The organism is Streptomyces massasporeus, from assembly GCF_014648995.1.
Lineage (GTDB): Bacteria > Actinomycetota > Actinomycetes > Streptomycetales > Streptomycetaceae > Streptomyces > Streptomyces massasporeus.
Genome location: NZ_BMSE01000024.1, coordinates 56,371 through 113,885, shown reverse-complemented (window position 1 = coordinate 113,885; position 57,515 = coordinate 56,371). Strand labels below are relative to the sequence as shown.

Genomic DNA, 57,515 nt, shown 5'->3' with positions numbered 1-57,515 from the left:
GGCCTCGGCTACCTGTTCGGCCTAGGCTTCCTGCTGCCGCTGCTGGTGTGGACCGGAGTGGAGGTCGGGCCGGTCCCCTGGCTCGCCCTGGTGGCGATCGAGGCTCTCTTCGTCGCCCTGGTCGGCGCCGGGGTCGCGGCCGTGTCGAAGCTGCCCGGCTGGCCGGTGTGGGCGGCCGCCGTGTGGATCGCCGGCGAAGCGGCACGCGCGCGTGCCCCCTTCAACGGCTTCCCCTGGGGAAAGGTCGCGTTCGGCCAGGCGGACGGTGTGTTCCTGCCGCTCGCCGCGGTGGGCGGCACCCCGGTACTCGGCTTCGCGGTCGTCCTGTGCGGCTTCGGGCTGTACGAGGTCGTCCGGCTCGCCGTGCGGTGGCGGCGGACCGGTGAGGTGCGGCGCGCCGCGGCGGCCATGGGCCTGCTGAGCCTGGCCGTCCCCGTCGTGGGCGCCGTCGCGGCCCGGCCGCTGGTCAGCGACACGGCCGAGGACGGCAGTGCCACCGTCGCGGTGATCCAGGGCAACGTGCCCCGTGCCGGGTTCGACTTCAACTCCCAGCGGCGGGCCGTACTCGACTACCACGCGCGCGAGACCGAGCGGCTGGCCGCCGAGGTCAAGGCCGGCAAGGTCGCACGGCCCGACTTCGTGCTGTGGCCGGAGAACTCCTCCGACATCGATCCCTTCGCCAACCCCGACGCCCGCGCCGTCATCGACGCGGCGGCCAGGTCCATCGGCGTGCCCATCTCGGTCGGCGGCGTCGTCGAGCGGGACGGCAAGCTGTACAACGAGCAGATCCTGTGGGACCCGGCGAAGGGCCCCGTCGACACCTACGACAAGCGCCAGATCCAGCCCTTCGGCGAGTATCTGCCGCTGCGCTCGCTCGTCGGAGCCATCAACGAGAACTGGACGGCCATGGCCCGCCAGGACTTCAGCCGGGGCACCGAGCCGGGCGTCTTCACCATGGACGGCGCCAAGGTCGGACTCGTCACCTGCTACGAGGCCGCCTTCGACTGGACCGTGCGCTCCGAGGTCACCGACGGCGCCCAGCTGATCTCCGTGCCCAGCAACAACGCCACCTTCGACCGCAGCGAGATGACCTACCAGCAGCTCGCCATGTCCCGCGTGCGGGCGGTCGAGCACAGCCGGACCGTGACGGTCCCGGTGACCAGCGGAGTCAGCGCGATCATCATGCCGGACGGCAGGATCACCCAGAAGACCGGCATGTTCGTGGCCGACTCCCTGGTGCAGAAGGTGCCGCTGCGGTCTTCGCAGACCCCCGCCACCCGGCTCGGCATCCTGCCGGAGATCGCCCTCGTGCTGGTCGCGGCCGGCGGACTCGGCTGGGCCGTCGGCGCCGGGCTGCGCGGACGACGCACCGGTGACGTGTAGACGCGTCGGTGACCTGTAGCCGTACGCCGTCCGCACGCAGCCTGAATCGCGCCAGGGCGCCGGAGACGGCCCATTAGGGTCGACGGCATGGCTACTCCCGACTTCATCCGCACGCTCCGTGCCTCGGCCGGTCATCAGCTGCTCTGGCTCCCCGGGGTCACCGCCCTCGTCTTCGACGACGAGGGCAGAGTGCTGCTCAACCGCCGCGCCGACACCCGCAGGTGGTCCGTGCTCGGCGGCATCCCGGACCCGGGGGAGCAGCCCGCGGCCTGCGCGGTGCGGGAGGTCTACGAGGAGACGGCTGTACGGTGCGTCGCCGAACGGGTCGTCCTCGTCCAGGCCCTGCAGCCCGTCACGTACGAGAACGGTGACACCTGCCAGTACATGGACATCACCTTCCGCTGCCGTGCCGTCGGCGGTGAGGCGAAGGTCAACGACGACGAGTCGCTCGACGTGGCCTGGTTCGACGTCGACGCGCTCCCCGAGCTCAACGAGTTCGGCCTGCTCCGGATCAAGCAGGCCCTGTCGGACGACCCCACATGGTTCGACCCCACTGCCTCCGGTTGAACTATGGGGTGTGACCACATGGGGTGGGGTAGGGGCGCTGCCTAGGGTCGAACCATGACCGCGCCCCCTGCCCTCCCGGCCCCCCACGCCTCCCCGCTCGACCTGGGCGGCCGCACCGCACTCGTCACCGGCGCCGCCGGTGGCATCGGCCGTGCCTGTGCCCTGCGGCTCGCTGCCGCCGGGGCCAAGGTGAGAGCCGTCGACCGGGACGCCTCGGGTCTCGAGGCACTGGCCGACCAGGGGCGCGGCCTCGCCGGCACGGTGGAGCCGCACGTCCTCGACCTCACCGACCTGGACGCCGCCGAACTCGCCGCCGCGGGCACCGACGTCCTCGTCAACAACGCCGGACTCCAACTGGTGCGCCCCATCGAGGAGTTCCCGCCCGAGGTGTTCCACACGGTGCTCACCGTGATGCTGGAGGCACCGTTCCGGCTCATCCGCGGGGCCCTGCCCCACATGTACGGGCAGGGGTGGGGCCGCGTCGTGAACGTGTCGTCCGTCCACGGGCTGCGCGCCTCTGCCTACAAGTCCGCCTATGTGGCCGCCAAACACGGTCTGGAGGGACTGTCCAAGACCACCGCCCTCGAAGGCGCTCCCCACGGTGTCACCTCGAACTGTGTGAACCCCGCCTATGTGCGCACCCCCCTGGTCGAGAAGCAGCTCACCGACCAGGCGCAGGCGCACGGCATCCCCGAGGAGCGGGTGCTGTCCGAGGTGCTGCTGCAGGACAGCGCCGTCAAACGGCTGATCGAGCCGGAGGAGGTCGCCGAGGCGGTGGCGTACCTGTGCAGTCCGCAGGCCTCCTTCGTGACCGGTACCTCGCTCGTGCTCGACGGTGGCTGGACCGCCCACTGAGCAGCCGCTTCCGTCCGCCCGGGGGAGTTGTCCACAGGGCTGACGGGACCGGCCGGTCATGGTGAATCCTGTGAGCATGTCCAGCGATCACGTGCAGTCCGCCGAAATGCCGTTCCTCGAGCTCCTGGCCCGGGGCGCGTCGGCCGACGCCTATGAGCAGCCGGAGCTGCTCGCGCGTGCCGAAGGGCGCCCGGCGGAATGGATCGCCGCGCTCCGGCAGGCCAAGCCGCTCGCCCTGCGCGTGCGCGCCGAGCTGGAGGGGCGACGCCGACGCGAGGCCGAGCTGTCCGCGCTGTTCGAGACCGCCCACGACCTCGCCGGGCTGCGCGACCTCGACGCCGTACTCCAGGCGATCGTGCAGCGCGCCCGCTCGCTGCTGGGCACCGACGTCGCCTACCTCAGCCTGAACGACACGGAGCGCGGCGACACCTACATGCGGGTCACCGAGGGCTCGGTCGCGGCCCGGTTCCAGCAGCTGCGGCTCGGCATGGGGGAGGGACTCGGCGGCCTGGTCGCCCAGACCGCGCGCCCCTATGTCACCGACGACTACTTCAAGGACGACCGCTTCCAGCACACGCTCACCATCGACGCGGGCGTGCGGGACGAGGGTCTGGTGGCCATCCTCGGTGTGCCACTGACGCTCGGGCACCACGTCATCGGCGTGCTGTTCGCCGCGGACCGCCGCGCCCGGGTCTTCGAGCGGGAGCAGATCGCCCTGCTCGGCTCCTTCGCCGCCCTCGCCGCGGCCGCCATCGACACCGCCAACCTGCTCGCCGAGACCCGGTCAGCCCTCGCCGGCCTGGAGCGGGCGAACGAGATCATCCGCGACCGCAGCGGCGTCATCGAGCGCGCCTCCGACGTGCACGACCGGCTCGCCGAACTCGTCCTGCGCGGCGGAGGCGTGCACGACGTGGCCGCCGCGGTCTCCGAGATCCTCGACGGCACCGTGGCGTTCGCCGAGGCCGCCGCCGCGCCCGCCGGCGCCCTGGAGAAGTCCGGCGCAGAGGGGCACGCGGTGCTGCACGAGGACGCCTGGATCGCCGCCGTCGCCGCAGGCGGCGAACTGCTCGGCGCACTGGTCCTGCGCGGGCACCCGGGGCTCGACCCCGTCGACCAGCGCACCCTGGAGCGCGCTGCCATGGTCACCTCCCTGCTGCTCCTGGCCCGCAGATCCGCCGCCGAGGCCGAACAGCGGGTGCGCGGTGAGCTGCTGGACGACCTGCTGGACGCCCGCGACCGCGACCCGCGCCTGCTGCGGGAGCGCGCCGCCCGGCTGCACGCCGACCTGGACGCGCTCCACGTGGTGCTGGCCGCGCGGCTCGAGGGCACCGCGGCCGACGCCGACCAGGAGGCGGACGTCCGCAGACGCCTGGCAGCGGCGGCGTCCCACCTGGCCGCGACGCGGCACGGCCTGGCCGCCGCGCGCGACGGGGGCACCGTCCTGCTGCTGCCCCTCGGCCCCGGCGACACGGCGACCGGCCTGGCCCGGCGCGCAGCCCGGCATCTGGGCACGGCGGTCCACGCACCGGTCACCGTCGGCGCTTCCGCACCCGCCGAGGACCTCGCCACCCGCCCCGAGACCGTGGCCACGGCCTACGGGGAGGCCCGCCGCTGCCTCGAAGCCCTGCGCGTCCTCGGCCGTGCCGGGGACGGGGCCGCCGCCGAGGACTTCGGCTTCCTGGGACTGCTCCTGGCCGGCGACCGCGACATCCCGGGCTTCGTCGACCGCACCATCGGCCAGGTCGTCGCCTACGACCGGCGGCGTGGCACGGAACTGCTGCGCACCCTCGATGCGTACTTCGCCTGCGGCATGAGCCCCGCCCGCACCAAGGACGAACTGCACGTCCATGTGAACACGGTCGCTCAGCGCCTGGAGCGCGTCGGCCGTCTCCTCGGCGACGACTGGCAGAGCCCGGCCCGGACCCTGGAGATCCAGCTCGCGCTGCGCCTGCACCAGTTGTCGGCCCCGGCACAGCACTGACCCCCGTACGCAGCCTGCGTACGGGGGCCGCAGATCACTGCTCCTGGCGGGTCAGGCGGTGCGGGCGTCCTCCGGGGCGGTGGCCGTCCGGTCCGCGCCCTGTCCGGGGGGAACCGCGACGTCGGCCAGGTCCCGGTTGCGCGTCTCCTTGGCCGCCGCCACCGCGATGACCGTGAGCACGGCGGCGGCGATGACGTACAGGGCGATCGGCGTGGAGCTGCCGTAGTCGGACAACAGCGCGGTGGCGATCAGCGGTGCGGGCGCGCCCGCCGCGACCGAGGCGAACTGCGCGCCGATCGACGCACCGGAGTAACGCATGCGCGTCGCGAACATCTCGGAGAAGAACGCGGCCTGGGGTGCGTACATCGCCCCGTGCAGGACCAGTCCGACCGTCACGGCGAGGATCAGGTTGCCGAAGCCGCCGGTGTCGATGAGCGAGAAGAACGGGAACATCCACAGCCCGACCCCGACCGCACCGATCAGATAGACCGGCCGGCGGCCGATCCGGTCGGACAGCGCGCCCCACGCGGGGATCACCGCGAAGTGCACGGCCGAGGCGATCAGCACCGAGTTGAGCGCGGTCTGCTTGGAGACGCCGGCCGAGGTGGTGGCGTAGACGAGGATGAACGCGGTGATGACGTAGTAGCTGATGTTCTCCGCCATGCGCGCGCCCATGGCGACCAGCACGTCACGCCAGTGGTGCCGCAGCACGGAGACGAGCGGCAGCTTCTCGGCCTCCGCCGCGACGTCCGCCTTGCGGGCCTCGGCCTGCGCCAACGCCTCCTTGAACACCGGCGATTCATCGACAGACAGACGAATCCACAAACCGACGATCACCAGCACACCGGACAGCAGGAACGGGATCCGCCAGCCCCAGCTGCCGAACGCGGCGTCCGACAGCAGGGCCGTGAGCAGCGACAGCACACCGGTGGCGAGGAGCTGCCCCGCCGGTGCGCCGGTCTGCGGCCACGACGCCCAGAACCCGCGCCGCCGGGCGTCCCCGTGCTCCGACACCAGCAGCACGGCACCGCCCCATTCACCACCGAGCGCGAATCCCTGGACCAGCCGGAGCACGGTGAGCAGCACCGGCGCGGCCGTCCCGATGGAGGCATGTGTGGGCAGCAGCCCGATGGCGAAGGTGGCCCCGCCCATCAGCAGCAGGCTCAGCACCAGCAGCTTCTTGCGTCCGAGCCGGTCACCGTAGTGCCCGAACACCAGCGCGCCCAGCGGCCGGGCGGCGAACCCGACCGCGTACGTCAGGAACGACAGCAGGGTGCCGACGAGCGGGTCGGAGTCCGGGAAGAACAGCTTGTTGAACACGAGCGCGGCGGCGGAGCCGTAGAGGAAGAAGTCGTACCACTCGATGGTGGTGCCGATGAGGGACGCGGCGACGATGCGCTTGAGGCTGGCGGGGGCTGGTGGAGCGGCTGCGGGCGACGACATCGGCACCACTTCCTGGGGTGTGACTGGGACGTTTGCGTGTCGCCACACCGTAGGAATCCGCAGGTCAGGCGCACATGTGGCGGGGCAACATAGTTCGAGGGTTCGCTATGCGTGCGGCCACCATGCCGGCTCGTGGAAAGGCGGTTCAGGGGAGCGATGGTGGTCGAAACGAGTGCCGACGGGACGCGCAGTTCATAAAGGGTGTTGCAGAAGGCTTGGTGGTGTGCATTTTGCGTGTATGGGTGGGGTGTTGAGGCTGAGCCGGTGTGGGTGGAGACGTCCACCGGGTTGCCGATGGGGCGGTTCGAGAAGCTGCTTCCGGTGGTGCGGGAACGAGGTGGCAACGGTCCTGGTGATGGCCGGCCGTGGTGTCTTGAGTTGGCCGAGCGGGTGCTGCTGGTGGCCGAGTACTAGCGCACGAACCTCACGATGCGGCAGCTCGCACCGCTCTTCGGCTGCTCACCTGCCACGGTCTGCCGGGGCATCCGGCGTCTTGGGTCGCTGCTTGCGCTGGAGCCGGCGCCCAGCCCTGTGCGGACGTCGACCGGTTATGGATCGTGGACGGCACCCTGATCCCGGTCCGTGACCGCAAGGTCGCAGCCTCCTCACGCACCTACCGATTCTCGGCGAATGTGCAGGTCATCATCGATGCCGACACTCGCCTGGTGGTGGCCTCCGCCCGGCCCGCACCCGGCAACAAGGCAGACGCACACGTGTGGCGGAAGTCTGGCCTGCCGGCCGTGGCAGCAGGCACGACCGTGATCGCGGACGGCGCCTACCTGGGCACCGGTCTGATCGTCCCGCACCGCAGACGAGCCGGCCGGAAGACGAACTTCTCTGTCGCCTTGGGCGCAAGCCCGGGCCGGGTACCGGGGGCGTGGAATGTCGGCGTCCCGGGCTGGCAGCGACCGTGTGCCGGGCTTGGCGGATGGTGCCCCAAGGCATCTTGATCGCTTCGGCGGCGATACGCCGTGCCGCCGCGGGTCAATACAGCTAGCCCCTTGCCGGTGCCGTCCTCATGTGAAGAGGGCTCGATCGGTGGGTTGAGCGGTGATCGGGGTGAGGCAGAAGACGCGGATGTACCGGCCAGCGCGGGCGGCGTAGGTGTCGTATACCGGTAGAGCCAACAGGATGCGGGGGCGCTGCTGTTGCTTCTCGTGGGTCGTGAGCTGCCGTGCGGTGACCGGCCAGGCGCGGGCCTGGGTGGTGACCGTGGCTCTGGGGTCGTGCAGCAGGTTGGTGCTCCATGCCGGGTCGCGGCTGCGGCCGAAGTTGCTGGCCACGACGATCCAGGTGCCGTCCGGATCCTGATGGGCGCACAGCGGCGTGGTGCGCATCAGGCCGCTGCGATGTCCGGTGGTGGTCAGCATGATGGTGTCGACGAACAGCCGACTGGGCAGGAGCCGACCGCGGGTGAGCCGGTGGACGAGCAGGTCGCATCGAGGCAGCACATGGGGGGCGATCCGGGTGAAGGCACGGGTGGTGCCGAGGCGGACGACGAGCGGGTGGGGCACGGGGGGCTATGTCCTCGGGGTCGCGGGGAAGGGGATGGGCCGGTACGGCTCGTGCTGGTACGGGCGTTGATCGGGGCGGCCCGCGTCGGGCCAGGTGGCGAAGGCCCGCTCGGCCATCGCGGTCACGGTCAGCGCCGGGTTGACGCCCAGGTTGGCGGGAACTGCGGAGGCGTCGGCGATGTGCAGGGTCGGATAGCCGTGGATGCGGTGGTAGGGGTCGGCGACACTCGTGGCGGGGTCGGTGCCGATGCGGCATCCGCCCAAGAGATGGGCGGTGACCGGCAGTCCCAGGACGGTGTTCCACAGGGGGCGGGCCCGGCCCTTGATGAGGCGGGCGTGGTGGCCGGCGACGGTCTCGGCGGCCGGCAGCCGCACTGGTTCGGGTTGGAGGCTGCCGGGGCGGAAGCTCATCCGCCCGCCGAACGGGCCGTGTCGGTAGTGGCTGGTCAGATGTGAGTCCCGCTGTTCCATGGCGAAGAGCACGGCGCTGCGACGGCCGAAGTCCCGCCAGGAAAGCGGCACCGGCGCGGTGAGCAGCGCCGCCGGATGGGAGCCGGATCCGAAGCGGCACATCTGTACCAGCAGATCGGGGTGTGGCCGCAGTGCGGAGCTGATGGCGACGCCGGGGCCGACGTCGAAGTCCTCGGCCCAGACGGCTGTGAACACCTCGCGGTTGGTCCGGGTGTGCGTGCCCAGCGCAGGCGAGAGTCGCGGCAGGTGAGGGCGGGAGCGGTGCAGGAGTTCCACTGTGCCCCAGGCGCCGCCCGCCAGCACCACCTGGCGCGCCGTCAGCACATGCTTCTTACGCACTGGATGGCCGCCGCGCGTATGGATCTGCCAGGTGCCTTCCGGCAGCGGGACGAGAGTGCGGGCCTCGGTCAGGGGCCGGATGTCGGCTCCGGCAAGTTCGGCGAGATGGAGGTAGTTGTGGTCCAGGGAGTTCTTGGCGCCGGTGCGGCAGCCGAGGACGCAGCGTCCGCACAGGGTGCAGCCGTTGCGTGCCGGGCCACGGCCGTTGAAAAAGGGGTCGGGCACCGGTCGGTCGGGGGGGCCGAAGTGGATGCCGACCCGGGTGGCGTGCACGGTTCCGGATACCCCGAGGGCGTCGGCCGCCTCCCGCAGGGCGTCGTCGCCCGCCGCCTGCCTGGGCACTGGCGTGGTGCCCAGTATCCGCTGCGCGATCCGGTAGTGCGGGGCGAGTTCGGCAGCCCAGTCGACGGCCGGATCCCAGCAGGGTGACCGGAGTACGGCTGCGTCCGGCAGGTAGTGCACCCCCGCGTAGACGAGCGAACCGCCGCCGACTCCGATGCCCGTCAGGGCGGCCAGCCGGCGCCGTACCCGCAGTCGTACGATCCCCCGGCACCCGAGCCAGGGAGCCCACAGCAAGCGGTGAGCCTGCCACGGGGAGGCGGCGAAGTCCTCCGGCCTCCGGTACGGCCCGGTCTCGACGACGGCGACGCGGTACCCCTTCTCCGCCAACCGTAGCGCCGCGACAGCTCCACCGAACCCCGATCCCACGACCAGCACGTCATACACGGCCTCCACGACCACCCCACCCGTCACGCCCAGTACATTACCCGTCGCATAATGTGCTCGCGACGATCCGGGAGAGTGCCCGTGACTGCCTCCGCTCCTTTGCCTGCCGTCCCCACCGCTCCCGGGGCGCTGCCCCTGCTGGGGCACGGGCTGAAGGCCGTACGTGACCCGCTCGGCTTCGTCGTGTCGCTCAGTAGGCTGGGGCCGCTGGTACGGGGGCGGGGCCCCCTGTTCACTCCTGACGTCTACATGGTCAACTCGCCGGACCTGCTCCACCAGATGCTGGTGACCGACGCCCGCAGCTACGCACAGGGGCGGATCAGCGAGGGCATCGGCTCCCAGTTCGGCCAAAGCCTGGTGATGGACATGCGGTTCGACGGATTGACGCTGTTCGAATCCCATCGCCGTCACCGTCGTGCCGTGCAGCGCGCCTTTCACCCGCACCGGATCGCCGCCGGGACACCTGCGGTCCGGCAGGCCACCGAAGAAGCGACCTGCCGGTGGCAGCCCGGCACGACGCTCCGGGTGGATCTGGCGATGGCTCAACTCGCGTACACCGTCAACGCATACGCCCTGTGCGGAGACACCCCGGCCCACGACCGGGTGGTGGCCGGGATCGCGGGCCTTTCCTCGCACACCACTGCGGGCCTGTACTGGCGCATGGCCCTTCCCCGGCTCGCCCATTTCACGCACGTCCCGGGCACTGGCCGCTTCACGCGGGCTCTGACCGGCCTGCGCGCCGCCGTCACCGCCGCTCTCACCCACCACCGCCATCACGGCGACGGCGGCGACGACGTCCTATCCCAGCTCCTGCGAGCCCGGTACGCGGACACGGACGAGCCGCTCACCGATCAGCAGATCATCGCCGACACGCTGTTCCTGCTCTTCGCCGGCGTCCACGGCCTCAAGGACGTGCTGCCCCACGTCCTGTACGAGCTGCACCGCCATCCCCACATCGAGCAGCGTGTGCATGACGAGATCGACTCCGCCCTCCAGGGCCGCCCTGTGCAGGCCGAGGACCTGGCCCGGCTCGCGTACACCCGACGCGTCGTCAAGGAGACCCTGCGGCTGTACCCGGCGGTGTGGATGCTGGCCCGCCGCACCCTCGTGCCCGTCCGTCTCGGACCGGCGGAACTGCCGGCGGGCACCGAGCTCCTGTACAACAACTACGCGGTACACCGCAATCCGGATGTTCACCCCGACCCGCTGCGCTTCGACCCCGACCGCTGGCTGCCGGAGCGCCTCAAGCCTCTGCCCCGCTGCGCCGACCTCACCTTCGGTGCCGGGGTACGCAAGTGCATCGGCGACGCGATGACGATGAACCAGATCCTCATCGCCCTGGCCACCATCGCCGGCCACTGGACCCTGCGCACCACGCCGGGGCACCGCTACCGGCCGCGGGTGGGCATCTTTCTCGCTCCGGGCCCGATGCCCATGACCTGCCACCCCCGTAAGCGTCCATGAGGCCAGGTCGGCTCGCCGCGCATCCCGTGCAGTTCGTCCAGGGGCCAACGGCACCCGGGGAATCCGTGCCTGGCGCGGTAACTGGCTGCCATGACGTATCAGCCGATGGTGTGTTCGGCGGTACTTCGGTCCGGGATGGTCGTTGGGCTGATCGTGATCGGCGACGAATTGCCCATGAGGACCTGCGGCGGGCGGACGAGCCGCCGACGTTTCGCTCTGGCGCTGGCACCCCTGCTCGTGGGTGCCTCCGTCCTGCTGGCCGGGAGTGCCGAGGGAGCCGTATCGGTGGCGTTCGCGGGGGAGGTGCCGGTGACGGTCCACGCGGCGCGGGTGTCCGCAGTCGGCGTGTCGGCCTCGCCGGCCGCCTCCGGCCGTGGCGGACTGCTGCCGGCGCTGGCCACGCGGATGGAACAGGCCACGGTGGAGGGTGCCTGCGTCACCTCCACCGCCCACCTGCCGGTCGTCGGAGCGGTGACGGCAGTCGTACGTATCGAGCACTCCACCGCCGCTGGCCTGACGGTGGAGACGGACAAGGCCACGGCCCGCTCGGTGAAGCTCACCGGCGCGAAGTTCAGCACCCCGCAGGTGTCCCCGAACCGGCCCACCGGCCTGTTCACCGTCGGCGCGCGGAAAGTCAGCGGCAGCACGGTGACCACACAGCCGCATGCCTTCACGGCCGGGACGATCACCTCCCGCGGTGTCACCATCGATCTGCGCCAGGGTGAAGGCAGCTGCGAGCCGGGAGCGGCTCGGTGAGTACGGCGATCCGCCCCGGCCCGCGATCCGGGTGGCGGGCGTGGCGTCGAGGCCGCCCGTTCACGGCGGGCCTGCTGTTGGGGCTCGGAGGGTTGGAGTTGATCTGCGTCTCCTGGGTGGGACTGGGATTCCTGCGGTTCACCGGCACCGCGGGCGCCGCTTCATGGGCCCTGGGCACCCTGTTCGTCGTCGCCGGTGTGACGACATGGCGCAACCCTGCCCTGCGCTACTTCTCCGGCGTCCTGGCAGCCGTCATGTCTCTGGTCAGCCTGGTCGCCGCGAACCTCGGCGGCCTGCTGCTGGGCTTCCTGCTCACCGCCGTCGGCAGCGCCCTCGCCCTGGCCTGGATCCCCCACCAAGCACCTTCGACCCCAGAAAGAGGAGGCGTCAGGTGAGTTCTCCCGCCCTGCCCGCCGCCGTCTACCGGCGCAGCGGCATCCACGACGCGGCCCTGCGCCGCGGCTACGAGGTGTGCCGCCGCGCCACCCGCGCGACGGGCGAGATCGAATACGCCGTCTCGCTGCTGCTGCCACCGCCGCTGCGGACCGCCATCTGGGCGCTGTACGGCGCTGTCCGGGCAGTGGACGACCTGGCCGACGCGGTCGGATCCGCCGGCGAGGCGGATCCGGGGCGGGCCGAACGGTTGGAAGCGTGGATCTCGGCGTTCGACACGGACCTGCGCGAAGGCCGCGGCAGCGACCCGGTACGGCAGGCACTGATCCACACCATGCTGACCTGGAACCTGCCGCCAGGATTCCTGCACACCCTGTTCGAGGAACTCCGCCAGGACGTCCACGGACGGCAGTTCGCCACCTGGCAGGAGTGGCGGCACTACAACAGCCTGATCAACACCCCGCTCGTGCTGCGGGCGGGCTCCCTGCTGCTACGGGCCACGGGCCTGCCCACCGAGCCGGAGGCGATCGCCGCAGCCGTGCCGGACGCGGCTATGGCCTGCCAGACCGCCGTCGAGGCGATCTACCTCACCGACGCCCTCGTCGACCTCTCCGACGACCTCGACCGCGGCCACGTTGCGCTGCCGCAGGAAGCCCTGGACGAGGCCGGCGTGCACCGGACGGACCTACTGGCCCGGCGCACCACCCCGGAGTTCGAGGACCTGGTGCGCCGCCTGGCCGACCGGGCCCGCACCTGGCTGGACCACACGCCCCTGCCGCCGGTGCTGCACCCGTCGGTCGGCATCGCGCTCGGCGCCTACACCGACCTGTACCGGCTACGCCTGAAGACCGCGGCCGACGCCCCCGCCACGCTGCTGCACAGCCGCCCGGCCTTGCCACGAAGCACCCGGCTGCGCCTGATGCTGCCCGCCCAGGCGAAGGCCGCGCTGGCCTGGGGCCTGTTCCCCTTCCCCATCCAGCCCTGCCCGCCGCAACCCGCACCGGCCAAGACGCCCGAACGGTCCGGCGAGGCCGAAGAGATGCGCCCGCCCGCCGCCCAGCGGCACCCGACCGTCGCTCCGACTCCCCACCCCTCGGGAATCCGCCCGCCCCAACTGCCCGGCGAAGACATGCCCCGCCACGTCGCGATCGTGATGGACGGCAATGGCCGCTGGGCCACCGCCCGCGGCCTGCCCCGCACCGACGGCCACCGTCAAGGAGTCGAGGCACTGGTCGACGTCGTCCACGGTGCCCTTGAGATCGGTCTGAAGTACCTGACCGTGTACGCGTTCTCCACCGAGAACTGGAAACGCCCGGCCGCCGAACTGCAGACCCTGATGTACGAGATTCCCCAGGGCGTGCGTCGCCTGGTGGACGAGAAACTGGATCTCCGGGTGCGCTGGGCCGGCGTGCGCTCCCGCCTCCCGGCCGACGTCATCGAGCAACTCCTCCAGGACGAGCGGACCACCCGCGACCGCACCGGAATGACCCTGACCATGTGCGTGAACTACGGCGGCCGCACCGAGATCACGGCAGCCGCAGCGAAACTCGCCCAGGAAGCGGTCGCCGGGAAGGTCGACCCCGGCTCCGTCTCCGAGCACGCCTTCGCCCGCTACCTCCATGTCCCCGAACTGCCCGATGTCGACCTGCTCCTGCGCACCGGCGGCGACCAGCGCACCTCCAACTTCCTGCCCTGGCAGGCCACCTACGCCGAGCTGCTGTTCCTCGACACCCCCTGGCCCGCGGTGGACCGCCGAACCCTGTGGGACGCGATCGAACAGTACGCCCGGCGCACCCGCCGCTACGGCGCGGTCCCCCGCATCCCCGCCCAGACCGGTCCCCTGAGTGGACACGGAGCACCGATGACGTGAGGCACCTGGTCATCCTGGGAGGCGGGCTGGCGGGAACCCCTGGCCGCCGTGGCCATGGCCCCGTACGTGGACAAGGGGACCGTCCTCGAACGCGACGCCCTGCCTTCTGGACCGGCCGCGCGACCGGCGTCCCCCAGGCACACCACAGCCACATGCTCTGGTCGGGCGGGGCGCAGGCCGTCGAATCCCTGATACGGGCACGATCGAGCGGTTGCTCGCCGCTGGGGCACGCAAGATCCAGATGACCGCGGACGCCGCGTGGCTGGCCGGAAGCGGCTGGCTACGCCGAACTCCCGGACGGCACTACGTCGTCACGTGCAGCCGAGACCTGCTGGACTCGGTGCTGCGGGAACAGGCACTCCTTACCGCCCCCGGGATCTCGCTGCGCACCAGAGCGCAGGGCATCGGCCTCGTGGGCAGCGCGCAGCGCGTCACGGGCGTAAGCCTCCGCGACCACGTCAGCGGCGCCACCAGGTCCCTTACGCGGACCTGGTCATTGATGCGACAGGCCGCGCATCACGGGCAGGACACTGGCTGACCGAGCTGGGCCTGCCTGCCGTCCCCGAAACCGTGGTGAACTGGCGGGCCGGTCATGCCAGCCGACGCTTCCGCGCCCCGAGCGACACGGACGGCGCGTTTCCCCTCGTCTTCGTTCTGCCGGACTTCCTCGCCACGGGCCCCGTGCGAGCCGCCCTTTGTGCTGCCGATCGAAGAGGGACAGTGGCAGGTCACACTGCTGGGTGCCCACGGCGGCGAACCGGACGCCAGACAGAAGCGACAGGAGGACTTCGCCGCCTTCGCACGCAGCGCACGTCATCCACTCGTCGCCGATCTCATCGCCGACGCCGAACCGCTCGGTCCCGTCCATCTGGTACGCCACATGCGATGGCGCCGCCGCCGCTGCACCGGGCTCGCCGGCAGGTGGCCCGACGGCTTCGCCCTTCCATGCCTTGGTGCGCTGGAAGGTGATGCCACGGCGGGCGAGCAGGCAGCGTAGCGCCTCGCGGCCGATGCGGATGATCCGGCCGGGGACTTTACGCAGGTAGGCGACGAGTTGGCGCAGTGACCAGCGGGTGGAGGGCTGGCCGAGTTTGGTGGGCGGGTGGTGGCCGTCTGGATGACGACGTCTTCGTCGTCAGGCTTCAGCAGGCGGGGACGGCCTCCCGCCCACCGCGCGTCGAGGCAGGCCAGGCCGATCTCGTTGAAGCGGTGGATCACGTCGCGCACGGTGTCCTCGTCTGCCTGCACCGGTTGGGCGATCACCGGTACCCGGTTCCCGCCGGCCGACGCCAACAGGCTCGGTCACCGCGCCTCCAGCGGTCGGATCGGACGTCACCGCACATCCAACCGCCACGACCGCCACCCCGGCGAACCTGTGCGGTCACAGCACTAGCCAATTCTTCGACTCGGGGATGGTGTGCCTGACCTGGCTTCGCCGCAGGTAGCGGCGGGTCAACGACACCGAAGGGGCAGCAAGGGCGGCCGCCCCTCAGGCTTCGCCATGTTCAAGACCCGCCAGTGTCAACAACGCTCGTGATCAATACATCTAGTCGCCGGTCGTGCCGTCGAGCATCTCGCGCAGGATGTCCAGGTGGCCATTGTGGCGGGCTGTCTCCTCGGTGAGATGAAGGAGGATCCAGCGCAGGTCGACATGGAGACCGTCGCGGATGGCTCGCTGGGCCTGCTTGTCCAGGCCATTCCCAGCGACCAGTTCGCGATAGCGGGCGCTCTGTTCGGCGTATTCGTCGAGCAACTGCTTGAGCGGGAAGTCGACGGCGATACGCATCTCGCGGTCGGGGTCCTCCTCGGTCCAGGGACCCGAGTCTTCCTCGCCGAGGAAGACCACCTGGAACCAGTAGTACTCGACCCAGCGAAGGTGGTTGATCACTCCACTCATGGTCATCAGTGGTGAACCCGGCAGGAGCGCCTTGTGGGCGTTCTCCGCCGAGACGCCATCGCACTTGGCGCGGGCGGTGTCACGTGCGTAGTCGAGAAACGTGGTGAGCTGGGTGCGCTCGTCCCACGCGGGCGGCGTGTCGTCGATTCTGGTCATCGCGCGAAGCGTCCCCGATCACCGCGACCGATGTCGAGGCATTTAACGGCGCGCCCACCCTGCTCCACCTACTGAGTTGAACGCGTGATGTCGTAGGTGCTGACGACTGGTGGCCCGTTTGTGGCTGGGCGTACCGGTTGGCCGGCCTGAGTAGATGGGTCGGCCAACCTGATGCGCCGGGCGCGCCGTGGTCTCTGCCTGGTTGGCCCGGGCCGGCTCCGGTGTCACGGGTGCGGCGGGGTGACGCGTGGTTCCCAGGTGCCGCAGGAGGGTCAGGGCGGTGGCGGCCACCAGCCCGAGTTCGGCCGGGGCAAGCCCCAACGGCTGAGGGCGATGAGCCGGTGCTGTTGTGGGACGACGATGATGCCGACGGTCACGCCCCAGACCACCGCCCAGACCACGTCGTCAGCGGGTCCGAGGCGGACCGCGTCCAGCACGGCGGTCCACGAGGTGCGGTCCGGTGTCAGCGCAGCGACGACCCAGTCCGGTCAGCCCGGGATGATCTGCGCAGCCGCGCGGGAACGGCCGTGGACGGGGCAGAACAGCCGCTCCGGCGAGCGCGCGGCGTCCGAGCGCAGCCACGGGGAGATGTCCACGGTGAGCACGATCCGCCCGTGGAGGCTGGTCGATGGTGGGCGAGCCCGGGCCGTGCACGAGCGGCAACGTTCCCCGGGACGAACGGCCCACCACTCAAGGTCCCGTGGGAAGCTGTGAGAAGCGGCGGGACGGGACAACCACACGACAGCCTTTGACCAAGGCCGAGGTCAAGAAACGAGTTGAGTTCCTGCACGCAGGGTGTGACATGGCCACAGTTCACCGATGACCAGGTGGAGCTCATCGAGCCGTACCTGCCGATGGGTGAGTACAGCCGGGCGGGGGTCAGGCGGGCGAGGTGTCGGGGCGGGCGTCGTACGCGGCGCGGGCGGCGTCGATGTGCGTCAGGTGCGTGATGCTCCACTCCAACAGGGGTGCGGTGGCTTCGCGGAGGGTCCTGCCCATCGGAGTCAGTTCGTAACTGACGTGCGGCGGCATGACGTTGCGGACGGTCCGTGTGAGGATCCCGTCGCGTTCCAGGCCGCGCAGGGTGACGGTGAGCATTCGCTGGCTGATCCCGTCGACCGCCCGCTTGAGTTCGGTGAAGCGGCGTGGCCCCTGGCTGAGGTGACGCACGATCAGCAGCGACCACTTGTCGCCGACGATGCCGAGCACTTCACGGGCCTGGCACGGGTCCTCCGGCCGCGCCGGCCGCGACTCGCCGTCCACTGTGCCGCTCATGGTTACCTCCAGAGAACCGGGGCACGGAAATGTGCCTTATTGATCGGGCTGCGGCAGGTGCAGCACGATGATTCCGGTTCCCGAAGAGTACTGAGGCACAAACAGGAACCGTGATGCTCCCGCGCCTCCACGCCCCGAAGAGGAAAAGATTCCCCTCATGTCAATCTTTCTGCTGGTACACGGCGCCTGGCACAGCGGCCGGTGCTGGGAGCGGGTGGTCCCGCTGCTGGAATCGGCCGGACACCGCGTGTTCGCGCCCTCACTGACCGGCTACGGCGACAAGGCGCACCTGCTCGGTCCCGAGGTGGGGCTCGACACGCACGTCGCGGACGTCGTCAATCTGATCCACGGGGAGAACCTGACCGAGGTGGTGCTCGTGGGTCACAGCTACGCGGGGCTGGTCGTCTCGTCCGCGGCCAACGAGGTACCGGAACGAATCGCGCACCTGGTGTACCTCGACGCGATGGTTCCGGAGCACGGCGAGACCGCCGTCGACGTGCAGCCCATGACCCAGAACCTGATCGACCTGGCCGCCAAGTCCGGCAACGGCTGGCGCATCCCGCCGCTGCCCGAGATGCCTCCGCCCCTCGGCCTGTTCGGTGTCACCGACCCGGCGGACGTCGCTTGGCTGCGCGCGACGCTCTCAGACCAGCCAGTGCGCTGCCTGCGGCAACCGGTCCGACTGGACAACCCTGCCTTGGACTCCATTCCGCGCACGCACATCCACTGCGTCGGCGCAGAGCCGGAAGGCATCGTACGGCGGCCCGTCCCCGCCACACAGCCCAACGGCTCCCCGGCACGGATACGGGAACTGCCGACCGGGCACGACTGCATGATCACCATGCCGGCGGACCTGAGCGAACTGCTGCTTGAATCCACCCTCCGATAGCCTCCGTGATGAGGACCGCTGGAATCGGCCAGGGTTACTCATCGCTCCACTCGCTTCGCCCCTCAACCGAGTGGGAAGCGGAGACGAGCGCCTCGTAGCTGAAGGCCGGGTCCGCACGTAGCGGGGTAGCCGCACCGAACCGTCGTGGTGTGCTCAGGCTCCCCGGGCCGGGGCGACGGCGCGGCTTACGCGGTCGCGGAGCAGGGTGCGGCGCTGTTCGCGCACGCTCGCGGGCTCTTGAGCGGAGGCGGCGTAGACGCTACTCACCGGAGACCAGGCCATGGGCGTGGTGATGACCATGGCCATCACGTCGAAGGGGTCTCCCTGCCTGATGCGCCCGGCGGCCCGGGACTCTGCGATGGCGCGGAGCCGCCCGCGGCGGCCGCCCATCCGGCGCGTGTCTCCTACGACGGCACCATCTGCGAACGGTTCTGGGCCATTCTCAGGCGTGGGTGCGGAGGCGGACCCGTGACGTCTGGAAGAGCTCCGGCCGGTGCTCTCGGCGAGGCTTCCTCCCCCGCCGCGCTGACCGTCCTGATCAGCGGCATGTCCCGGATCCTGGTCATGGACGAGGCTCTCGGCCCGGCCGACGGCGATCAAGAGGTACGCGATCGAATCACGCCACATCTCCGTGCTGGTTCCGTGCTGACTTCGAGGGTCCCGGCTCGGGCCGGCGGCTCCGGATCAGTAGCCGTAGATCATCTTGTAGGCGACCTCCGGGAGGAATTGTCCGGCCGAGGAGCCGGCTCCCACGCCGCAGTTGCCGTCGGACTCGCCCGGGACCTTGATCCACAAGAGCATCTCGGCGCCTCCGCCGAGTTGCGAGGGGGTGCCGATGCGGCGGCCCGACGGGTTGCACCACTGGCCGTTGGAGCCGTTGCCGTTGCGGCTGGTGTCCACGGCGAACGGCTTGGTGTAGCCGTACCGGGCGCCCAGTTCCCTGTTGACGGCGTTGCCGTACGCGGTGTTCTCGGCCGTGGTCAGGTAGTTGGAGACATTGAGCGAGAAACCGTGGGCCTGCCGGAGACCCGCTTCGTGAAGGCGCTGGGCCATGGTCGCCGCGCTGGCCCAGGCCGGGTTGCCCGCATCGAGGTAGACCCAGGTGTGGGGGGCCTGACGGTTGAACTCGGAGAGCGCTCCGGTCAGCATCCTCTCGCGTTCGTCGATCTGGGCCTGGGTCATGCAGCCGTAGTCCCCGAGGGAGTCCGGTTCGAGGACGACGACGGCCGGGCGGCCGGCGATTCCGCCCGCGAACTGGGCGATCCAGTTCGCGTAGGCGGACGGTGAGGAGGCTCCGCCCGCGGAGTGCCCGCCGCAGTAGTCACGGTTGTAGATGTTGTAGGCGACGAGGAGGGGCAGCTTGTCCCGGGCGTCCGCGGCGCCCACGTACGCGCCGGTGGCGGTGCCGATGGTGCCGCTCCAGGAGCCGAACCAGCGGGCCGTAGGGGTGTTGGCGATGGAGGCGTTGATCGCGGCTGCCCGGCCGTCACCGGGGTTGGCGGCGACCCACCGCTTCGCGCTGGAGTCGGGGTCCACGTAGAACCCGCTGGTCATGGTCGTCGGATCGGCCGCGTGGGCGGACGGCGCGGCGGCGAGCGCCAGCGGCAGCGAGGAGAGTGCTGCCACGAGGGCGAGAAGTCTGCGGCGCATGGCTTACCTCGGCTTTCTGACAGGGATGCGTCCGAAGGTCGGCGAGGAGAGTGGGGAGCGCTCCCGTCGGAAGTGCTCCCCGGGGCACGGTCGGTCAGCAGGTCGAGTTGGTCCGGGTCAGCGGGTTGGTCCGGGTCAGCGGGCCGGTGGACGCCACCCACGACCCGAGCGGCGCGGCCGAGGCCATGTGCAACCACATCACCGGCGTCCAGCCCGTCCGCCGTGGCGCCCCCGGACGAGCCGGTGCGCCTGGGCCGCCGGTGGTGCCACCGGCGGCACCGCGTTGCGGAGTGGGCCTGTGCCCGGTGAGCGCTGCCCGCCTGCACGCCCCGCCGCCGTATGCGCGCCGACACTGTTGCGTGAGCCTGGCGGGCTCGGCCTTCCTCGAGCCCGCCACGTCCGCTCCGTAAGGAGCCGGACTCGTGTCGCGCCGTCAGCGCCGCAGTGTCAGCAGGCCCGGGCGGTAAGGCAGGAGGCCGTAGTCGCCGCCGGAGTCGGGGCTGCGCCCCTGGTAGAGCATCTGCAGGCGGCAGGGGTCGACGGTCATGGTCTGATCGGGGCTGGTGCGGATCAGTTCGCCATGGCTGATGTCGTTGGTCCAGGTGGCGCCGCTGTTGGCCTTGCCGGCGAAGGGATTGCTCTCGGTCGCGGCCTGGGGGGTCCACGAGCCGTTCAGACTGGTGGCCGTGAACGAGCGGAAGTAGCGGTGGCCCTGCGCGCCGATCGCCTCGACGATCATGAGGTAGCGGTTCTGGCCCTGCAGCTTGTAGACCTGCGGAGCTTCGAACAGGTTGTTCCTCGTATCGCTCATGACCACGGTCGACGACGTGCCGAAGCTGCCCGGGAAGTTTCCGATCGGCATGCTGGCCCGGTAGATCTTGCCGTTGTCACCGGCGAAGAACAGGTACATGTTCGTCCCGTCACCGATGAGCGTCTGGTCGATCGGTCCCGTTCCGGAGTCGGAGATGCTTCCGGAGAAGAGCGTCTGCGGGGACGACCAGCCGTTCGGGTTGGTGGGGTCGCTCGAGGTCCGGTAGGAGAAGGCGGTCCCGCCCCACTGGTAGGCGAGCACCCAGATGTTCTTCGGTGCGAAGTAGAAGAGCGTGGGCGCGACGGTCGAAGTCGACATCTTGTTCTGGCTCGCCGAGGCCATCTCCGACCAGTTGGTGAACAGGCCGAAGTTCATCGAACCCCAACTCGTCCCCGTGTCGTGCGTCGTCGCGTAGACGAGCTGCCTGCCGTTGTAGGGGGCGACGGTGAAGTCCTTGAGCGAGACCCATCCCGCCTTGGGCTGCGCCAGCGCGCCCGTCGAGGTCCAGCGGTATGCCGACGGGAGGTCGCACGAGCCGGGGCCGTCGGCGCCGGTCTTGACGAGCTGCCACTGCTGGTTGCTGCCGCCCCAGTCGTCGTACTGGACGACGTTCGCGTTGTCGGCGGTGGATGCGCCCTGCACTTCGAGGGCCTTGTTGCTGTGGCGCGAGACGAGCCTCACGTAGCCGTCCGAGCTGTCGGCCAGTCGCCACTGCTGGTTGGTGGCGTTCAGGTCGGTCCACTGGACGATCGAGCCGCCGTTCGCGGTGGACCAGTTGTGGACGTCCAGGACCTTGCCCGAGTGGCGGGACTCGATGCGGTAGTAGCCGCCCCCGGAATCGACGAACCGCCACTGCTGCTGGTTCTGGTCGTTCCTGGTCCACTGGGTGATGCGGGCGCCGTCGCCGGTCGCCATGTTGTGGACATCCAGCGCCTTGCCGCTGTTGCGGTTGACCAGCACGTACGAGGCGTTGGGGTCAATGGTCGCCGCGTCGGCGGGCTGGGCGCCGAGGAAGGTGACCAAGAGCAGCAAGGGTGCGAGAACGGCGAATAATCGTCTCGGGCGGACCGGGGACGGGTGGCTCAACCACATGAGGGGGCCTCTTTTCTCGAAACATTCGAGGAATTCCCGGAAGGTTGATGGCTCAAGTTAGGAACCCGGGGCCCTCTGGTCAAGCCCTGTCGCCGATCTGTCCACAAACAACGGGAGTACCCCGTGGCCGGGTCTCCGCAAGTTTCGGACGAGGATCGGAAACTTCTTCCGTCCGGAGTGTTGACGATGCATCGTCAATCCCGCAATCTCCGTGGCTGAGGGGCCGGTCATAGTTCGACATACCGAACCGCGTGTGCTGCACGGCAGATGTACCGGACGACGCTTCCCCCTGAGCTTCAGTCCTTCCGTGATTCCTACCTTGGAGGCACAGCCATGGGCTCGTACGCCCTTCTCAGACCCGTTGTCCGCCGGAAGGCCCGCGGCCTGCTGTTGGCGCTGGTCGCCGGCGTCCTGGGTGTGGTCGCCGCCCTGGTCGCGCCGCCCACCGCACACGCCGCCGAGAACACACTCGGTGCCGCGGCGGCGCAGAGCGGCCGCTACTTCGGCACCGCCATCGCCTCGGGCAGGCTCGGCGACTCGGCGTACACCACCATCGCGAACCGTGAGTTCAACTCGGTGACGGCCGAGAACGAGATGAAGATCGACGCCACCGAACCGCAGCGGGGCCAGTTCAACTTCACCGCCGGTGACCGCGTCTACAACTGGGCGGTGCAGAACGGCAAGCAGGTGCGCGGCCACACTCTGGCCTGGCACTCCCAGCAGCCGGGCTGGATGCAGGCCCTCAGCGGCAGCGCGCTGCGCCAGGCGATGACCGACCACATCAAGGGCGTGATGGCCCACTACAAGGGCAAGATCGCCCAGTGGGACGTCGTGAACGAGGCGTTCGCCGACGGCAGTTCGGGAGCCCGGCGCGACTCCAACCTGCAACGCACCGGGAACGACTGGATCGAGGTCGCCTTCCGCACCGCGCGCGCCGCCGACCCGGCCGCCAAGCTCTGCTACAACGACTACAACGTCGAGAACTGGACCTGGGCCAAGACCCAGGCCATGTACGCCATGGTCCGGGACTTCAAGCAGCGCGGAGTGCCGATCGACTGCGTGGGTTTCCAGTCGCACTTCAACAGCGGCAGCCCCTACAACAGCAACTTCCGCACCACCCTGCAGAACTTCGCGGCCCTCGGCGTCGACGTCGCCATCACCGAACTCGACATCCAGGGCGCCTCGGCCACCACCTACGCCGACGTGACCAAGGACTGTCTGGCCGTCCCGCGCTGCCTCGGCATCACCGTCTGGGGTGTGCGCGACAGCGACTCCTGGCGACCGGAGCACACGCCGCTGCTGTTCAACAGCGACGGCAGCAAGAAGCCCGCCTACACCGCGGTCCTCAACGCGCTCAACGGCGGCACCTCCACACCCCCTTCGGGCGGCGGAACGATCAAGGGGGTCGGTTCGGGCCGCTGTCTGGACGTGCCCGGCACCAGTACGGCCGACGGCACCCAGCTCCACCTGTGGGACTGCCACAACGGCACCAACCAGCAGTGGACGTACACCGCCGCCGGCGAGCTCAGGGTCTACGGCGACAAGTGCCTGGACGCCGCCGGCACCGGCAACGGCTCCAAAGTCCAGATCTACGGCTGCTGGGGCGGCGACAACCAGAAATGGCGCCTCGGCTCCGACGGAACCATCGTCGGCGTCCAGTCCGGCCTCTGCCTCGACGCCGTCGCGAGCGGCACCGCCAACGGCACCCTGATCCAGCTCTACTCCTGCTCCAGCGGCGGCAACCAACGCTGGACGCGCACCTGAGGGGACCTGTCACGGACGAAAGGGTGAATCGATGAAGACCTTTGGTGCGGATCCTCCCGCCCCTCCTCGTACACAGCGCTGGTGGTCCCGGGTCGCCGCCGTGCTGGCCGCCACCCTCGCGATCGGCATGCTCGCCGCGGTGGATCCGGCGCCCGCGGAGGCGGCGACGGTGGACACCAACGCCTGGTACGTCCTGGTCAATCGCAACAGCGGCAAGGCCATGGACGTCTCCGGCTCGTCCACCGCCGACGGCGCGCGGGTCGGCCAGTGGACGCGCAACGACGCAGCCAATCAGCAGTGGCAGTTCGTGGACTCCGGCGGCGGCTTCTACCGCCTCAAGGCCCGGCATTCGGGCAAGGTTCTCGACGTGGCCGGCGCCTCGGCCGCAGACGGTGCCGCGATCCAGCAATGGGCCGACCACAACGGGGACAACCAGCAGTTCCGCCTGGCCGACTCCGACGCGGGCCACGTCCGGCTGATCAACCGCGGCAGCAGCAAGGCGGTGGAGGTCCAGGGCGCCTCCACGGCCGACGGAGGCAGCGTCGTCCAGTACAGCGACTGGGGCGGCGCCAACCAGCAGTGGCAGATGATCCAACTGTCGTCCGGCGGCGGGGGCGGAGGCGCCTGCGGCAGCGCCCCCACTCTGGCGAGCGGTACGCACACGATTCAGAGCGGCGGCAAGAGCCGCAGCTTCATCCTCAGGGTTCCCGCCAACTACGACAACAGCCGCCCCTACCGACTGATCTTCGCGTTCCACTGGCGGGGCGGAACCGCCGGCGAGGTCGCCTCCGGCGGCACGAGCGGGAGCGCCTGGTCCTACTACGGCCAACAGGAACAGTCGAGCAACAGCGCGATCCTCGTCGCCCCCCAGGGCCTCGGCAACGGTTGGGCCAACTCCGGGGGCGAGGACGTCACCTTCGTCGACGACATGATCCGGCGCATCGAGGGCGGCCTCTGTGTCAACCCGGCGCAGCGTTTCGCCACGGGATTCAGCTGGGGCGGCGGTATGAGCTACGCACTCGCATGCAGCCGGGCGAACGTCTTCAGGGCCGTCGCCGTCATATCGGGCGCTCAGATCAGCGGGTGCAGTGGCGGCACCCAGCCCATCGCCTACCTCGGAATCCACGGGATCAGCGACTCCGTGCTCAACATCGGGCAAGGCCGGTCCCTGCGCGACAAGTTCGTCAGCAACAACGGCTGCACCCCCCAGAGCCCGCGCGAGCCCGCGCCGGGCAGCCGAACGCACATCACCACCACCTACTCGGGCTGCCGTGCCGGATACCCGGTCCAATGGGCCGCGTTCGACGGAGGCCACATGCCCGGCCCGGTCGACGGCTCCTCCGGCGAAAGCGGCGTCACCACCTGGACCAAGGCAGAGATCTGGAGGTTCTTCGCACAGTTCCAGTGACACGTCCGCACCAGGAGTGGAGCCAGGATGATCCTGGCTCCACTCCGTCGACGCAGGCCGTGGGAAGTGGGATCCGGCTGAGGCGCTGTGTCCAGCCGATCTCAGTGCGGCTCAGGCCGGGGGAGGTTCTGCGCGCACCAGATGGTCTTGCCGTCGGTGGTGTGCCGGGTGCCCCACCCCTGGGTGAGCTGGGCGACGAGCAACAGGCCCCGGCCGCCCTCGTCGAACGCGCGGGCCCGGCGCAGGTGCGGGGCGGTGTTGCTGGCGTCGGAGACCTCGCAGATCAGGGAGGTGTCGCGAATCAGCCGCAGCCTGATGGGCGGCGCGCCGTATCTGATGGCGTTGGTCACCAGCTCACTGACCACCAGCTCGGTGACGAACGCCGCCTCCTCCAGGCCCCAGGCGTCCACCTGGTCGACGGCGAGCTTCCTGGCGCGCGGCACCTGCGCGGTGTCGGGCTCGACGTCCCAGTCGGCGACGTGGTGGGGATCCAGCGCGTGGGTACGCACGAGCAGCAGGGCGGCGTCGTCGGTGCGGCGTTGCGGAAGCATGGCGTCCATCACCGTGTCGCACAGGGCCTCCAGCGAGGTGGTCGGGTGGTTCAAGGCCCGCTGCAGTTCGGCGGTCCGCTGGTCGACGTCGAGCTCGCGGCTTTCCACCAGTCCGTCGGTGTAGAGGGCGAGCAGGCTGCCCTCCGGCAGTTCGAGCTCGGTCGCCTCGAAGGGCAGCCCCCCGATGCCGAGCGGCGGTCCCGGCTGGACGGGTACCGGGGTCCGGGTGCCGTCCTGGGAGATGATCAGAGGCAGGGGATGGCCGGCGCTCGCCAGCGTGAGGTGCCGGGAGACCGGGTCGTAGACGGTGTAGAGGCAGGTGGCCCCGGACTCGCCGGTCGGCTGGAAGTCGCCGGTGGGCCGGAGGTCGCCGGCGAGGTGGAGGACCAGGTCGTCCATGTGGGTCAGCAGTTCGTCCGGTGGCAGATCGACGTCGGCGAGGGTGCGCACCGCCGTGCGCAGTCTGCCCATGCTGGCCGAGGCGTGCAGGCCGTGACCGACGACGTCGCCGACGACCAGGGCGACCCGGGCGCCGGACAGCGGAATGACGTCGAACCAGTCACCGCCCACTTCCGTCCCGGTCCCTCCGGGCAGGTAGCGGGAGGCCACCTCGACCGCCTCGTGGACCGGCAGGCCTTGCGGCAGCAGGGTGCGTTGCAGGGTCAGCGCGGTGGTGCGCTCGCGCGAGTACCGGCGGGCGTTGTCGATGGCGACGGCTGCCTTGGCGGTCAGTTCCTCGGCGAGGATCAAGTCGTCGGCGGTGAACGCCTCGGGCCGGTCGACGCGGGAGAAGGCGACGACGCCGAGCAGCGCGCCGCGCGCCCGGAGCGGCACGGTGATCCGGCCGGTCAGCCCGTCCGCGGCGAGGGACTCGTCGATCACCGGGTTGCCCGGTGGCCAGTGGGCCGGGTCGGCGGCGAGTCCGGGCCCGAAGGCCCACTCGCCGCCCTGGCCGGGCCGGGCGGAGAGCTCGACCGTGGACCTGCCGGCGGCCATGCAGCGGGCGGCGACGGAACCGGGCGCGTGGGTCACCGGTGCCGTGGCCGTCGGAGCGTGGCCGGCGTCCGCCTTCGTGCTGTGCTGGGCGGCACGGGTGAGCGTGATGGTCTCGCCGGGCGCGAACGGGAATCCTGAGGGCGGTTCCTCTCCGCGCAGCACCTCGTCGAGGAGGTCCACGCTGACGAGGTCGACGAATCCCGGCACCGGAGTCGTGGCCAGTTCCTGGGTGGTGCCGATCACGTCGAGGGTCCGGCCGATGCCGCCGCTGGCCTTGTTGAGGATCAGCAGGCGTTGCCGAGCCCAGTACTCGGCGCTCATGTCGAATCCCCAGTTGGCGATCGCGCGGACCTTGCCCTCGGCATCCCGGACGGGCCAGATGCTGGTGGCCCAGGCGTTGGCGTAGTCGCTGCCGCGCGGGCGGAAGACGGTGATGAGACGCGTGGGCTCGCCCGTCCTCGCCACTTGGGCGAGCGCGTCGGTGTAGGGCTTGTCGTCCCTCTCGGGAAACAGCGTGCGGTCGAATTCGGGGAGCACCTCGCGGTACTTCCTGCCGAGCACCTGTTCCTCGGAGTGCGCGATCACCCGGCCCGAGGAGGCGTTGATCCACAGGAACCGCAGTTCGGGGTCGTAGACGCCCAGAGCGAAGGGAGACTGCTCGAACGCCCGGTCGGCGATCACCGGGCGACGTCCCCAACGCTGGACGGTGATCACGTGGCCCATTGCCTGGCCGTCAGGCCCGGACAGCGGGTGAGCCGTTACCACAGCGTCCACTGTGGAACCGTCCCGGTGGCGTAGGAGGACCAACCCCGTAGGGCCGGCGCCGTGGCCCTCTGGGAAGCCGGGTGGCGGGGGATCGACCAGCAGGTCCGCCACGGGTCGCCCGACGGTGTCCTCCGCCGTCCAGCCGAGCAGCAGTCGGCCCCCCTCACTCCAGCCGCTCACCATGCCGTCCGGGCCCACCACGACAGCGGCAGTGGGGGCATCCTGCTTGTCGGCCATCTCCACGTACCACGCCTCCGTCCGGATTGCCGCGCCCGTCAGGGCTGGTTTCCAGCGGTTGCTTCCAGCGTAGATCGGCCCCTGCTCCACGGCGCTCCGGCCGGTGCGCTTTCGGGGTGCCAGGTGCCGGGCCCCGAAGAACCGGGCTCGGAGATGTTCTCGACGGTGCCGGCCTTCTCCAGCATGGCCATGTAGGTCATCACGCCCGCGACCAGCAGCAGGGTGGTCCAGCTGATGCCGCCCTCGGCCTTCTCCTGCCGCCTCATGTCCACCAGGGCCGGCAGCGCTCCGGCCGCGAGAGCCAGGGAGCCGATCTCCAGGAGGCCGAGCGAGGCGGTGCCGACCGTGAAGGTCGCGCGGCACGGCTGTGAGCCGTATCGGCGCCGCCATCGGCACCTACCTGCTGCCCGTCGGGCTGGACCGCATCGGCGTCGGCTCCACGATGCTGATCATGGCCGTGGTCACCCTGCTGGGCTTCGCGGTCCGCTTCACGCCGGGTCCCGACCGCGGAGCCGGGCCTGGCCGGTCGGTGGCCGGGCCGCGGCCCGGCCACCGATGATCGGTGTGGCGCTCCTACTGGGCCATCTCGTACGTGCCGGACAGCGCCTCGACCCGCTGCCAGACGCGCCCCGTGCGTGCCTCGTCGACGACCGGCCGCCGGACCGACGCCAGCGCCCACTCCTGCTGCTGCTCGGTCGCCGAGTCCTTGCCGTGCAGTTCGACGGCGTGGCCGGAGAAGTCCCGTACGAGGACGGCGAAGAGTTCGTCGAGTACGTCCTCGTCGAGTCCGGTCAGGCCGGCCTGCTCCAGGACGAGCTGCCCGTGCACGACGAGCGCGAAGAGCTGGCCGATCGAGAGGACGAGGTCGAGGTCGCGGCTCTGCTCCGCGTCGGGAGCGGCTGTGGCGACGAACTCGCAGAGCGCGTCGGCCTGTTCGCGCAGGCGAGCGACGTTGGGCAGATGCGCGTACGCCTCGAAGGCCGGGCGCCAGTCGTGGAAGCGCACCGAGCCGAGGCCCCTGGCCGGGCCCTGCCGGAACAGGAAGTCGTCGTCGGCCGCGTCGAGACGGGTCGGGACACTCGGGTACTCGGCCGGGTCGAGGAGGTGGTTGCGCATGAACTTCAAGATCAGCGCCAGGTTGACGTGGACCGTGCCCTCCAGCTTCGGCAGGCCACGGATCTCCACGGCCGCCTGGCTGAAGTAGTTGTCCTTCTCGAAGCCCTTGGCGGCGATGACGTCCCACATCAGGTCGATGACCTTCTCGCCCTCCGTGGTCACCTTCATCTTCGTCATCGGGTTGAAGAGCAGGTAGCGGCGGTCGTCGGGGCCGGCGGAGCGGAAGTAGTCGACGGCGCGGTCGCTGAACAGCTTCATGCCGACGAGCCTGACGTACGCGTCGGTCAGCTCGCGCCGCACGTGCGGGAAGGCGGTGACGGGGCGGCCGTAGAGGACGCGGTTGTGGGCGTGGGTGACGGCCTCGTACATCGCGTGTTCGCAGATGCCGATCGAGGCGGTGCACAGGTTGAACTTGCCGACGTTGACCGTGTTGAGGGCGGCGTCGAAGGCGGCGCGGCCGGTGTGCAGGACGTCGTCGGACGTCACGGGGTAGTCCTCCAGGCGGAACTCGCTGACGAACTTGGAGGAGTCGACGACGTTCTTGACCAGGTGGTAGTTCGGGTGACGGCTGTCGGCGGCGAAGAACACATAGCCGTCGGGGCCCTCGACGTCGGTACGGCGGCCGAAGACGGAGACGAGACCGGCGGCGTTGCCGTTGCCGATGTAGTACTTGGAGCCGGTGGCGCGGAAGCCGCCGTCGCCGTCGGGCTCGAGCAGCATGTCGGTGGAGTAGATGTCGGCGCCATGGGCCTTCTCGGACAGGCCGAACGCGAACACCTCTCCCTGCGCGAGGAGTTCCGCGGCGCGGGCGCGGGCGGCGGCGTTGTCGCTCTGCCAGACCGGGCCGAGGCCGAGGATGGTGACCTGCCAGGCGTACCAGTAGTCCAGGCCGTAGAAGCCGAGGATCTCATTGAGCGCGGCGATACGGGCGGTGTCCCACCGCTTGTCCGGCTCCCCCTCCCCAGCACTGGACGACGGCGTCAGGAAGGTGGCGAACAGGCCCTCCTTCGCGGCGAAGGCGAGGAAGTCACCGAGCCAGGCGCGGGTCCGGTAGTCCTCGATCAGCTGCCGCTTCCCGCGCTCCTCGAACCAGTCGACGGTGGCACGCAGCAAGCGGCGTGTCTCGGGGTCGAAGTGCGCGGGGTCGTACGTGCGCGGGTTGAAGAGCAGTTGGTCAGCCATGGAGGACCTCTTTCGGCGGGTGGACGGATGGGACTCGAGAGGTATGGCGCCCGGAGCGGCGGAGCAGTCGCGGCCGGTGCGGTGGAGCGCGGTCAGTGGCCCGGGCGGAAGCGGGCCAGCGTGGCGAGCACGTCGTCCAGCCAGCCGATCATCATCCGCTCGTACGCGATGCCGCCGCGCAGGACGACGTGCTGGAGCTCCCGCTCCGCGTCCGGCGACGCGTCCGGAGCGGCCGCGCCCGCTTCGGGCCCCGTGAAGTCCCGCTCCTCGCCTGCCAGATAGTGCGCCAGCCGGTCCCGGTGCGCCTGCCGGTGCCGCTCCACCTCGCGGATCAGGGCGGCCGGATCGTCGAAGGCCGCGCCCCGGATCTTCACCGCCAGGTCGTGGCGGACGCTCTCCGGCTCGATCGGATCGTGCAACCACGAGGACAGCGCGGCCCGGCCGAGGTCGGCGACGGAGTACTCCTTCTTGTCCGGCCGTCCTCGCTGCGGGACGTCCCGGGCTTCGACCCAGCCGTCGTTCTCCATGCGCTTCAGTACGCGATAGATCTGCTGGTGGGTCGCGGTCCAGAAGTAGCCGATGGACCGTTCGAAACGCCGGGCCAGCTCATAGCCGGAGCCCGGCTTCTCCAGGAGCGACACCAGGATCGCGTGCTCGAGCGCCATGACGGCGATCGTGCTATGCAACTCGTTGCATAGCAAGTCTCACCCCTGGCGATGCGACGCGGCTCACGCCCGCACGTCCCCCCTCACGCTCAGTGCCGGGATCACCCGGCGCCGGTCGGGAGCGTGGCGCCGAACGCGTCGGGCGCGCCCAGCCGCGCAACGATCTGCCTCACGGGTCGGCTGTCTCACCGTCCAGGGGTGTGTCCGCGTCCACCGGACCCGGGGCAGGCTGCTGCATGACCTCGGGCAGGGCCTGTTCGGCCCAGATGACCTTGCCCTGCGGGGTGTACCGGGTGCCCCAGCGCTCGGCCATCTGCGACACCAGGAACAGACCCCGGCCTCCTTCGTCGGTCGTCGCGGCGTACCGCAGGTGTGGTGAGGTGCTGCTGCTGTCGGCCACTTCGCAGATCAGCGTGCGGTCGCGGATCAGCCGGACGTGGATCGGCCCGGCGCCGTAGCGGATGGCGTTGGTGATGAGCTCGCTGAGGATGAGTTCCATGGCGAAGCCGAACTCCGACAGGCCCCACGCATCGAGCCGTTGCGACACGGCCTCGCGCATTCCGGAGACGGCGGCCGGGTCCGGTGGTACGTCCCAGTCGGCGACCCGATCGGGCGGCAGTTCCCGCGTGCGGGCGACGAGCAGGGCGACGTCGTCCTTGGGACGCCCGGGGAGCAGGTTGTCCAGCACGTCCTGGCAGGTCTCCTCGGGCGGCCGGCCGGGGTGGCCCGTCAGCGCATCGCGCAGCAGTTCCATGCCCACGTCCAGGTCGCGCCTGCGGTCCTCGATGAGGCCGTCGGTGTACAGGACGAGCTGAGTCCCCTCCGCCAGGCACAGCTCCGCGGTCTGGAACGGCATGCCGCCGAGGCCCAGAGGCGGACCGGCCGGCACGTCCGGGAAGGTGACGGACCCGTCCGGGTGGACCAGGGCGGGCACCAGATGCCCCGCACGTGCCACGACGTAGCGACGCGTCACGGGGTCGTAGATCCCGTACAGACAGGTGGCGCCCACGACACCCGCCGCGGTCTCCGCCGTCTCGTTCTGGTCGATCTTCCCGACCAGGTCATCCAGATGGCTCAGCAGCTCGTCGGGTGGCAGATCCAGCGCGGAGAAGTTGTGGACCGCGGTGCGCAGCCGTCCCATCGTGGCGGCGGCGTGCAGGCCGTGGCCGACCACATCGCCGACGGCCAGTGCCACCCGGCTCCCCGGCATGGGAATCACGTCGAACCAGTCCCCGCCCACTCCGGCCTGGGCGGGGAGGTAGCGGTAGGCGATGTCGAGGGCGTTCTGCTCGGGCATCGCCTGCGGCAGCAGGCTCTGCTGGAGGGTGACGGCCAGGGCGTGCTCGCGGGTGTAGCGGCGGGCGTTGTCGATGCTGATCGCGGCACGGGCCACCAGTTCCTCCGCCAGCGACAGGTCCTCCTCGTTGAACGGCTCGTGCTGCCGCCCGCGCCAGAAGCTGGCCATGCCCAGCACGACGCCACGGGCCCGGATCGGCGCGGTGATGAGGGAATGGATGCCGAAGTCGATGATCGCCTGGGCACGCTCCGGGTCCTGCAGCCGCCAGCCCGTGGCGGCCGGCAGATCGCTCACCAACTGCGAGTGGCCGCTGCCGTAACCGCGCGCCTGGGGAGTGGAGGGAACGTAGTCGAAGAGCCGGCCCTGTTCGGAGAGCGGGTGGTCGTCCTGGATGCCGCACACGGCCGCGCGTCGCATGTCCGTCGCCGTGGGGGCCGGCTCATCGCCGTGCAGGACGGTGTCCGCCAGGTCCACGGTGACGAAGTCCGCGAAGCGAGGAATGGGGACCCGCGCCAGCTCGTCGGCGGTGCGCAGCACGTCCAGGGTGGTACCGATGTGGAGCCCGGCGTCGTAGAGGAGTCCGAGCCGCTCCCGTGCCACCTCCGCCCTGCCGGTCACCGCCTGCAGCTCGGTGGAGTCGCGCAGCGTCACCACGGTGCCCCTGGTGCCTCCGCGGTGCTCCGTGGGCCGCTGGTTGATCGCGAGCAGCCGCTCTCCCGCGCGGTGCACCTCGTCGGTGGCCTCGCGCCCGGAGGTGAGCAGCTCCCTTGTCTCGGGATCGAGGCCCGGCAACTCCGAAACGAGCCGTCCCTCCGCGTCCGGGGGCAGTTCCAGCAGCCGTCTGGCCTCGTCGTTCGCCAGCATGAGCCGCCCGTCGGCGGACACGATCAGGACCCCTTCCCGGACGGAGTGGAGCACCGTGTCGTGGTGCTCGTACATCAGGGTCATCTCGTCCGGGGCCAGGCTGTGCGTCTGCCGTCGCAGCCGCCTGCCCACCAGCGCCGTCACACCGGTGGACAACACGAGCGCTCCGGCCCCCGCGCCCAGGATGATCGGTAGTTGCCGGTTCAACTGGCTTTCGACGTTCTTGACCTTCATCCCCGCCGAGACCAGGCCCACCACCTCGTCACCGGCGTTCTCGATCGGGACCGTGGCCTGCACTTCGCGCCCGAGCGGGCCGTCGACGCTCTCCACGAAGACCTTGCCCTCCAGGGACGGCGCGATCTCGCCCACGAACTGCTTTCCGATGCGGTCCGGCAAAGGGTGCGTGTACCGGATGCCGTTGGTGTCCATGACCACGATGAAGTCGACACCGGCGGCCCGGCGGGCCTCCTCGGTGAGCGGCTGGAGAATCCTGCTCGGGTCCGGGGCCCGCAATGCCGCCAGAACACCCGGTGAGTGCGCGAAGGTCTGTGCCACGGCTGTGGAGCGGCGCCTGGCCTCGGCGGCGGAGTCCCGCTCCGACTGAAGGATGAGAGCGAAGACGCCGCAGGCCACGAGCAGCACCACGAGGGCCACCTGGAAGATCAACACCTGCCCGGCCACGCTCCGCGTGCTCTTGCTGATCACGCGCTTGACCGAGAGGTGTCGAGGACGGGCGAGCCGATCCGCCATGCGACCTTTCTAACACTGGTGATCCCAAGCGGCCAGGCTCCGCCTGATCCTCGCCGGGTCGCAACGGGAGTCTGCGAGGGTCAGGCGTGCCTGTCACGGACCCCGGCTCCTCCGGGCGGGGCTGTCCGTCGCAGAGCGTGCGGTGCATGATTCTCTCCGCGCCCGATGTCGGTTTTGGTCGATATTATGCATTTGTGATCATGTCTGCACGGCTGAGGCGCCGTCGCCCCGCCTACAGCGGCCGATGGGAAGCCGCCCGGCTGTCACCCGTGGTCCTGACCGTCCTCATCGCCGTCCTGGCGTTCTCCACGCCCCGGGACATCGCTTTCAGCCGCCTGCTGCCCGCCGCTCCGGCCCTTGCCGCCGCGATGTGGCCCGTGCTTCCGACGCTGCTGCTGGGGGCGTTCTGTCTGTTGCTGATGACGGTCCTCAGCCTCTTCTACACCGATCTGGGGACGCCGTACACGGCGGCCGCGATCGTCGCGGTCACCTTGGCGGCCGCCTACGGGAGTCACGTCCGACTCCAGCGGGAGGAAGTGCTCTTCCAGCTCCGGCTCGTCGCCGACGCGGCCCAGAAGGTGCTGCTGCGCCCGCTGCCGCGCCGCATCGGGGACCTCGAGATCGAGTCGCTGTATCTGGCGGCCCAGGAGCAGGCCCGGATCGGCGGCGACTTCTACGAAGCACTCGGTACACCGCACGGGGTCCGGCTGCTCATCGGCGATGTACGGGGCAAGGGCCTGTCCGCGGTGGGGGTGGCCTCGGCGGTGATCGGCAGCTTCAGGGAGGCGGCGTACGACGAGCCCGACCTGCAGGGCATCGTCCATCGCCTGGAAACCACCGTCACCCGTCACAGCGCCGCGTTTCCCGCTCAGGACCAGCCCGAGCACTTCGCCACCGCTCTCCTGGCCGAGATCCCGCCCGACGGCGGCCGGATCCGGCTTCTCAACTGCGGCCATCCGCCGCCGCTGATCGCGCACTGCGGGAAGGTCCGTGTTCTGGACCCCACCGTCCCCTCCCCGCCCCTCAACCTCGCGTCGCTCATCGGTGACCGCTACTGGGTCGACAGCGTCGCCTTCTCCCCGGGGGACCAGTTGCTGCTCTACACGGACGGCGTATCGGAGACCCGGGATCACGCCGGCCGGTTCTTTCCGCTGCCGGACTGGATGCGGCTGCAGGATCTGGAGCAGCCCCGCGAGCTGCTCGGCGCGCTGCACCGGGATCTGCTCCGGCACAGCGGCGGAAGGCTCGACGACGACATCGCGGCCCTCTCGCTCAGGCGCTCCGACGAGGAGTCTCGGGCGTCGTCGGCGTAGAAGGCCCCGGTGCCTGCGGTCACCCCCTGGTCGCTCCGGCTCCCGTCTCGGGGGACCTGCCGCCCAGCCCCGGGATCAGCACCGCCGCCACCGCCAGGTGCATCAGGGCGAGGGAGGCCCGGGTGCCGCCGTCCATGCCGTCGCCTAGGAGGGGCAGGAAGGACACGGCCAGTACGGCGCCGGCCACCGCGGTCCAGATGGCGCGGGCGCGCCGCACTCCGCACCGCTCCAGGGCGGCCAGCAGCCCCCAGCCGGAGAGCGACGCGAACAGTGCGACGACCGCCACGGGCACGGCGCCGATGTCGAGCGTCTGCTCGCCGTCGGCGATCCGCAGCCGGTGCCCCAGCGACGGGTCCGCGACCAGCCACACCAGGACGGGGGACAGGACGGTCAGGGCCGTGACCCCCGAACGCCGTCGCCGTGGACTCACCCGGCGCTCCCCGAGAGCGCCCCGTGCAGGAAGATCTCCACCAGCTCCTGCGGAGTCAGGTCGGGCTCGTCCTCCGTGCGCGGCTGGGTGAAGAGCAGCCCGAAGAAGAGACCCGCGATCTGCTCCGGCGGCCGGCGCAGGGCGGCCCTGTCGGGCTCCAGCAGCTCCGCGAGGGCCGCGCGGATACGGGTCGTCGACTCGGCGCGGCCGGCGCCGCGCACCGTGCCGGGGTGCTTGCCGCCGCCATGCCCCAGCGAGCCGAGGATCGCGCCCATCCTGGACAGGTGCGCCTGGAGCGCTTCGGCCGCCTCCGCGAGCCGGTCGGGCAGCGGCTGGGACACGTCGATCGCGTCGAGCTCGCGGACCGCGTGCTCGGGGGAGAGGGCCTTGGCCACGCAGGCCTGCAGCAACTCGTCCTTGTCGGCGAAGACCCGGAAGATCGTGCCCTCGCCGATGCCCGCGGCGCGGGCGATCTTCGCGGTCGTCACCGTGGCGCCGTACTCGGCGATCAGCGGGATGGCCGTCTGGATGATCATTTCGCGGCGCTGCTCCGGCGACATGCCGGGTGCGCGGCGGCGGGTGGTCTTGTTCTCCTGGGGTTCCGTCATGACTCCGATAATACGGAGTGAGTCCTCACTCCGTCAATGAGTGAGGACTCACTCCGCTTGTCGGGATCCATGGTGCGTAGCTCGTTGGTGCCGTCCTCGGCCCGCCGCCGAAGTCAGCACAGCGGTACGAGGGTGAAGTGCCGCACCTGTAGCGGTGCGACGAGGTACTCGTCCTCTCCCGGCAGAACCACGGGCTGGTCCCGCCAGTGCTCGCCGGCGAAGGCGACCAGGTCCCCCTCGCTGCGCCAGCGACTGACGTACAGCAATGTCCCGGGCGGCGCGAGCAGTACTTCGTGGGACACGAGGCCGGGGTGGCGGTCGGGGAATGCCCGCACCGTCGAGAGGATGAAGTCCCGGAACGCCTCGAAGCGTTCAGGGCGTACGCGAGCCTCGCTCACCCGGGTGATCAGCGTCGTCCCGCTGTCGCGTCCGACGTCGTCGACGTGTGGGAAGGGAAGGTCACTCGGTGATTGCGTCATGATCCGATCCTCGTGTCGCACCTGAGCCTCGCCCAGTGACCGGATCGACACGGACGAGTACTTTCCTGCCATGAGCCTTCACCGAGTGGCCGCGCTGGTCCTGCCCGGGCAGTCCACGTTCGAACTGGCCTCCGCCGCCGAGGTCTTCGGCCTGCGCCGCCCCGGCCTGCCCCGGGGCTACGACTTCGCCGTGTGCACCGAGCATCCGGGCGCCGTGCCGACCCTGGCGGGGTACGACATGCTCATCGGCGCGGACCTCACGGCACTCGACGCGGTGGACACCGTGCTCGTCCCGGGCTGGCACGACCGTACGGAGCCCGCACCGCCCGCCGTGATCGACGCCCTGCGGCGAGCGCACAGCCGCGGCGCCCGTGTCGTGGCGATCTGCTCGGCCGCCTTCCTCCTCGCCGAGGCAGGGCTGTTGTCGCGCCGCAGAGCGACCACCCACTGGCGGCTCGCCGGCGAGCTCGCCGCGCGATTTCCCGATGTGGAGGTCGAACCCGACACGCTGTACATCGACTTGGGCGATGTCGCCACCAGCGCCGGCACGGCGGCCGGTATCGACCTGTGCCTCCATCTGGCCCGCACCGACCACGGCGCCGCCTACGCCGCCCACGTCGGCCGGCACATGGTGATGCCTCCGCACCGTGAGGGCGGGCAGCTGCAGTACAGCACGGGGGCCGTCGCCGACCGGCCGGTGGAATCACTGGCCCCGGTCCTCGACTGGGCCACCGAACGGCTGCACCAGCCCCTCACCCTCGACGCCTTCGCCGCGCAGGCCAGGACCTCGCCGCGGACCCTCGCCCGCAGGTTCGCCGACCAGCTCGGCATGAGCCCCGGCCGCTGGCTGCTCCAGCAGCGCGTCGCGGCGGCCAGGGCCCTGCTGGAGGAGACCAACCTTCCCATCGAGACGGTCGCGCAGCGGGTCGGCCTGTCCTCGGCCACCAACCTCCGCAGACGCTTCCACGCCCTGCTGCACACCACCCCCGCCGCCTACCGACGCTCCTTCGGGCGCCACGAGCAGGGGGCCGGAAGCGGCGGTCCGGGTACGGACTGAACGGGACGGCCCCGTCGCGACGGGCCCGGTCGGTCGCCGGGCGCGTCACCTGATCGGTCGTTGGGCGCGTCACCGGCTGCCTGTCCGGTCAGCCGTACATGGCCTCCCGGTACAACGTCACCAGCGCGTCGTCGAGGGAATGGGGCTGCGGCCTGCCTGAGGCGTCGAGCCTGTTCCGCCGCTGCAGGTTCACCGCCACGGACATCTGACGCCCGCCGTCGGCACGGGTCATGGCCAGCGCTCCACCGCCCCAGACCGTGCCGCCCGGCCTCCCGGTGATCCCGCCGGCGTCGTTGGCTTCGCTGACGGCCAACCCCATTCCGGCGAGCAGGTGTTGGCCCGCCTGGACCCAGCCGGGCCGGGTCAGCGGAGCGAGCGCACCGATCCGGACGGATGCTCCGCCGGTCCGCTCCGCCGCGTACGCCGTCATGTCGTTTCGCCGCGGGAGAGGCACCTGTTCGACCATGCCGACCATTGCGTCCACGCCCACCGCCGAAGGCAACCGGATATCCGCGCCGAGCCGCCTTCCCTCCCTGCTTTCCCTCCTGCGCCGCCTTCCTACCAGGTCGCACGCCGTGTCCTGCGCAGGTTCTTGATCGTTCCGAGGGGCGTGGAGATGAGCGCTGCCTGGGCCCGCGTCGCGGGCGGGACGGTGGTGGCCGCCGTACTCACGGTGCTGCTGGCCGGGGGCTGTTCCGGGCCGTCGCGGCCGGCGCTGCCGACGTCGGAGCAGGCGCGCAGCGAGCTGATCAAAGCGGCACAGCGGGTGCTGGTGGACCGGTGCATGACCGCCCGGGGCACCGCAGGGCAGCCTGTTTCACAGGAGGACACGCTCTTCGGGACGGACCCGGCCGAACTGGAGGTCACCCTCGCCACCGGATACACCGTCCGTACGCACACGGACGGTTGTCTGGCGCAGGCGCACCGCCACCTCTACGGCGATCAGGCCCGCTGGTTCCGTGCCGAGGTCATCGTCAACAACCTGCGCCCCGAGGCACAGGCCCGCCTCAAGGACGACCCCCGGTACCGGGCAGCGCTCGCGCGCCGGGCCGCCTGTTCCGAGAAGGACACCCGTTGTGCGCGGGAGAGCGGACTGGACGACGTGCGGGCCCGGTGGGAGCCCGCACGGCTCGCCGAGGTCCGTGCCGCGCACCGTGAGGACATCGCCACGTACGACCAGTTGCGCGACCGCGCACTGCACCGCGCGGCCCGGCTGCTCGCCGGCCGGCCCACCCCCTCTCAGAAAGGTCCCACCCCGTCATGACGAAAAGCAGGCTGTTCCACACCGTCGCAGCGTTGCTCCTCCTCTTCACCGGCGCTCTCACCACGGCAGGCACAGCAAGCGCCGCCGACTGCCCCAGCGGTGAGTTCTGCGTCTGGGAGAACGCCGACTTCTCGGGTCAGCGCGCCAACTGGTCCGGCGACGACGGCTGGTGGGAGAGCTGGATCGCGGACGCAGACTCCTCCTGGGCCAACCACGGGATCTCCGGGCCCGGTATCAAGGACCACGTCAAGGTCTACTCCAGCGCCGGTCAGGGCGGGCAGATGACGATCTGCCTCACCCCCGGCCAGGAGGTCGGCTACAACGGCGTGGCCAACGACCGGGGCGACTCCCACACCTGGGCCATGCGCTGCTGACAGACGGTACGCGCCCGACGCCCCTGCCCGAGGCATGTCCGGCAGGGGCGTCGCGGCTGGTCCGGGCCCGAACCGGCGCAGGCTCAGCGGTGCTTGACGCCCGGTTGCGCGGCGGGGGCGAGCGTCGGTTCCGATACGGGCACGTCGCCGAGTGCCCGGTCCACCGCTGCCAGCAGGTCCTCCGAGAGCTCCACGGCCGAGGCCGCCGCGTTGCCGCGGACCTGCTCGGGGCGGGAGGCGCCGGTGATCGCGGAGGCGACCTCGCCGCGGCGCAGGACCCAGGCGAGCGCCAGGGTCGTCATGCTCATCCCGGCCTCCTCGGCGAGGGGGACGAGGCGCTGGACCGCTTCGAGGGTCGCGTCGCTGTAGACGAGGTCCTGGGACACCGCCATGTCCGCGGAGGCGAAGCGGCTGTCCTCAGGAACGGGCTGCCCGGGCCTGTACTTGCCGGTCAGGACGCCCTGAGCCAGGGGCGACCAGACGATCTGGGAGATGCCGTGGGCGGCGCAGAGGCCGAAGACCTCGGCCTCAGGGGCCTGCCACAGCATGGAGTACTGCGGTTGGGAGGAGACGAACAGGTCGGGGCCGGCGATGTCGATCGCCGCCCGGATCTGCTCGGGCGTCCACTCACTGAAGCCGATGTAGCGGGCCTTTCCCTCCTCCACGACCTTGAGGAACGCCTCGAGGGTGTCCTCGATCGGCACGGACGGGTCGAAGCGGTGTGCCTGGTACAGGTCGACGTGTCGGTCCTGAGACGGGCGAGCGAGGCGTCGATCTGCCGGGAGATCTGGTCGGGGGACAGGCCGCGGTCGGCCGGGTCGTCCGACATCGGGAAGTAGACCTTGGTGGCCAGGACGTAGGAGTCGCGGGGATGGGCGGAGAGGATCTCACCCCATGCCGACTCGGCGGCTCCTCGCCCGTAGACGTTGGCGGTGTCGAAGAAGTTGATGCCGGCGTCGAAGGCCGCCTCGGTGCAGGCGCGGGTCGCGTCCGCCTCGATGCCCCCGGAGTAGGTGAGCCAGGAACCGAGGGAGATCTCCGAGACCTTCAGGTCGGAACTGCCGAGCGTGCGGTACCGCATGCTTCTCCTCTTCCTCGGTGCGGGTCGTCCGCGGGTCGGCCCCCGTCACCCGCTACGGGGCGACGGGTTTCCTGACGCGGTCGGTCTCGTCCTGGACGAGCAGCGAGAGCAAGGCGGCCACGGAGAGGCCGGCCTCGGCCGGGTGGCGCAGCACCTTGTCCGGCTCGATGCGGTAGGTGTTCGTGCGCCCGTCCCTCGTGTGGGAGAGGTAACCGTCCTGCTCCAGATCGGCGATGATCCGCGAGACGGCGCGTTCCGTGAGCCGGCAATGGGCGGCGATGTCACGGATGCGGGCGTTCGGATTGTCGGCGATGGCCGCCAGTACACGCGCGTGACTGGTGATGAACGTCCATCCGCTGTGGGACTCGGGCACTCCTACCATGCCCAGCATTTTAGGGGGCAGCATTGCCGGAACGTAGATACGTGACATACTTTTCATGCAACTGATGACGTGCTCCCATCGGGGAGAGCCACAGAAGGAGCCCGAAGGTGCCCTGGGACGAGGCCGGCGTGCCGGCGCTCACGCGCGACACCGGCGCCGCGCTGCTGCCGGAGCAGGTCGCCACGCACGCCCCCGAAGGGGCCGCGGTGCTGCAGTACGAATGGCTCGGGGCCTGGGTCGTCGTCGCCCGCGGCTCCTACGACATGGACTCGATCGCGCCATTGTCGGACGCCCTGGGGGTCGCGGTCGGGACGTACCCGAAGGTGATCCTGGACGCCTCCGGCATCACCTTCGCGGACTCGACGCTGCTCAATCTGCTGATCCTCACCCACCAGGCGGGCACGCTGCGCGTGGTCGCGCCGTCCCCCCAGCTCCAGCGGCTCTGCGAGATCACCGGAGTCGACAGCATTCTGGAGACGCGGACCTCGGTGGATGACGCCGCCGTCTCCTGAGTCGCCCTTCGCGGGGCGAGGGTGCGGGGAAGAGGCTTCCCCGTCGGAGCGGGGCGGTGTCACAGCTGCCGGAAACGGCTGGTGACGCGGCACCCGCTGTTCGGCCGAGGATGGCGGCTCCTGCTTTGTTCAGGGCTTGAAACGTGGGTTAACCTGCGGCGTATTTCCACACCACATACACATCTGTGACCGTGGAAACACATGCACGACAACCGGGCCGCACATCGGCCCGGGGGGTTCCGAGTCCTCGGCTTTCGAGGGCTCTTGGGGAGCGGAACGAGGGTGCTCATGACCAGCGACAGCACTGGGGCCGTCGATGCGGTGCCGGGCGACCAGGAGTTGCGGCGGCTGCTGGCCGGCCTGACCGCCGTACGCGACGGCGACTTCGGCACCCGGCTGCCGGACGACGCGGACGGCCTCATGGGCGACATCGCCAAGGTCTTCAACGGCATGGTCGACCAGCTGTCCGTGTTCACCTCCGAAGTCACCCGGGTGGCCCGCGAGGTCGGTACCGAGGGCACGCTCGGCGGGCAGGCGGAGGTGCCGGGCGTCTCGGGCACCTGGGCCGACCTGACCGACTCGGTCAACGCCATGGCGGGCAACCTGACCACCCAGGTCCGCGACATCGCCCAGGTGGCCACGGCGGTGGCCAAGGGCGACCTCTCGCAGAAGATCGACGTGCCCGCCCGCGGCGAGATCCTCCAGCTGAAGGAGACCGTCAACACGATGGTCGACCAGCTGTCCGCGTTCGCCGACGAGGTCACCCGTGTCGCCCGCGAGGTCGGCAGTGAGGGACGCCTCGGCGGTCAGGCACAGGTGCCCGGCGTGGCCGGCGTCTGGCGCGATCTGACCGACTCCGTGAACCACATGGCGGGCAACCTCACCAGCCAGGTCCGCTCCATCGCCCAGGTGACCACGGCGGTCGCGGAGGGCGACCTGTCGCAGAAGATCACCGTGGACGCGCGCGGGGAGATCCTGGAGCTGAAGAGCACCATCAACACGATGGTCGACCAGCTCTCGGCGTTCGCCGACGAGGTCACCCGTGTCGCCCGCGAGGTCGGCACCGAAGGGCGCCTCGGCGGACAGGCGGACGTCAAGGGAGTCAAGGGCACCTGGCGCGACCTCACCGACTCCGTGAACTTCATGGCCGGCAACCTCACCGGCCAGGTCCGCAACATCGCGCTGGTGGCCACGGCGGTTGCCAAGGGTGACCTGTCGCAGAAGATCACCGTGGACGCGCGGGGCGAGATCCTGGAGCTGAAGAGCACCATCAACACGATGGTCGACCAGCTGTCCGCGTTCGCCGACGAGGTCACGCGTGTCGCCCGCGAGGTCGGCACCGAGGGACGCCTCGGCGGACAGGCCCAGGTGCGCGGGGTGTCGGGCACCTGGAAGGACCTCACCGACAACGTCAACGTGATGGCCTCCAACCTCACCGGCCAGGTCCGCTCCATCGCCCAGGTCGCCACCGCCGTGGCGCGCGGCGACCTGTCGCAGCGGATCACCGTCGAGGCCGCCGGCGAGGTCGCCGCGCTGGCCGAGGTCATCAACACGATGGTCGACACGCTCTCGGCGTTCGCCGACGAGGTCACCCGTGTCGCCCGCGAGGTCGGCACCGAAGGGCGCCTCGGCGGCCAGGCGCACGTGCCGAACGTCGCCGGCACCTGGAAGGACCTCACCGACAACGTCAACTCCATGGCCAACAACCTCACCGGCCAGGTGCGCAACATCGCGCTGGTGACGACCGCGGTGGCCAAGGGCGACCTGTCGAAGAAGATCGACGTGGACGCCCGCGGCGAGATCCTCGAACTCAAGACGACGATCAACACGATGGTCGACCAGCTGTCCGCGTTCGCCGACGAGGTCACGCGTGTCGCCCGCGAGGTCGGCACCGAAGGACGCCTCGGCGGCCAGGCCGAGGTCGAGGGCGTCTCCGGCACCTGGAAGCGCCTGACGGAGAACGTCAACGAACTGGCGGGCAACCTGACCCGGCAGGTCCGCGCCATCGCCGAGGTCGCGAGCGCCGTCGCCGAGGGCGATCTGACGCGCTCCATCACCGTGGAGGCGTCCGGCGAGGTCGCCGAGCTCAAGGACAACATCAACTCGATGGTGGAGTCCCTGCGCGAGACCACCCGGGCCAACCAGCAGCAGGACTGGCTCAAGACGAACCTCGCCCGCATCTCGGGGCTGATGCAGGGCCACCGCGACCTGCCCGTGGTCGCCGAGCTGATCATGGACGAGCTCGTCCCGCTGGTCTCGGCCCAGTACGGGGCCTTCTACCTTGCCGAGGACGGCGACGACGGGCCCGAACTGCGGCTCGTCGGCTCCTACGGCTACCCCGAGGAGAGCAGCCGTCCCTCCCGCATCGCCTTCGGCCGCACCCTGGTCGGCCAGGCCGCGCGCAGCCGGCGCACCATCATGGTGGAAGAGCTGCCGGACGGCTACGTGACCATCTCCTCGGGCCTCGGCCAGGTGGTGCCGAGCGCGCTGGTGCTGCTGCCCATCGTCGTCGAGGGCCAGGTCCTCGGCGTCATCGAGCTGGCCTCGGTCGCGCCCTTCATGCAGATCCACCGGGACTTCCTCGCCCAGCTCATGGAGACCATCGGCGTCAACGTCAACACCATCGTGGCCAACGCCCGCACCGACGAGCTGCTGGTCGAGTCCCAGCGCCTCACGGTCGAACTCCAGGCCCGCTCCACGGAGTTGCAGGTGCAGCAGGAGGAACTGCAGCGCTCCAACGCGGAACTGGAGGAGAAGGCCTCGCTGCTGGTGGCGCAGAACCGGGACATCGAGGCGAAGAACCTGCAGATCGAGCAGGCCCGCCAGGAACTGGAGACCCGCGCCCAGCAGCTGTCGCTGGCCTCGAAGTACAAGTCGGAGTTCCTGGCCAACATGAGCCACGAACTGCGCACCCCGCTCAACAGCCTGCTCATCCTCGCCCAGTTGCTCGCGCAGAACCCGTCCCGCAACCTCACGCCCAAGCAGGTCGAGTACGCGCAGATCATCCACTCCGCCGGTTCCGATCTGCTCCAGCTGATCAACGACATCCTCGACCTGTCGAAGGTCGAGGCCGGAAAGATGGACGTCACGCCCGAGCGGGTGACGCTGCGGCAGCTCATCGAGTACGTCGAGGCCACCTTCCGGCCCATGACGACGCAGAAGAGCCTGGACTTCACGGTGACGACCGCCCCCGGCGCGCCCGCGGACGTGCTCACGGACGACTCCCGGCTGCGCCAGGTGCTGCGCAACCTCCTGTCGAACGCCGTGAAGTTCACCGAGCAGGGCGGCGTGGAGCTGAGCATCGAGCCCGCGTCGGACGACGAGGTACCCGAGGGCGTGGTGCGGGGCGCCGCGGTGGTGGCCTTCCGCGTCAAGGACACCGGCATCGGCATTCCCGAGCAGCACCTGGAGACGATCTTCGGCGCGTTCCAGCAGGCGGACGGCACGACGAGCCGCAAGTACGGCGGGACCGGCCTGGGCCTGTCCATCACCCGTGAGATCGCCCAACTGCTGGGCGGCGCCGTGTCGGTGCACAGCACACCGGGCCAGGGCAGCACGTTCACGCTCTTCCTGCCCGTGGCCCGCCCCGACTTCGAAGAACTGCTCAACCACGGCAGGCCCCTCGAGCGGACCTCGGCCGAACCCGTGCCGCAGGGACTGGCCGGTTCGGTGCCGATGCCCCAGATCGGGCCCGGCCCCCGGCCCCGGCGCCTGCTCGTCGTGGAGGAGCGCTCGCGCGGTCTGCTGACCCTCGTCGCGGAAAGCGTGGTCGCCGACCTGACGCACGGCCGCGCCGACGGCGCTCAGCGGCCCGCGGTCGACGTCATCACCGCCGTCGGCGCGCAGGAGGCGGCCGGCGCCCTCGCATCCGAGCCGTGCCACTGCGTCGTCCTGGAACTGGGCATGCGCGACGACGAGGCGTCCCGCTTCCTCCAGGCCCTGGAAGGCGACTCGGCGCTGACGAGCGTGCCGGTGCTGGTGCACAGCAGCCATCCCGGGGACGTGACCCTGGACGAGACACTGCGCTCCCGATCCGAGGGCGGCGCACTGGAGTTGCTGTCCAGCCTCGACGAACTGCGCGAGCGCATCGCCCTGCACCTGTCCGCCGAGGAACCCGGGGACGTGCTCTCCCTCGTGCGGACCGAAGGGCCGCAGCACCTGACGCCGCCCTCCGTCGACGACGCGACGGCGGGCCGCACCGTCCTCGTCGTCGACGACGACGCGCGCAACCTCTTCGCGCTGAGCGGGATCCTGGAGATGCACGGCTTCCGTGTCCTGCACGCGGAGAACGGGCGCAGAGGCATCGAGACCCTGATGAACAACCCGGACATCGCCATCGTTCTGATGGACGTGATGATGCCCGAGATGGACGGCTACACCGCGACGGCCGAGATCCGCCGGATGCCGCAGTACGCCGAGCTGCCCATCATCGCCGTCACGGCCAAGGCGATGCCGGGCGACCGGGACAAGAGCCTCGCCTCGGGTGCCAGCGACTACGTCACCAAGCCCGTCGACACGCGCGACCTCATGGCCTGCGTCCGCCGCTGGCTGCCCGCATGAGCACACCGGCGCCCGGCCCCCGCACCGGCGGGCCGGGCGCCCCGCAGCGCCCGTCGTCCCGCGCCCCAGGGCACTCCAGCCGAGGAGCCTCCACACCGTGAGCATGTCCGAGCAGCCGCGCGAACCGGGCCGCGGCGGTGAGCCGGAGCACGACTCCGCCGCCGGCCCGCAGTCCGCTCCGCCGTCGGTGACGTCCGACCCGTTGCCCCTGAGCATCGAGGGGGAGCCGAAGGCCTCCGATGAGGACGAGCCGGCTTCCGAGGAGCCGTCGGAGTCCCCGGACGCGCCGCCCGCCGACCTCGAGAACCTCTCCACCGCGTCCCCGGTGGGCCGGCTCGCCGCCACCGTGGAGCGGCTCAGCCGGGAGGTGCGGGCCGCCCAGGCGGAGGCCGAAGGGCGTGCCCTGATCGAGCTCGCCAAGGGCGTCCTGGTCGAGCGGCTGAAGTGCGGACCGGCCCAGGCCGCCCGGCAGCTCGCCCAGTTGGCCGAGCAGGCCCAGGTCACCCCCCTGGAGCTCGCCGTCGACGTCATCAACCAGGCCGCCCGGGACCGGATGTCCGAGGTCACGGACGCCTTCCTCGCCGCCACCCGGGCCGCCGACGAGGCCGAGAACGAGTCGGCCGCCGTACGCCTGCGCGCGGCGGAGAGCGGCGTCCTGGCCGCGGACGACGCCCAGGCCGTCGCCGACGCGCTGCTGGAGCAGGCGCTGCGCCCTCTCGGCGCGGTGGCCGTGGCCGTATGGGCGGCGGGCGCCGACGGTTCGCTCACCCTGGCGGGCAGCGCCGGTTTCTCACCGGCCGAGGCCGCGCGCTGGCGTTACGTCCCGCCGGACGTGGTGACCGTGGCGCGGCGGGGCCTCATCGAGCGCGAGGGGCAGTGGATCACCACCCTCGGCGCGACCGGGCTGCCCACCATCGGCCTGCACCATCACCCGGACGGCGGCCGGGCCGCCCTGCCCGCCGGCACCGGAGGCCGCATCCACGGCGTGCTGGAGATCGCCTGGCCGGAGCCGCTCGCCCCACAGCCCCCGCAGATCGTCCGCCAGGTGGAGGCGCTCGCCGAACTGTGCGCCCACACGCTGGAGACCCACGCGCCGTCCCAGGGCGCCGCCCAGGAGCCCCGCGTCCTGCCGGACGCCGCCGAGCTGATGGACCTGGCCGACGGGCTGCACGACCCCGCCCTCGTCCTCGTGCCGCACCTCGACGCCGACGGACACCTGGTCGACTTCCGCATCCAGCACGTGAACAGCCGCTTCCTCGACCCGGCGGGCAGGCCGCGGGCGGTCGTGAACGGCGCGCTGCTCCTGGAGGCCTACCCCATGGCCGCGGGGGACAGTGAGTTGTTCCAGCGCGTCGAGCGGGTCTACGCCACCGGGGAGCCCTTCCGGGCCCGCCGGATGAACCTCACCGCCCTCGTCGACCAGGTGCCCCTCTCGGCGGTCGCGGACATCAGCATCAGCCGCCACGGCATGTCCGTCCTCCTCATCTGGCGCATCGAGGACGAGACGGCGCGACTGGCCAGCCTGCTCCAGAACGCCCAACGGCTCGGCCGCATCGGCGGGTTCGAGGAAAACGTGCTCACCGGCGAGATCACCTGGAACGGACAGCTCTTCGACCTCTACGGACGCCCGCAGACGAGCACCCCGGTGCCCCTGGAGGAGCTGCCGGCCCATGCCCACCCGGACGACGGCGTCTCCATCCGCCGTTTCCTGCGCACGCTGCTGCACCACCAGCGGCCGGCTGCCGCCGCCTTCCGGCTCCAGCGGCCGGACGGGGTGACCCGGCACATCCGGATCGTCGCCGAACCGGTGCTGGACACCGACGACCGGCTGCTCCTGGTCCGAGGCGCCTGCCAGGACATCTCGGCCCAGCACTGGACCGAGGTGGCGCTCGCGGCCACCCGTGACCAGCTGGCGCACACCGAGCAGCAGGCCACCGAACGCAACCGGCTGACCCTGCAGTTGCAGCACGCCATCATGCCCCCCACACAGGCGCCGTTGCAGGTTTCCGGCCTCCAGGTCGCCGTCCGCTACCGGCCCGCGGAGACCGAGCAGTTGGTGGGCGGCGACTGGTACGACGCCGTCGTCCTGCCGTCCCGGAAGGTGCTGCTGTGCGTCGGGGACGTGGCCGGGCACGGCATCGAGGCCGCCACCAGCATGGTCGTCCTGCGCAACGCGCTGCGCGGCCTGGCCGTGACGGGCGCCGGGCCGGGCCAGCTGCTGTCCTGGCTCAACATCGTGGCGCACCATCTGACCGGCGCCGTCACCGCGACCGCGGTGTGCGGACTGTACGACCCGGTCACGCGGACGCTGCGCTGGGCCCGAGCCGGACACCTCCCGCCCGTCCTCGTCCGGGACACCGAAGCGGCCCCCCTGCCCCTGGTCAAGGGCCTGCTGCTGGGCGCCGTCCCCGAGGCCGTCTACGAGGAGACCGAACTCCAACTGGCCCCGGAGGACACCTTGTTGATGTACACGGACGGCCTGGTCGAACGCCGTGACCGGCCCGTGGAGGAGTCCCTCACCCACCTGCTGACCACCGCCCGTGCGGCACCGAGCACGCTCGACCAGCAGCTGGACCGCCTGCTGACCTACAGCAAGTCGGACACCGACGACGACACCTGCATCGTGGGCATCCGGGTCGGGTGAGGGACGCCGTCGGCCGCTAGCCGCCCGCGATGGAGTCCAGCTGTTCGGCCGCCGGGCGCAGGGCCCACAGGTCGCCGCCCGGCGGCTCCTCAAGCAGCGGGACGGCCCGGCGCGCCCGCCGGTCTCCGGCGTCGGCGGCCGCCCGGACGACGTCGCTCGCCGCGAACCGCCTGAACTCCAGCTCCGGATGCGGCCAGGCGGCCGCACCGGTCGCGGCGGGCAGCAGATGGTCCACGGCTTTGAACAGGCTCTGCCCGTCCGGCCCCCGGTACGCCCACAGGTTCACCCCGACGTTCCGGCCGATGGCCGCGAGCCGCGTGTGGGCGACCAGGGTGAACGTCGAGTAGTGCCAGCTCCTGGTGCGCGACAGCTCCTGGGGCTGGCCGCCGTCGGCCGCGATCTGGGGCGCGATGCGCTTGTCCCGGGCGTCCAGGACCGTGCGACGGGCCAGCGCCTTGTCGCCGGTCGCGTGGGCGAGGCCGGCGAGCAGCAGGTCGTGGAAGGTGCCGTGGTTGTTGGTGGCGGCGGCTTCCTGCCTGCCGAAGTCGCTGTTCTTCAGCCAGTCGCGGAAGGCGGTGTTCCACCGCGCCATGGCCGTGCGGTCCGTCGCGGTCCAGCCGGGGGCTCCGGTCTCCAGCAGGGCGAGTGCGTCGAGAACGCTGGTGTACGACTGGGAGAAGTCGATGATGCCGATGGCGCGGCCGTCGTACTTGCACGGGATGAACTGCGCGTGGTTCAGGTTCGGATTCATCCTCGTGGACGGATCGAGGAACCAGGTCCGCAGCACCTGCCCGGCCTTCACGGCGTACCGCTTCTCGCCGGTGTAGTACCAGGCGAGGGAGAGGTCGTAGGCGGAGTCGAAGGTCTTCTCGACGTCCTGGCGGTCCGTGCCGGAGTCGACCTCGGGGTTGCGCTCGCCGTCGCGCTGCACGTACGGGCAGCCCCACGGGTTGTCCGGGGTGGGCGCCTTGGTGGGCCACCAGTAGGGAGCCTGGCTGAGGTAGTCGTGGACGTCGCCGCCCGGGGCGGGCCGGGGCTTGTCGACGACGGTCCAGGGCTCCTCGTCCAGCCACCGGTCGGCGCGCGTCCGCAACGCGCCGACCGCTCGGCGCAGTTGCGGGTCGCCGTGCTCCAGACGGACCTTCGTCCGCTGGAGCCGTGTGCCGTCCAGCACGGTGGTGCGCGGGACACGGTCCGCGTGTGCCCCGTCGGTCTCCGCACGCGCCGATGCCGCGGGGGCGGCCCCGGCCGCGAAGGCGATCAGGGCCACCAGCAGCACACCCCACCGGGATCCTGTGCGCATGATCCACTCCCTCCGATGTTCATGATTGTGAACGCCGTTCAGGTTCATGGCGGCGCGAGCATGGCATGAGGGAGGGGAGTGGGGAAGGGGTTGTGCACGTGTCATCCATCGGGCGTCACAGCATGACGTGCTTGACCTGCGTGTAGTCGAGCAGCCCGGTGAGGGAGAGGTCGCTGCCCCAGCCGGAGTGGCTGACGCCGCCGTGTGGCATCTCCGACACCGTCGTGCCATGGGTGTTCACCCAGACGATCCCGGTCCGCAGTGCCCGGCTCGCGCGCATGGCCCGGTCGTGATCCCGCGTCCACACACTCGCGGCCAGCCCTTGGGGGACCGTGTTGGCCAGGTGCAGGGCCTCGGCCTCGTCGGTGAAGGGCTGGAGGGTGACGACCGGCCCGAACACCTCGCTCTGCACGATCTCGTCCTCCTGCCGCACGCCGGCGACCACCGTGGCCCGGTGGAAGTAGCCCGGGCGAGGCAGGGCCGCGCCGCCCGCCACGATCTCGGCGTGGCCCGGCAGGCGCTCCAGCAGTCCGCTCACGGTGGCGAGTTGACCGGCGTTGGCCAGCGGACCGAAGTCGGTCTCCTCCTCGTCCGGGGCACCGGGCCGCTGCCGTGCTGCCCGTTCCGCGAACCGGGCCAGGAAGTCGTCGTGGATCCGCCGGTCCACGAGCATCCTGGTCGGGGCCGTGCAGTCCTGCCCCGCGTTGTAGAACGCCAGCGACGCCAACTGCTCGACCGCGTCGTCCAGATCGGCGTCCGCGTGGATCAGCACCGGTGCGTTGCCGCCGAGTTCCAGGTGCAGCCGCTTGAGGTCGGCGGCCGCCGCGGTGGCGATCTGCTGCCCCGCGCGGACACTGCCGGTGACGGCCACCAGCCGGACCTGCGGATGGGCGACCAGGGACCGCCCGGTGTCGCGGTCGCCGCACACCACGTTCAGCACGCCGGGCGGCAGGTGCTCGGCGGCCAGCCGGGCCAGGAGCGTGGCCGACGACGGCGTGGTGTCGGACGGCTTCAGGACGACCGTGTTGCCGGCGGCGAGCGCGGGCGCCACCTTCCACACGGCCATCATCAGCGGGTAGTTCCAGGGGGTGATCTGCGCGCACACGCCGACCGGTTCGCGCCGCAGGACGGAGGTGCGTCCGGGTGTGTACTCGGCGGCGGCGGCACCCGGCAGGTTCCGGGCCGCCCCGGCGAAGTACCGCAACACGTCCACGATCGCCGGGAGTTCGTCCCCCAGGAACAGGGTGCGTGGCTTGCCCGTGTCGGCCACCTCGGCGGCCGTGACCGCGCCGGACGCCTTCTCCAGCGCGTCGGCGATGCGCAGCAGCGAGGTCTGCCGTTCGGCCGGGGTCGTCAGCGACCAGCCGTAGAAGGCCTCTTCGGCGGCCAGGCAGGCCATGTCCACGTCTTCGGGGCCGGAGAGCGGGGCCGTGCCGTGCGCGAGCCCCGTCGCCGGGTCGACCAGCCGCAGTGTGGCGCCGGAGGCGGCCGGCAGGTCCTTGCCGTCGATATGGTTGAGGCGGTCGTCGTCAGCCACGGCGCAGTGCCTCCTCGGCGGCGGCGCGGCCGGTGCGGACGGCGCCCTCCATGTATCCGGCGACCCACTGGTCGGAGCCGCAGACGTAGAACGGCGGTTCATGGGTGCCGTGCAGCGGGCCGACCGCCATGACCTCGCCGGGCGGCCACTGGGTGACATAGCCCTGGGTCCACGGGTCGGTGCCCCACAGCCGCAGATGGCAGGAACTCGGCCGCAGGGCCTCGTCGCCGAACATGCCCGCCATCTCGGCGAGCAGTTCGGGAGTGCGCAGAGGGGGCGGGGTGCCGAGCAGGACGCCGTAGCGCTCCGGCGGGATCAGGGCGGACAGGACGCCCTCGTTCTGCGGCCAGGTGCTGCCCAGGACCCCTTCGGCTTCGGACAGGCCGTTCAGGTCGGCCTCCCGCCAGAAGGCACGGTCGTAGACGGCGGCGAACTTCGCTGCCGTCGCGTGGCGTTGGCGGTGCAAGGAGGCGAGCCGGGCCTCGCTGACACCGCTGACCGCGACCGACCGCAGCGGACCCACGGGCAGGGCGCTCACCACGGCCGTCGCGGTGAGGGTCTCTCCGGTGACCAGGCGCACGGTGCAGCGGCCGGGCCGGATGTCCAGCGCTGCGACAGGGGAGCCGAGCCGGACGCGCGGGCCCAGCTCCCGGCCCATGACCTCGGCGAGCGTCGCCGAGCCGTCCGCCAGCCGCAAGCCCTCCCAGTCCTCGTAGTCGTAGTCGCCGCTCCCCGAGCCGGGGACCGCCGCGCTCTTGCGGAGCGCGGACAGCAGGGAGATCCGCTCGTAGGAGCCGCCGGCCAGGGCGAGTTGGCCGATCTCCCAGAGGCGCACCACGGCGGGCGTCGCCTGCTGGGCACGCAGCCAGTCGCCCACGGACAACCGGTCCAGCGCGACAGCGTCGGGATGCGACCAGGGGTCGTCCGGGTCGACCGTGGCGGCCAGAGCCGTGTACTGCGCGCCGAGCCGTTCGTGCAGGGCCGCGTCACCGGGCCCGAACCAGTGCGGCGGTTCACCGGCCGAGCGGCCCTCCGGGGTGGCCCGCGTCATGCGGCCGGGTTCGGCCACGTAGCTGGGAACCAGCTCCAGGCCCAGTTCCTCGGCGAGTCGAAGGTAGGCGGTATGCCCGTGGCCGACGACTTCGCCGCCGAGTTGTACGGTGCGGCCGTCGGGGGTGCGGGTCTGCTCGACCCGGCCGCCGACACGGTCCCGGGCCTCCAGGACCAGTACGTCGGTGCCGGCGGCGGCCAGGTCGCGGGCGGCACAGAGCCCGGCGAGACCGGCGCCGAGCACGATCACGTCGTGATGCATCAGCTTCGCTTTCGTCGTGCGGGGAGGGGTTCTCAGGCCAGGACCAGGCAGTGCTCCGGCCGCCACCCGAACTCCACCGTCTCGCCGCCGGACCAGCGGTCCTCCATGCGGGCCCGGGCCGTGTTCTGCTCCAGCACGGAGAGGGTGACGCCCGGGGCGAGGTCGATCAGATAGGTCGTGATCGGGCCGCTGTAGACGGTCTCGCGGATCACGCCGCTCATCATCTGCATGCCTGGTTCGAAGTCCGACAGCCAGATCTTCTCGGGGCGCACGGACACGCTGACGGCCGTCCCGTCGGCGATCTCGGACCGGGGGCCGACGGGCAGGGCGGGCCCCTTTTCCAGGGCGACCGCACCTGCCCGGTAGGTGCCGGTCATCAGGTTGGACGTCCCCATGAAGGACGCCACGAAGCGGCTCGCGGGGTGCTCGTAGATGTCCTCCGGTGTGCCGCACTGCTCGATGCGGCCCTCGTTCATCACGGCGATCCGGTCCGACATGGTCAGTGCCTCGTCCTGGTCGTGGGTGACGAAGACGAAGGTGATGCCGACCTCGCGCTGGATCTGCTTCAGCTCCACCTGCATCTGCCGGCGCAGTTTCAGGTCGAGCGCGGCCAGCGGTTCGTCGAGCAGCAGGACGGCCGGACGGTTGACCAGCGCGCGGGCGAGGGCGACGCGCTGACGCTGACCGCCGGAGAGCGTGGCCGGCTTGCGGCCGGCGAGCCCGGCCAGCTGGATCAGGTCCAGCATCTCGCCGACCCGCTGCCGGATCTCGGCCTTGGCGACGCCCTTCCGCTTGAGGCCGAAGCCCACGTTGTCGGCGATGCTCAGATGGTCGAAGAGCGCGTAGCTCTGGAAGACGGTGTTGACGTTGCGCTTGTTCGGCGGCAGCGCGGTCACGTCGTCGCCGCCGAGCAGCACCGACCCGTCGGTGGGGTCGCTGAACCCGCCGATCATGCGGAGCGTGGTGGTCTTGCCGCACCCGGACGGGCCCAGCAGGGAGAAGAAGTGGCCGGCCTCGATGTCGAGGTCGAGACGGTGGACGGCGTAGGAGTCGCCGTACTGCTTGGAAACGCCGTCGAGCCGGACGGCGGGGGTCGCGTCCATGGATCACTTCCCGGAGAGGAGGTCGAGGCCGCCGCGGCGGCCGAAGAGGCGCGGGATGAACAGGGCCAGGGCGATCAGGGCGATGGATCCGGCGAGCATCAGCGTGCCGACCGCGTTGATGGTGGGCTGCACGCCGAACCGGATCGCCGAGTAGATCCGCACCGACAGCGGCTGCGGGTCGACGCCGGTGGTGAAGTAGGCGAGGACGAAGTCGTCGAAGACCAGCGCGAAGATCAGCACGGCGCTCGCCAGCACGGCGGGCAGCAGCGCCGGCAGCGTCACCAGCCGGACCGCCTGCCAGCGGGTGGCGCCGAGATCCATCGCGGCCTCCTCCACCTCCGGGTTCAGCGCGGCGACCCGGGACCGCAGGATGACCGTGACGTAGGAGATGGAGAAGGTGATCTCGGCGAGCATCACCGTGCCGGTGGACAGGGGCACGCCCAGCCCCTTGAACAGGAGCATCGAGGCCACACCGGTGACGATCTCCGGCGTGATCAGCGGCACCAGCATGATCAGGCCGGCCAGTGAGCCGAGCCGGGTGCGGCAGCGGACGAGGCCCAGGGCGAGCGCCACCCCGAGGAGGACCGAACCGGCCATCGCCACCAGGGAGATGCGCAGGCTGGTGCCCAAGGAGGACAGGAGGAGGTCGTCGTGGGCGAAGGCCCGGTACCAGCGCAGGCTGAACCCGTCGAACACCGTCAGCGACTTCTGGGAGTTGAAGGAGAACAGCCCCACCACGGCGATGGGCAGATAGAGCAGGGCGAAGAAGAGCGCTGTGATCGCGATGAGAACGCGGGGCCTGCGCCCTGCTCGGCCGCGGCGCGGGCGGGCCTTGGCGGCGGTGCGTTCCGGGACGGCGGGGGAGGGGGCACGCAGCAGAGTCATCGGCGGGCCTCCGCCTCGTCCTTGCGGGTGCGCCGCAGATAGCCGAGCATCCCGATCAGCAGGACCAGCATCAGCAGCATGGTGAGCGCGGAACCGAGCGGCCAGTTCTGGCCCTGGAAGAACTTGTCCTGGATGAGGTTGCCGATCATGATCTGGTCCGGGCCTCCCATGAGCTGTGCGCTGACGAAGTCGCCCATGGCGGGCAGGAAGACCAGGACGAGCCCGGCCGCCGCGCCCTGCCGGGTGGCGGGCAGGGTGACGAAGAAGAAGGTGCGCACCGGTCCGCCGTAGAGGTCGCGGCCGGCCTCGATGAGGGACACGTCGAGGCGTTCGAGGGCCGCGTACAACGGGATGATCATGAAGACGACGAACCCGTAGACGAGTCCCGCGACCACGCCGAGGCCGCTGTTGAGGATCTTCGTGCCGCCGTCGGCGAGACCGACGGCGCGCAGTGTGCGCAGCACGGGCCCGTCGTCGGAGAGGACCACCGACCAGCCGTACATGCGGACCAGGTAGTTGGCGAAGAACGGCACCACGATCGCCGCGATCAGCGCGTGCTTGTACCGCCCGCCGTGCAGGGCGATGGTGTACGCCACCGGGTAGGCGATCAGCAGGCAGATCAGGCAGGTCAGCAGGGCGTAGCCGAGGGAGCGGGCCATGACCTCGGTGTAGGCGGGATCCGCGAGGGCGCGGACGCCGGCCAGGTCGAAGCCGAAGCGCGGATTGCCGAGCTCGTCGGTGGTGCCGACGGCGAGGACGGCGACGAGGACCAGCGAGGCGATCAGGAAGCCGGTCATCCAGAGCGTGCCGGGCAGCATGAGCCAGACCCACATCCGGTTGCCGGAGGTGTCCCGGCGGCCGCGTGTGAAGGGGCGGGGGAGTGCCATGAATCAGCCCGCCTTCACATGGGTCCAGGCGGCGTCGCGGGCTTCCTCCGCCGCACGGCCGCCGTTGCGGAAGAACAGGTCCGCCTTGAGGTCGGCCTCGGTGACGAGGCACTCGGGGAAGGGCTCGACCAGGTCGGCGTAGATCTTCTCGGTGCCCGCGACCGGCATCGGGTAGCCGATGTACTCGATGTTCTTCTTCACGTTCTCGGGCCGCAGCATGTAGTCGATGAAGAGCATCGCGGTGCCGGGGTGCGGAGCGTTCCAGGGGATGGCGTAGCAGTCGGAGTTGATCGCCGTGCCCTCCTTGGGCGCCTGGAAGCCGAACACGTCGGGGTTCTCGGCCTGGTTGAGCATGGCGGCCATGTCGCCGCTCCACGCCTGCTGGATCAGCGCGTTGCCGTTGAGGAGGTTGTTGTAGCTGTCGCTGGAGAAGCCGCGCAGCCGTGGTCGCAGGGTGCCCAGCAGGGAGGTGATCCGGTCGAGGTCGCCGGAGTCGCCGGTACTGACGTCGAGGCCGAGCGCGAGCGCGCCCATGCCGAGGACCTCGTCGCGGTCGTCCAGCAGGAAGACCTTGCCTTTGGCCCGGTTGCTCCACAGATCCCGCCAGGAGTCGGTGAGGTCACCGATCCGGTCGCGCCGCCAGCCGATGCCGGTCTTGTACGCCGTGAAGGGGACGGTGTGCGCGGAGCCGGGGTCGTACCACGGGTCGGCGAAGTAGTCGTACGTCCCGAACACGGCCTGTGCGTTGTCGAGTTGGGAGCGGTCGATGCGGCGCAGCCGGCCGCCGCGCACCAGGCGCTGGGCCCATTTGGCGGTGGGGAAGACGATGTCGTAGCGGTTGCCGGCGTTGAGCTTGGCGACCATGCCTTCCATCGAGTCGAAGTTCGACTGGACGACCTTGACGCCGTACTCCTTCTCGAAGCCCTTGAAGACGGACGGGTCGACGAAGTCGGCCCAGTTGAAGTACACGAGATCGCCGTCGACGCGTGCCCGGACCGGGGCGAGCTGGTCGGCGTCGGGTGTTTTGGCGGGCATGAACCCGCAGCCGCCGGCCGCGGCGCCCAGCAGGCCGCAGGCGCCCGCCCGCAGCACGGCGCGTCGGGTCGGCGGTATTGCCTCGGGGGACATGAGGCGTCCTCTCCGTCGAGGAACGGCACAACTCCAGGGCGGGACCGGCTGGTCGGCTCACTTCAGGCCCTGATTCCGCAGTGATGACCGGTCTGGGGAGGTGCGTGCGCGTGTCAGAGGGCGCGCGGTAACGCCGAGGGGAGGCGGACGGCGGCGTGCGGGTGCCCGGTGCCGGACGGGGTCACCGCGTGTCCCCCTCCAGGTCGTCCCGGACCCGGCGGGCGAACCAGCCGACGGCGGCCTCGCGCTGCGACAGCGGACCCGGCTCGAAGCCCGGCGTGCGCATCCCGGCCTGGACGCGCTCCACCAGCTCGGCGTCCTCGTCGTTGGTCTCCCAGCCGATGTGGATGTTGATCCGCCGGGCCAGCCGGGTGCGCAGGCTCTCCCCGGTGCGGGTGTAGAAGCCGCCGGGAATCGCCGCCCGGTCCTGGGCGGTGGGCAGGGCGGTCCACGCGAGCACGTGGTCAGGGTAGAAGTCGATGAGCGTGTTCGGATAGATCACGGCGTACCGCCACACCCGCCGGTCGGCCTCGGTCAGTCCCGGCATCGGGGCCGCGAGCCGCTGGTAGAGCCGCTCGGTCCAGTTCGAGGAGGGCTTGTCGCGCAGCGGGGACTCGAAGAGGACGTAGTTCTCCCGCACGTCCACGGTGTACGCCCCGTAGTCGAGCAGTCGCATGAGCGCCGGGTGGGCGACGGGTACGTGGTAGCCCTCCAGATAGTTGTCGACGATCACCTTCCAGTTGGCGTTCTGCTCCTCGCCGTCCGCGAGGTCGTGGATGCGGTGCTTGCCCACCGGGACGAGGCCGGGCCCGGCGTAGTGGCCGACGGCCTCGGCGAGCCCGGCGCAGGTCTCGGCCAGCGGCGTCGCCTCCAGGTCCAGGTTGACGAAGACGAAGCCCAGGAACGACTCCACGTTGACGGGGAACAGCCCCAGCCGGGGCTTGTCCAGGCAGGGGATCCGCCGGGCCTCGGGGGCGCCGACCAGGCGACCGTCCAGTTTGTAGGTCCAGCCGTGGTACGGGCAGCGGATCGCCTTGCCCTCCGGCTCGGGGGCGCTGACCAGGCGGGTTCCGCGGTGCCGGCACACGTTGAGGTGGGCGGCGAGGCTCCCGTCCTCGGTGCGGACGACCAGCACCTCCCGTCCGGCGACGGTGCCCGTCAGCCGGGCGCCGGGGCCGGGCAGGTCGGATTCGTGGCAGACGAGCTGCCAGGACCTGGCGAAGATCGCCTCGGTCTCGGCTTCGGCGATGGCCGGATCGGTGTAGTAGTGCGCGGGCAGCGCCTCCCCGGGGTGGTCGGGGGCCGGCTCCGGTGGGGGAGCGGCGACGGTGTCTGCCCGCGTGGTCGAGGGGTTCATCGGAGTCCTCCTCCGCGCCGCCGAGGCGGCGATGGGCGGTGAGGCCGTGGCCGGTACGGAGGGCTGGTGGGGCGCGGTGCAGCGCCCGGACCTGCCGTGACCGGCTGACTGACTGGTTAGTCAGAGTGGGCTCAGTGTGGGGCCAAGTCAAGACTTGTGGGCTGACTGATTA

General features: G+C 70.7%; 46 protein-coding genes and 5 pseudogenes (1 of these 51 running past the window's edge). 22 read left to right on the top strand and 29 right to left on the bottom strand.

Annotation, left to right across the window (positions count from 1 at the left end):
• From lnt to IE153_RS36065, 4 genes are all read left to right on the top strand, one after another.
• Positions 1-1,383, top strand: partial view of an apolipoprotein N-acyltransferase gene (lnt, locus tag IE153_RS36080; protein WP_189593914.1) — the 3' portion only. Its footprint begins 234 nt before the window's first position; only the last 1,383 of its 1,617 coding nucleotides appear in the window; the start codon falls outside the window, past its left edge; its stop codon occupies positions 1,381-1,383.
• An 87-nt stretch (positions 1,384-1,470) separates the two neighbouring features.
• Positions 1,471-1,950, top strand: coding sequence for an NUDIX hydrolase (locus tag IE153_RS36075; RefSeq protein WP_189593913.1), 480 nt, complete (start codon positions 1,471-1,473; stop codon positions 1,948-1,950).
• A 54-nt stretch (positions 1,951-2,004) separates the two neighbouring features.
• Positions 2,005-2,805: a 3-hydroxybutyrate dehydrogenase gene (locus IE153_RS36070; RefSeq protein WP_189593912.1), complete on the top strand. Its 801-nt coding sequence runs from the start codon at positions 2,005-2,007 to the stop codon at positions 2,803-2,805.
• Between the two features lie 76 nt (positions 2,806-2,881).
• The gene (locus IE153_RS36065; protein ID WP_189593911.1) at positions 2,882-4,786 is read left to right on the top strand and encodes a helix-turn-helix domain-containing protein; all 1,905 of its coding nucleotides are present in this window, start codon (positions 2,882-2,884) and stop codon (positions 4,784-4,786) included.
• Positions 4,787-4,837: 51 nt separating this feature from the next.
• Here IE153_RS36065 and IE153_RS36060 read toward each other — a convergent pair whose 3' ends face one another.
• Positions 4,838-6,229: an MFS transporter gene (locus IE153_RS36060; RefSeq protein WP_189593910.1), complete on the bottom strand. Its 1,392-nt coding sequence runs from the start codon at positions 6,227-6,229 to the stop codon at positions 4,838-4,840.
• 238 nt (positions 6,230-6,467) lie between these two features.
• Between IE153_RS36060 and IE153_RS36055 the strand changes: the two are divergent.
• Positions 6,468-7,053: pseudogene (locus tag IE153_RS36055) on the top strand (transposase family protein); the annotation flags it as partial.
• A 192-nt stretch (positions 7,054-7,245) separates the two neighbouring features.
• Here the strand turns inward: IE153_RS36055 and IE153_RS36050 are convergent.
• Together IE153_RS36050 and IE153_RS36045 are read right to left on the bottom strand one after the other, a co-directional pair.
• Positions 7,246-7,743 (bottom strand): nitroreductase/quinone reductase family protein, encoded by a 498-nt coding sequence (locus IE153_RS36050; RefSeq protein WP_189593909.1) that lies wholly within the window; start codon positions 7,741-7,743, stop codon positions 7,246-7,248.
• Between the two features lie 6 nt (positions 7,744-7,749).
• The gene (locus IE153_RS36045; protein WP_189593908.1) at positions 7,750-9,306 is read right to left on the bottom strand and encodes an FAD-dependent oxidoreductase; all 1,557 of its coding nucleotides are present in this window, start codon (positions 9,304-9,306) and stop codon (positions 7,750-7,752) included.
• Between the two features lie 54 nt (positions 9,307-9,360).
• Here IE153_RS36045 and IE153_RS36040 point away from each other — a divergent pair, with 54 nt between their 5' ends.
• From IE153_RS36040 to IE153_RS36020, 5 genes are all read left to right on the top strand, one after another.
• The gene (locus IE153_RS36040) at positions 9,361-10,743 is read left to right on the top strand and encodes a cytochrome P450 (protein WP_189593907.1); all 1,383 of its coding nucleotides are present in this window, start codon (positions 9,361-9,363) and stop codon (positions 10,741-10,743) included.
• Between the two features lie 174 nt (positions 10,744-10,917).
• Complete coding sequence (locus IE153_RS36035) at positions 10,918-11,499, top strand: DUF6230 family protein (protein WP_189593906.1); 582 nt, start codon at positions 10,918-10,920, stop codon at positions 11,497-11,499.
• Positions 11,496-11,894 (top strand): DUF6114 domain-containing protein, encoded by a 399-nt coding sequence (locus IE153_RS36030; RefSeq protein WP_189593905.1) that lies wholly within the window; start codon positions 11,496-11,498, stop codon positions 11,892-11,894. The genes IE153_RS36035 and IE153_RS36030 overlap by 4 nt, the downstream gene beginning before the upstream one ends.
• Entirely contained in the window at positions 11,891-13,762 is a 1,872-nt protein-coding gene (gene uppS / locus IE153_RS36025) for a polyprenyl diphosphate synthase (RefSeq protein WP_189593904.1), read from the top strand. The genes IE153_RS36030 and uppS overlap by 4 nt, the downstream gene beginning before the upstream one ends.
• 697 nt (positions 13,763-14,459) lie before the next feature.
• Positions 14,460-14,759: a hypothetical protein gene (locus IE153_RS36020; protein WP_189593933.1), complete on the top strand. Its 300-nt coding sequence runs from the start codon at positions 14,460-14,462 to the stop codon at positions 14,757-14,759.
• Here IE153_RS36020 and IE153_RS36015 read toward each other — a convergent pair.
• The 4 genes and pseudogenes from IE153_RS36015 to IE153_RS36000 form a co-directional block, all read right to left on the bottom strand.
• Positions 14,703-15,058 (bottom strand): annotated as a pseudogene (locus IE153_RS36015) (helix-turn-helix domain-containing protein); the annotation flags it as partial. The gene IE153_RS36020 and the pseudogene IE153_RS36015 overlap by 57 nt on opposite strands.
• A gap of 250 nt (positions 15,059-15,308) precedes the next feature.
• Positions 15,309-15,815, bottom strand: coding sequence for a DinB family protein (locus tag IE153_RS36010; protein WP_189593903.1), 507 nt, complete (start codon positions 15,813-15,815; stop codon positions 15,309-15,311).
• A 272-nt stretch (positions 15,816-16,087) separates the two neighbouring features.
• Positions 16,088-16,252, bottom strand: coding sequence for a hypothetical protein (locus IE153_RS42960; protein WP_438817977.1), 165 nt, complete (start codon positions 16,250-16,252; stop codon positions 16,088-16,090).
• 442 nt (positions 16,253-16,694) lie between these two features.
• On the bottom strand, positions 16,695-17,090 hold the full coding sequence (locus IE153_RS36000) for a winged helix-turn-helix transcriptional regulator (RefSeq protein ID WP_189593902.1): 396 nt from the start codon (positions 17,088-17,090) through the stop codon (positions 16,695-16,697).
• 157 nt (positions 17,091-17,247) lie between these two features.
• On the opposite strand from IE153_RS36000, the gene IE153_RS35995 reads away from it, so the two are divergent.
• Positions 17,248-17,979, top strand: coding sequence for an alpha/beta fold hydrolase (locus IE153_RS35995; RefSeq protein ID WP_189593901.1), 732 nt, complete (start codon positions 17,248-17,250; stop codon positions 17,977-17,979).
• Between the two features lie 153 nt (positions 17,980-18,132).
• Here the strand turns inward: IE153_RS35995 and IE153_RS35990 are convergent.
• From IE153_RS35990 to IE153_RS35980, 3 genes and pseudogenes are all read right to left on the bottom strand, one after another.
• A pseudogene (locus IE153_RS35990) lies at positions 18,133-18,396 on the bottom strand (TetR/AcrR family transcriptional regulator); the annotation flags it as partial.
• A gap of 267 nt (positions 18,397-18,663) precedes the next feature.
• A complete protein-coding gene (locus tag IE153_RS35985) occupies positions 18,664-19,629 on the bottom strand; it encodes a glycoside hydrolase family 6 protein (protein WP_189593899.1) in 966 nt (321 codons plus the stop codon).
• Between the two features lie 433 nt (positions 19,630-20,062).
• A complete protein-coding gene (locus IE153_RS35980; RefSeq protein WP_189593898.1) occupies positions 20,063-21,532 on the bottom strand; it encodes a non-reducing end alpha-L-arabinofuranosidase family hydrolase in 1,470 nt (489 codons plus the stop codon).
• Positions 21,533-21,865: 333 nt separating this feature from the next.
• Between IE153_RS35980 and IE153_RS35975 the strand changes: the two genes are divergently transcribed.
• Together IE153_RS35975 and IE153_RS35970 are read left to right on the top strand one after the other, a co-directional pair.
• Positions 21,866-23,296, top strand: a complete 1,431-nt coding sequence (locus IE153_RS35975) for an endo-1,4-beta-xylanase (protein ID WP_189593897.1) — start codon at positions 21,866-21,868, stop codon at positions 23,294-23,296.
• Between the two features lie 100 nt (positions 23,297-23,396).
• Positions 23,397-24,704: an RICIN domain-containing protein gene (locus IE153_RS35970; protein WP_189593931.1), complete on the top strand. Its 1,308-nt coding sequence runs from the start codon at positions 23,397-23,399 to the stop codon at positions 24,702-24,704.
• A gap of 101 nt (positions 24,705-24,805) precedes the next feature.
• On the opposite strand, the gene IE153_RS35965 is transcribed toward IE153_RS35970, so the two are convergent.
• Positions 24,806-27,253, bottom strand: a complete 2,448-nt coding sequence (locus tag IE153_RS35965; RefSeq protein WP_229829335.1) for a SpoIIE family protein phosphatase — start codon at positions 27,251-27,253, stop codon at positions 24,806-24,808.
• Positions 27,254-27,291: 38 nt separating this feature from the next.
• Positions 27,292-27,519, bottom strand: coding sequence for a hypothetical protein (locus tag IE153_RS42100; RefSeq protein WP_229829334.1), 228 nt, complete (start codon positions 27,517-27,519; stop codon positions 27,292-27,294).
• Between the two features lie 101 nt (positions 27,520-27,620).
• Between IE153_RS42100 and IE153_RS35955 the strand changes: the two genes are divergently transcribed.
• Positions 27,621-27,812: a hypothetical protein gene (locus IE153_RS35955; RefSeq protein WP_229829333.1), complete on the top strand. Its 192-nt coding sequence runs from the start codon at positions 27,621-27,623 to the stop codon at positions 27,810-27,812.
• Positions 27,813-27,826: 14 nt separating this feature from the next.
• On the opposite strand, the gene IE153_RS35950 is transcribed toward IE153_RS35955, so the two are convergent.
• From IE153_RS35950 to IE153_RS35940, 3 genes are all read right to left on the bottom strand, one after another.
• On the bottom strand, positions 27,827-29,551 hold the full coding sequence (locus IE153_RS35950) for an acyl-CoA dehydrogenase family protein (RefSeq protein WP_189593895.1): 1,725 nt from the start codon (positions 29,549-29,551) through the stop codon (positions 27,827-27,829).
• A 92-nt stretch (positions 29,552-29,643) separates the two neighbouring features.
• On the bottom strand, positions 29,644-30,216 hold the full coding sequence (locus IE153_RS35945) for a PadR family transcriptional regulator (protein WP_189593894.1): 573 nt from the start codon (positions 30,214-30,216) through the stop codon (positions 29,644-29,646).
• 169 nt (positions 30,217-30,385) lie between these two features.
• Positions 30,386-33,127, bottom strand: coding sequence for a SpoIIE family protein phosphatase (locus tag IE153_RS35940; protein ID WP_189593893.1), 2,742 nt, complete (start codon positions 33,125-33,127; stop codon positions 30,386-30,388).
• A gap of 200 nt (positions 33,128-33,327) precedes the next feature.
• Between IE153_RS35940 and IE153_RS35935 the strand changes: the two genes are divergently transcribed.
• Positions 33,328-34,440, top strand: a complete 1,113-nt coding sequence (locus IE153_RS35935) for a PP2C family protein-serine/threonine phosphatase (protein WP_189593892.1) — start codon at positions 33,328-33,330, stop codon at positions 34,438-34,440.
• Positions 34,441-34,459: 19 nt separating this feature from the next.
• On the opposite strand, the gene IE153_RS35930 is transcribed toward IE153_RS35935, so the two are convergent.
• The 3 genes from IE153_RS35930 to IE153_RS35920 all read right to left on the bottom strand — a co-directional run bounded on the left by IE153_RS35930 (position 34,460) and on the right by IE153_RS35920 (position 35,957).
• Positions 34,460-34,870: a DUF6069 family protein gene (locus IE153_RS35930; protein WP_189593891.1), complete on the bottom strand. Its 411-nt coding sequence runs from the start codon at positions 34,868-34,870 to the stop codon at positions 34,460-34,462.
• Complete coding sequence (locus IE153_RS35925; RefSeq protein WP_189593890.1) at positions 34,867-35,478, bottom strand: TetR/AcrR family transcriptional regulator; 612 nt, start codon at positions 35,476-35,478, stop codon at positions 34,867-34,869. Before IE153_RS35925 ends, IE153_RS35930 begins: the two co-directional genes overlap by 4 nt.
• 113 nt (positions 35,479-35,591) lie before the next feature.
• Complete coding sequence (locus IE153_RS35920) at positions 35,592-35,957, bottom strand: putative quinol monooxygenase (protein WP_189593889.1); 366 nt, start codon at positions 35,955-35,957, stop codon at positions 35,592-35,594.
• 70 nt (positions 35,958-36,027) lie between these two features.
• On the opposite strand from IE153_RS35920, the gene IE153_RS35915 reads away from it, so the two are divergent.
• Positions 36,028-37,014 (top strand): helix-turn-helix domain-containing protein, encoded by a 987-nt coding sequence (locus IE153_RS35915; protein ID WP_189593888.1) that lies wholly within the window; start codon positions 36,028-36,030, stop codon positions 37,012-37,014.
• Positions 37,015-37,102: 88 nt separating this feature from the next.
• On the opposite strand, the pseudogene IE153_RS35910 reads toward IE153_RS35915, so the two are convergent.
• Positions 37,103-37,279, bottom strand: a pseudogene (locus IE153_RS35910) (hydrolase); the annotation flags it as partial.
• A 351-nt stretch (positions 37,280-37,630) separates the two neighbouring features.
• Between IE153_RS35910 and IE153_RS35905 the strand changes: the two are divergent.
• Both IE153_RS35905 and IE153_RS35900 read left to right on the top strand, forming a co-directional pair.
• On the top strand, positions 37,631-38,278 hold the full coding sequence (locus IE153_RS35905; protein ID WP_189593887.1) for a hypothetical protein: 648 nt from the start codon (positions 37,631-37,633) through the stop codon (positions 38,276-38,278).
• Complete coding sequence (locus IE153_RS35900; protein WP_189593886.1) at positions 38,275-38,652, top strand: peptidase inhibitor family I36 protein; 378 nt, start codon at positions 38,275-38,277, stop codon at positions 38,650-38,652. Before IE153_RS35905 ends, IE153_RS35900 begins: the two co-directional genes overlap by 4 nt.
• Before the next feature lie 83 nt (positions 38,653-38,735).
• On the opposite strand, the pseudogene IE153_RS35895 reads toward IE153_RS35900, so the two are convergent.
• Positions 38,736-39,733 (bottom strand): annotated as a pseudogene (locus IE153_RS35895) (aldo/keto reductase family protein).
• A 52-nt stretch (positions 39,734-39,785) separates the two neighbouring features.
• On the bottom strand, positions 39,786-40,115 hold the full coding sequence (locus IE153_RS35890; RefSeq protein WP_189593885.1) for a helix-turn-helix transcriptional regulator: 330 nt from the start codon (positions 40,113-40,115) through the stop codon (positions 39,786-39,788).
• A 107-nt stretch (positions 40,116-40,222) separates the two neighbouring features.
• Between IE153_RS35890 and IE153_RS35885 the strand changes: the two genes are divergently transcribed.
• The 3 genes from IE153_RS35885 to IE153_RS35875 all read left to right on the top strand — a co-directional run bounded on the left by IE153_RS35885 (position 40,223) and on the right by IE153_RS35875 (position 47,831).
• A complete protein-coding gene (locus IE153_RS35885) occupies positions 40,223-40,627 on the top strand; it encodes an STAS domain-containing protein (protein WP_189593884.1) in 405 nt (134 codons plus the stop codon).
• A 288-nt stretch (positions 40,628-40,915) separates the two neighbouring features.
• Positions 40,916-45,187, top strand: a complete 4,272-nt coding sequence (locus IE153_RS35880; RefSeq protein WP_189593883.1) for a HAMP domain-containing protein — start codon at positions 40,916-40,918, stop codon at positions 45,185-45,187.
• 97 nt (positions 45,188-45,284) lie between these two features.
• Positions 45,285-47,831: a SpoIIE family protein phosphatase gene (locus IE153_RS35875; protein ID WP_435811984.1), complete on the top strand. Its 2,547-nt coding sequence runs from the start codon at positions 45,285-45,287 to the stop codon at positions 47,829-47,831.
• A gap of 16 nt (positions 47,832-47,847) precedes the next feature.
• On the opposite strand, the gene IE153_RS35870 is transcribed toward IE153_RS35875, so the two are convergent.
• From IE153_RS35870 to IE153_RS35835, 8 genes are all read right to left on the bottom strand, one after another.
• A complete protein-coding gene (locus tag IE153_RS35870; RefSeq protein WP_189593882.1) occupies positions 47,848-49,134 on the bottom strand; it encodes an alginate lyase family protein in 1,287 nt (428 codons plus the stop codon).
• Between the two features lie 115 nt (positions 49,135-49,249).
• Positions 49,250-50,671, bottom strand: coding sequence for an aminobutyraldehyde dehydrogenase (locus tag IE153_RS35865; protein WP_229829332.1), 1,422 nt, complete (start codon positions 50,669-50,671; stop codon positions 49,250-49,252).
• The gene (locus IE153_RS35860; protein WP_189593880.1) at positions 50,664-51,983 is read right to left on the bottom strand and encodes a flavin monoamine oxidase family protein; all 1,320 of its coding nucleotides are present in this window, start codon (positions 51,981-51,983) and stop codon (positions 50,664-50,666) included. Before IE153_RS35860 ends, IE153_RS35865 begins: the two co-directional genes overlap by 8 nt.
• A gap of 32 nt (positions 51,984-52,015) precedes the next feature.
• Complete coding sequence (locus tag IE153_RS35855) at positions 52,016-53,086, bottom strand: ABC transporter ATP-binding protein (protein WP_189593879.1); 1,071 nt, start codon at positions 53,084-53,086, stop codon at positions 52,016-52,018.
• A gap of 3 nt (positions 53,087-53,089) precedes the next feature.
• Positions 53,090-53,971 (bottom strand): ABC transporter permease, encoded by an 882-nt coding sequence (locus tag IE153_RS35850; RefSeq protein ID WP_189593878.1) that lies wholly within the window; start codon positions 53,969-53,971, stop codon positions 53,090-53,092.
• The gene (locus IE153_RS35845) at positions 53,968-54,858 is read right to left on the bottom strand and encodes an ABC transporter permease (protein ID WP_189593877.1); all 891 of its coding nucleotides are present in this window, start codon (positions 54,856-54,858) and stop codon (positions 53,968-53,970) included. Before IE153_RS35845 ends, IE153_RS35850 begins: the two co-directional genes overlap by 4 nt.
• A gap of 3 nt (positions 54,859-54,861) precedes the next feature.
• Positions 54,862-55,986, bottom strand: coding sequence for a polyamine ABC transporter substrate-binding protein (locus IE153_RS35840; protein ID WP_189593876.1), 1,125 nt, complete (start codon positions 55,984-55,986; stop codon positions 54,862-54,864).
• Between the two features lie 181 nt (positions 55,987-56,167).
• Positions 56,168-57,343: an aromatic ring-hydroxylating oxygenase subunit alpha gene (locus IE153_RS35835; protein WP_189593875.1), complete on the bottom strand. Its 1,176-nt coding sequence runs from the start codon at positions 57,341-57,343 to the stop codon at positions 56,168-56,170.
• Between IE153_RS35835 and IE153_RS42500 the strand changes: the two genes are divergently transcribed.
• On the top strand, positions 57,315-57,443 hold the full coding sequence (locus IE153_RS42500) for a hypothetical protein (RefSeq protein WP_268251923.1): 129 nt from the start codon (positions 57,315-57,317) through the stop codon (positions 57,441-57,443). The genes IE153_RS35835 and IE153_RS42500 overlap by 29 nt on opposite strands.
• The last annotated feature ends 72 nt before the right edge of the window (positions 57,444-57,515 follow it).

Excerpts from the sequence above, each read along its gene's own strand:
- IE153_RS36075 (WP_189593913.1), top strand. The coding sequence starts at position 1,471 with ATGGCTACTCCCGACTTCATCCGCACGCTCCGTGCCTCGGCCGGTCAT.
- IE153_RS36070 (WP_189593912.1), top strand. The coding sequence starts at position 2,005 with ATGACCGCGCCCCCTGCCCTCCCGGCCCCCCACGCCTCCCCGCTCGAC.
- IE153_RS36065 (WP_189593911.1), top strand. The coding sequence starts at position 2,882 with ATGTCCAGCGATCACGTGCAGTCCGCCGAAATGCCGTTCCTCGAGCTC.
- IE153_RS36060 (WP_189593910.1), bottom strand. The coding sequence starts at position 6,229 with ATGTCGTCGCCCGCAGCCGCTCCACCAGCCCCCGCCAGCCTCAAGCGC.
- IE153_RS36035 (WP_189593906.1), top strand. The coding sequence starts at position 10,918 with ATGAGGACCTGCGGCGGGCGGACGAGCCGCCGACGTTTCGCTCTGGCG.
- IE153_RS36010 (WP_189593903.1), bottom strand. The coding sequence starts at position 15,815 with ATGACCAGAATCGACGACACGCCGCCCGCGTGGGACGAGCGCACCCAG.
- IE153_RS36000 (WP_189593902.1), bottom strand. The coding sequence starts at position 17,090 with ATGAGCGGCACAGTGGACGGCGAGTCGCGGCCGGCGCGGCCGGAGGAC.
- IE153_RS35995 (WP_189593901.1), top strand. The coding sequence starts at position 17,248 with ATGTCAATCTTTCTGCTGGTACACGGCGCCTGGCACAGCGGCCGGTGC.
- IE153_RS35985 (WP_189593899.1), bottom strand. The coding sequence starts at position 19,629 with ATGCGCCGCAGACTTCTCGCCCTCGTGGCAGCACTCTCCTCGCTGCCG.
- IE153_RS35980 (WP_189593898.1), bottom strand. The coding sequence starts at position 21,532 with ATGTGGTTGAGCCACCCGTCCCCGGTCCGCCCGAGACGATTATTCGCC.
- IE153_RS35975 (WP_189593897.1), top strand. The coding sequence starts at position 21,866 with ATGGGCTCGTACGCCCTTCTCAGACCCGTTGTCCGCCGGAAGGCCCGC.
- IE153_RS35965 (WP_229829335.1), bottom strand. The coding sequence starts at position 27,253 with ATGGCCGACAAGCAGGATGCCCCCACTGCCGCTGTCGTGGTGGGCCCG.
- IE153_RS42100 (WP_229829334.1), bottom strand. The coding sequence starts at position 27,519 with ATGAGGCGGCAGGAGAAGGCCGAGGGCGGCATCAGCTGGACCACCCTG.
- IE153_RS35950 (WP_189593895.1), bottom strand. The coding sequence starts at position 29,551 with ATGGCTGACCAACTGCTCTTCAACCCGCGCACGTACGACCCCGCGCAC.
- IE153_RS35945 (WP_189593894.1), bottom strand. The coding sequence starts at position 30,216 with ATGGCGCTCGAGCACGCGATCCTGGTGTCGCTCCTGGAGAAGCCGGGC.
- IE153_RS35940 (WP_189593893.1), bottom strand. The coding sequence starts at position 33,127 with ATGGCGGATCGGCTCGCCCGTCCTCGACACCTCTCGGTCAAGCGCGTG.
- IE153_RS35935 (WP_189593892.1), top strand. The coding sequence starts at position 33,328 with ATGTCTGCACGGCTGAGGCGCCGTCGCCCCGCCTACAGCGGCCGATGG.
- IE153_RS35925 (WP_189593890.1), bottom strand. The coding sequence starts at position 35,478 with ATGACGGAACCCCAGGAGAACAAGACCACCCGCCGCCGCGCACCCGGC.
- IE153_RS35920 (WP_189593889.1), bottom strand. The coding sequence starts at position 35,957 with ATGACGCAATCACCGAGTGACCTTCCCTTCCCACACGTCGACGACGTC.
- IE153_RS35915 (WP_189593888.1), top strand. The coding sequence starts at position 36,028 with ATGAGCCTTCACCGAGTGGCCGCGCTGGTCCTGCCCGGGCAGTCCACG.
- IE153_RS35905 (WP_189593887.1), top strand. The coding sequence starts at position 37,631 with ATGAGCGCTGCCTGGGCCCGCGTCGCGGGCGGGACGGTGGTGGCCGCC.
- IE153_RS35900 (WP_189593886.1), top strand. The coding sequence starts at position 38,275 with ATGACGAAAAGCAGGCTGTTCCACACCGTCGCAGCGTTGCTCCTCCTC.
- IE153_RS35890 (WP_189593885.1), bottom strand. The coding sequence starts at position 40,115 with ATGGTAGGAGTGCCCGAGTCCCACAGCGGATGGACGTTCATCACCAGT.
- IE153_RS35880 (WP_189593883.1), top strand. The coding sequence starts at position 40,916 with ATGACCAGCGACAGCACTGGGGCCGTCGATGCGGTGCCGGGCGACCAG.
- IE153_RS35870 (WP_189593882.1), bottom strand. The coding sequence starts at position 49,134 with ATGCGCACAGGATCCCGGTGGGGTGTGCTGCTGGTGGCCCTGATCGCC.
- IE153_RS35860 (WP_189593880.1), bottom strand. The coding sequence starts at position 51,983 with ATGCATCACGACGTGATCGTGCTCGGCGCCGGTCTCGCCGGGCTCTGT.
- IE153_RS35855 (WP_189593879.1), bottom strand. The coding sequence starts at position 53,086 with ATGGACGCGACCCCCGCCGTCCGGCTCGACGGCGTTTCCAAGCAGTAC.
- IE153_RS35850 (WP_189593878.1), bottom strand. The coding sequence starts at position 53,971 with ATGACTCTGCTGCGTGCCCCCTCCCCCGCCGTCCCGGAACGCACCGCC.
- IE153_RS35845 (WP_189593877.1), bottom strand. The coding sequence starts at position 54,858 with ATGGCACTCCCCCGCCCCTTCACACGCGGCCGCCGGGACACCTCCGGC.
- IE153_RS35840 (WP_189593876.1), bottom strand. The coding sequence starts at position 55,986 with ATGTCCCCCGAGGCAATACCGCCGACCCGACGCGCCGTGCTGCGGGCG.
- IE153_RS35835 (WP_189593875.1), bottom strand. The coding sequence starts at position 57,343 with ATGAACCCCTCGACCACGCGGGCAGACACCGTCGCCGCTCCCCCACCG.